Consider the following 57,671-nt stretch of genomic DNA (forward strand, 5'->3'; position numbering starts at 1 on the left):
GCGTTCTCCTTATTGCGCTCATTTAGACTGTCCAGCCGCCATGACGACCCCATGGCGGCTTAATGACGATCCTGTTTCCAAAGAGTAAGCCGTAAGCCTTTAGCCGTAAGCCGTAAGCCGTAAGCCGTAAGCCGTAAGCCGTAAGCAGTAAGCCGTAAGCCGTAAGCCGTAAGCCGTAAGCCGTAAGCCGTACGCCAGTGAGTCAAAACGCTTCACAGCACCGTGTAAAGATTCTTTCGCTTATAGCTTATAGCTCTTATTGATTTTCCCGCATCGTCAGGCCTTTCTGTGACAAAAGTCGATTTCTACATACTTCCCGACACCACTCTCGAGGCACGCCTGGCCTTTGCCTGCCGCCTGACCGAGACCATCGCGCGTAAGGGCTATCGGCTTTACCTGTTCGCCGAAGATGAAGTCATGGCGCGTGAACTGGATGACCGTTTGTGGGACTTCCGCCCGGATGCCTATGTGCCCCATGCACTGGAAGGCAGTGACGAAGCTCCGGGCGTGGCCGTCACTATCGGTTGGCAAGGTCCCCCGGCCAGTCTCGACCCTCCCCCTCAGGCCATGCTCAACCTGTCCCCGGAGATACCCGAGTGGTTCTCGCGTTTTGAACGGGTAGCAGAAATCATCAACCAGCATCAAGAAGTGCTCACCACCAAACGTGAATGCTGGAAGACCTACAAGCAACGCGGCTATCCCGTGACCCCACATCACTTGAATGGGCAGCGATAGGCATCGGATATCGCTGGGCCAAATGGCTCTGGCACAGCGATAACGCCGTATGGTTGAGCGTAGACACTTTTCAGACAGAGCCGAGGGAACCTAGATTTCCATCAAGTCCCGGCCCACGATCACCTCCCCCGAAAAGCCCTGCTGCGCCGCCTGGCGCCAGACGTCATCTTCGATAAAGGGATAGCCTCCCGGAACGAAGTGCGACAGCACCAGGGTCTTCACCCCAGCCTGCTCAGCAATGCTTCCCACCTGCGCTACCGACGTATGGCTTGCCTTCAAGTGTTCCATCAAGCGGTCGGCCTGGGGCTCGGTGCTGACGAGCTGCTCCAGGGACGGTACATGCATGACCTCGTGCACCAGCACATCGGCCCCCTTGGCAAGTTCGATCAGCGCCGGTGTGGGAGCTGTGTCACCCGAAATGACGATGCTTCGGTCTGGAGTGTCAAAACGGAAGGCAAACGATGGCGTTACTGGAGGGTGCTGGACCAGTGCACTGGTTACCTTGACACGTTCATCTTCCATCACCACCCCGGGTTCACTGTGCTCGTGGACGCGATACATTTCTGAAAACGGAGCACGCCCTTCATCCTCGACCCGGATGTCGATATCCACTCGGTTGAGACTGGTAAAGTCCTCCATCATCTGCTTGGCAGGCGGTGGCGCATAAATGTCTACCACATGGTTCAGAGGCCCGCTCCACGCAAGGAATATGGCATTGCCTAAATCTGCATTGTGATCCGAATGGTGATGGGTGAGAAAAACCGATTCCAGGCTATTCAGATCAATGCCCGCCTTGACCAGCTGCCTGGCCACGCCGTTACCGGCATCGATGAGATAGGTATGTCCGTCTACCACGATGGCCTGGCTCGGAGCCGCACGGTTGGCTTTTGGCGTCGGTCCTCCTGCCGTTCCCAGCAGTATCAGGCGCGAGCGTGAAGCAGAGGATGATGTAGCAGCCATCCCGGTTGTCGAAGCAATGGTTGTTGAAGCTGTTGCAGTTGTTCCCAAGGTAGCCAATGCAGCACTGGCCATCCCCCATTTGATCAGTGTTCTTCTCGTGAGCATGGGCAGATCCTGGCAGGTTGTCGTTTGAAACCATACGCAGGGAAATGCACTATGTTCAACTGGTTTGCTGGCTATCGTTGTACTGGAGACTTGCACCGATGACTGGTACCGATGACGATCCGTCACAAGACGCCATGCTGCATCATTCACCCGCTTGCATACAGTGACGTAGAAAGGCCGACGTCAAAGACCAACATGAAAGGTTGACGTGAAAAGGAGCTGCGCATGTACACCGCCCTACCCGACACACACTGTCGAAATCGTTCGAAATGGTCAGCCGCTGTCGGCTCTACCATCAGCGGTCTCACCCTGGCAGGAGCCGCCCTCATGGCCGGGAATGCTATCGCGAACACATCAAGTGATGATGCTCCTGTCTATGGCGGGGAACTGGAAAGTTTCGAGTACCCCTATCCGGTGCAGCGCTTCACCTTTCAGTCACAGCAGCAGAATCTGCAAATGGCTTATCTGGATGTCGCGCCCGAGCAGTCCAATGGCAGGACCATCGTGCTGATGCACGGCAAGAACTTCTGCGCCGCCACCTGGCAGGATTCCATCGAGCGCCTGACGGAAGCGGGATATCGCGTCATTGCCCCGGACCAGATCGGTTTCTGCAAGTCGTCCAAGCCACAGCAATACCAATTCAGCTTTCATCAGTTGGCGCAAAACACTCATCAGTTGCTGCAGCAGCTCGACATCGACAATGTCACCGTGATGGGCCATTCCATGGGCGGCATGCTGGCCAGCCGCTATGCACTGATGTACCCGGAACAGACCCAGCAACTGGTGCTCGTCAATCCTATCGGGCTCGAAGACTGGAAGGCGAAAGGCGTACCGTACCAAAGCATCGATGATGCTTTTGCTGCCGAAAAACAGAAAACAGCGGAGGCCATCCGCAGCTACCAGCAATCCACTTACTATGTGGGGGACTGGAAGCCCGCCTATGACCAGTGGGTCGACATGCTGGCCGGCATGTATGCCGGGAAGGATGGCGATATCGTTGCCTGGAACCAGGCACTGACATCCGACATGGTATTCACCCAGCCCGTCGTCCATGAGTTCGAGCAGATTCAGGTCCCGACCCTGCTGTTGATCGGCGAGAAAGATAATACGGCCATCGGCAAGGCGCAGGCCTCGCCAGAAGTGCAGGACACGCTGGGCCATTACGATGTGCTTGGCGAGCAAGCCGCCGAACGTATTCCTGACGCCACCCTGGTGGAGTGGCCGGAGCTGGGCCACTCACCGCATATCCAACAGCCGGATGAATTCCATGCCGCCTTGCTGGAAGGTCTCCAGTCGATAGAAGACTGAAGGCGCCATTGCCCACGGGCCTACGATCGCCGCTTGTCTTTGCTCCATGCCTACCTCCAGCCCGTGGGCAACCCGCTCGTAGCTCGAAGCTCGTAGCTCGTAGCTCGTAGCTCGGATCCACCATGACGCCGATGGTGCCTGCGAGGTATAATCGGCCCCATTTTTCTAGTTGCTGACCCAGACTCTCTCGCAGGGCATTTGCTGAGCACTGCGAGACTCGTACCTTACAGAGCACCGCGAGCATCCATGGACAAGACATACCAACCCGAGCAGATTGAATCACGCTGGTACCAGCGTTGGGAGAACGACCAGCGCTTCGCGCCGTCTGGCCAGGGCGAGCCATACGCCATCATGATCCCGCCGCCCAACGTCACCGGCAGTCTGCACATGGGACATGCTTTCCAGGACACCATCATGGATACCCTGACCCGCTGGCGGCGGATGCAGGGGCGCAACACCCTGTGGCAAGTGGGGACCGACCATGCCGGTATCGCCACTCAGATGCTGGTCGAGCGCAAGGTGGCCGCGGAGGAAGGCAAGAGCCGCCATGACCTGGGCCGCGATGCCTTCATCGACAAGGTATGGGAGTGGAAGAACGAGTCTGGCGGCCAGATCACCCGCCAGTTGCGTCGCATGGGCGCCAGCGTCGACTGGAGCCGTGAGCGCTTCACCATGGACGATGGCTTCTACAAGGCGGTGCAGGAAGTCTTCGTGCGCCTGTACGACGAAGGCCTGATCTACCGTGGCAAGCGCCTGGTCAACTGGGACCCGACGCTGAACACGGCGATCAGCGATCTGGAAGTGGAAAACCGCGACCAGCAGGGCCAGTTCTGGCACTTCCGCTATCCGCTAGCCAATGGCGTCAAGACTGATGCTGGCCTGGACTACCTGGTCGTCGCTACCACCCGCCCGGAAACCCTGCTCGGCGATAGCGCCGTGGCGGTGAACCCAGAAGACGAACGCTACGCCTCCCTGGTCGGCAAGTTCGTCGAGTTGCCGCTGGTCGGTCGTCGCATTCCCATCGTCGCCGATGAACACGCCGATATGGAGAAAGGCTCCGGTTGCGTGAAGATCACCCCGGCCCACGATTTCAACGACTATGAAGTCGGCAAGCGTGCTGGCCTGCCGCTGATCAACGTATTCACCAAGAACGCCCATATTCTTGAAGCCGCTGAAGCCTTCGACCTTCAGGGCCGCCCGCTGGCGGATATCGATACCCAACTGCCCAGTACCTATGCCGGCATGGATCGCTTCGCTGCGCGCAAGGCGGTCGTGGCCGACATGGAGGCTGCTGGCCTGCTGGAGAAGACCGAAACAGTCAACAACACCCTGCCCTACGGCGACCGCTCCGGCGATGTCATCGAGCCCTTGCTCACTGACCAATGGTTCGTGGCCGTGGAAACGCTGGCCAAACCGGCCATTGAAGCGGTGGAGAACGGCGATATCCAGTTCGTGCCGAAGAACTACGAGAACATGTACTTCTCCTGGATGCGCGATCTGCAGGACTGGTGCATCTCCCGCCAGTTGTGGTGGGGACACCGCATTCCGGCCTGGTACGATGCAGAAGGCAATGTCTACGTCGCCCGCACAGCAGAAGAAGCTCGTGCCAAGTACAGTCTTGCTGCCGATCTCGAACTGAGTCAGGACGAAGACGTCCTCGATACCTGGTTCAGCTCCGGCCTGTGGACCTTCGGCACTCTCGGTTGGCCCGAGCAGACACCGGAACTGGCCACTTTCCACCCGACCAGCGTGTTGGTTACCGGCTTCGATATCATTTTCTTCTGGGTCGCACGGATGATCATGCTGACCCTGAAGTTCACTGGCCAGGTGCCGTTCAAGCAGGTCTATGTGCATGGCCTGGTGCGCGATGGTCAGGGCCAGAAGATGTCCAAGTCCAAGGGTAATGTGCTCGACCCCATCGACCTGATCGATGGCATCGACCTGGAAGCCCTGGTCGAGAAGCGCACCGGCAACATGATGCAGCCGCAGAAGGCCAAGGCCATCGAGAAAGCGACACGCGGCGAGTTCCCGGAAGGCATCGAGGCCCACGGTACCGACGCCCTGCGCTATACCTTCCTGTCTCAGGCCACGACCGGACGTGACATCAAGTTCGACATGGGTCGCCTGGATGGCTACCGCAACTTCTGCAACAAGCTGTGGAATGCTTCCCGCTATGTGCTGATGAATGCCGAAGGTGAAGACTGCGGAGTCGATGGTGGCAAGGTCGAATTATCACTGGCTGATCGCTGGATCATCTCTCGTCTGCAGCAGACCGAAGTCCAGGTCACCAAGGCAATGGAAGAATTCCGCTTCGATCATGCCTCACAAGCACTCTACGACTTCATCTGGAACGAATACTGCGACTGGTACCTGGAACTCTCCAAGCCAGTGCTGTGGGACGACAGCGCCAGCGCTGAAGCCAAGCGCGGCACTCGTCGCACCCTGGTGCGCGTGCTGGAGGCCATTCTGCGCCTGGCCCACCCGATGATGCCTTACATCAGCGAAGAGATCTGGCAGCGCGTCGCGCCTCTGGCGGGCACGCTCAGCGCAGAAGGCGATTCGATCATGAACCAGCCTTGGCCGGTGGCGGATGAAAGCAAGATCGACGAGTCTGCCACCCGGGATATCGAGTGGCTCAAGGGCGTCATCATCGCGGTGCGCAACATCCGTGCCGAGATGAACATCGCCCCCGGCAAGCCGCTGGATGTCATGTTGACCAAAGGCGAAGCTGCCGACCAGCAGCGCCTGGAAGCCAATCGCCTGTTCCTGGCCAAGCTGGCCAAGCTGTCATCCATCAACTGGCTGGACAACCCAGCAGAAGCACCGCTGTCCGCGACGCAACTGGTCGGTGAGATGGAAGTGCTGGTACCGATGGCCGACCTGATCGACAAGGATGCCGAACTGGCTCGCCTGACCAAGGAAATCGACAAGCAGGACAAGCTGATCCAGGGCATCGAGAGAAAGTTGTCCAATGAAGGCTTTGTCGCCAAGGCCCCTGCAGCCGTTGTCGAGAAAGAGCGCAGCAAGCTGGCAGAGTTCCAGGCTGCTCGTCGCTTGCTGGTAGAGCAGCAGGAGAAAATCTCCGCGCTGTAAGCCTGCATGGCAATTCGTGGACGCTCTGCCGTCCTTCCCCATCAAGCCCCGTTTGGCTCATCGCCAACGGGGCTTGATGCTGAGTCAGTCAGGTATCCTGCTTCTCTGCGCGGGTCGTGCTTTCAAGTACGTGTTTTCAACAAGAACGGACTCCATAGGGTGCATTGCCACCGAATCAGCCTTGGTACTTCAGCTCTCGGGCCAGGAACTCCAACAAGCGGTGATCGGCAGCATGGGCGATGTTCACTCGCATGGCACGGTCACTACCCTCATCCTGGCCCAGAGAAAACAACGGGCCCGGTGCAATGAAGATACCGTACTGCGACGCGCGCTTGGCCAGACTCACTGCCTCCATGCCCAGGGGAAGCTTCGCCCACAGATAGAGCCCTCCGCCGGAACCTTGAATATCCGTCAGGCCGGTGGCGAACAGCTCCTTTACGGCGGTGGCCGTGGCCTTGCTGATGCGCTCGCGCAATTGCTTGAGATGGCGGCGATAACGTCCCCGCAGCATCAGGTCGTGGACCAGCATTTCGGTCAGGGCCGAGGAGTTGACCACGGTAAGCATCTTGATATCGGTGAGCACCTTGATCAGCGACTCGCTGCCGGCGATAAAGCCACAACGCAACCCCGTCGACATGGTCTTGGAAAATGAGCCGAGGTAGATCACTCGTTCCAGACCGTCCAACGCTGCCAGACGGGGCGTAGCACGAGGCAGGATGTCAGCGAAAATATCGTCCTCGACCAGTATGACCCCATGACGATTGGCGATATTGACCAGGCGATGCATGTTGTTAAGCGACATGCTCGTACCCGTCGGGTTATGGGCATTGGGCTGCAGAAAGAACAGCCGTGGACGGTGCTGGCGTATATGCTCCTCCAACTGGTCCAGATCCGGGCCATCATGACGCCGAGTTACCCCGACCAGTCTCGCCCGTGCCAGGCGCAATTTACCGAATAGAGGATAATATCCAGGAGACTCCACCAGCACGCTATCGCCAGGGGCAACGAAATGGCGGATGATCAGATCAAGCGCATGATTAGCGCCAAAGGTCATCAGCAATTGAGAGGCCGAGACATGTACCGAGCGTTCGACCAGTGTCTGGGCAATCAACTCGCGCAACGCCGGATAACCCTGAGGTTGGCCGTACTCGATCTCCACCTCATCGTTATGGACACCTCCACGCTGTCGCAAGCGACGCGCTAGCTCCAGCCCTGCCGTCCAGCTGCTGGGCACGCGGCCATCACCGGCGCGCACGCTGAAACGCCCCTCCAACTGCTCGCGCAACAGGCTGACCGTATCGACCGCCTCCGAGACGTATTCCGTCTTCTCCACCACCTTGAGTGACTTTGGCCGCGAAACGAAGAACCCGGAGCCTCGTTTGGCTTCGAGATAACCCATGGCCGTCAGTCGGTCATAGGCGTCGATGATGGTGTTCTTCGATACGCCGAACTGCCGCGCCGCTTCACGAATCGACGCCACTCTGGCCCCCGGCTGCAATCGACCTTCATCGATGGCCTTGAGGATGGAATCGGCGACCTTCCCTGCCCTGGACATCGAAAACGCTCCTCTCCCGCTCGACAACTGTACCCATTCACATACTGGAACAGTACCAGCCAACTGGACACAAACTGTACCTTTTTCTAGCGACCATAAGCGGTAATGCTGACCTCTTGACTGAGATACCACCGCTGGCAACTTGCGCGGCTGGTAGACAGGAGCCCCTTTCTCCTCAATAACGATAACAGAACCAGGTAATCATCATGCCAGACGCCACCTCCAGCAGATCGTACCTGCAGGTATGGGACGACACTGTCACTCTGCGTGACCTGCTGCTGTCCTTGATCATCACTACCACGCTATGCCTCGGCGGTTACATCCTCGCCCCTGAACGACCACCACTACCATTGATGCTCGGCCTTGGCGGCGCTCTGCTCGGCTTCGTCATATCGACCATTGCTTTCCGCCCCAAGCGCAGGATGGATGAAGAGCCATCGAGCGGGGTTGGGGAAGAGCCATCGAGCGGGGTGGGCACACAGACATCAAGCAGGATAGATACAACGTCACCCGGTGATGCCATCAAGGAGGTCTGACCATGGATCCCGCTCTCATCCTGCAGATGATCATTGCGGCGATCATCGCCGCTGTCGTCTACACCGCTATCGGCGTCGCCCCCGGTACCGACGAGACTGCCGTGCTGGCCCCGGTTACTCTGGCATTGATCGTGGCCGGGATTCCGCTACCGGTGGTGCTGGCCTTCTTCATGGCAGCCATCGTGGCCAAGAAGCTCACCGACTCGATCCCGGTCGCTGTCGCCGGCATTCCTGGCGGGGTCATGTCGGCGCCCATGGTCGAACATGCCATGATCCTCAAGCGTGAGGGCCAGGCTACATTGTCGATTCGCAAGATGGCATCCGGATCAGTGATCGGTACCCTCGTGGCCCTGCCGATCAGCCTGTTGCTGGCGGCCCTGCTCACACCGCTTGCCGATGTCGTCGGCCAGTACGCCAGCCAGATCTTCTTTGCCGGCGCTATCTTCCTGGCACTGATGAGCAAGGCCCGCTTGATCAGCCTGATCAGCATTCTATTGCTGGCGGTATTGATCCAGGCATTGCGTCATTTTTACTGGGGCATGGGCATCATTTCCGAAGACAAGGTGGTGTTCATCTCGTTCTTCCTCGGCATCACCATCGGTCCGATGATGCTCAACCTGCTGCAACTGACCGTCGGCAGTGAGCGCGACAAACTCAAGAGCAGCGAGCCGAAGACCATCACTCTGCAACGTCAGGACAAGACCGAAAGCCAACGCTGGCCCAATCCGTTCAAGGTGCTGACACCTCAGGAATCCGCTTCAGCAGCGGTCAGTTCCACCATTGGTTCCGCGACCTTCTTCATGAGCCCGGTCGGTATCACCATCTTTCTTGGTGAGGTCATGTCGAGCCTGGCCAAGGGCAAAGTCGCCAAGGCATGCCGCGCCATTTCGTCCATGGATGCAGTGACCAACGCTTCCTACATTGCCGGCACACTGATCCCACTGGCCGCTCTCGGCATTCCAATGAGCCCGATGGCCATCGGGCCAGGTAATGCCTTCTTCAATGCACCACCTGTGCTGACGCTGGAAAACAATGCCCACCACTTGATGAGCTTCAGCGATATCACCATCGCCAGCATCATTGGTGCCGCTGTTGCTCTGTTGCTGACCTATCCCATCGCCGTGCGTTATGCCCGCGCTATTTGTGCCTTCGTGTTCCGCCACATCCCGCACGAAGCGTTCATAGGCACCTTCTTCGCCCTGGTCATGCTGCTGGCCTATATGGATGCCGGGGTAGCGGGAATCCTCGGTGTACTGGTGCTGGCCCTGGTGTCAGGCGTGCTCAATCGTTGGGGGGTCAACTATGGCGTGCAATTCATGACCCTTTACGCCGCCCCCTGGCTGATGGGTCTGATTGCCTGATAGCACATTCTGCTCGATCTCCTTTTACCCCTGGCTACGGAAATCCTTTCATGACCGCAACATCTTCACGTATCCCCGGCTTCTATCGCTTGAACCTCGGAGAGCGCTTCGAACAGGTCAATCAGCGTGTGTCACTCCCCGAAGAGGCGCGCCAGCACTTCGCCAACACCGGCAACCTGAGTGCCCAGATCGCCGATTCCTTGGTCGAGAACGTCATCGGCACTTTCAACCTGCCTCTCGGCATCGCCACCAACATGATGATCGATGACGAGGAACGCCTGATCCCGATGGTCACCGAGGAATCCTCGGTGATTGCTGCGGTCTGCAATGCTGCACGCCAGTGCCGTAGTAGCGGAGGTTTCATCACCAGCTACTCAGCGCCGGTGATGATTGCGCAGATACAGCTCACCCAGGTGTCCAATCCAGCATTCGCGCGTCTACGGATTCTCGAGTCCATCGAGCAGATCCGTCAGATCTGCGATGCCACCGACCCAGTACTGCTCAAGCATGGCGGAGGGCTGCAGGATGTCGAGGTGCGCCAGGTCGATGACATGCTGGTAGTGCATCTGTTGGTTGATGTTCGCGACGCCATGGGGGCCAATGCGGTCAACTCGATGGCCGAAGCGGTGGCACCATCGCTCGCCGAGTGGAGCGGCGGCAAGGCTGGCCTGCGTATCCTCTCCAACCTGGCGGATCGCCGTGTGGCCCGTGCCCGTGCCATCTGGCGATTGGATGACATTGCCGTCGAGGGACTCAGCGGCGAGAACGTGCGCGACGGCATGCTGTCAGCCTATCGCTTCGCCGCCCTCGACCCCTACCGTGCCGCCACACACAACAAGGGCATCATGAATGGCGTAAGTGCCATCGTCCTGGCCACCGGCAACGATACCCGCGCCGTAGAGGCCGGAGCCCACGCCTATGCCGCTCGGCATGGCAGCTACAGCTCTCTGAGCCACTGGGAATGCGATGCAGATGGCAATCTATGCGGCAGCCTGGAGTTACCCATGCCGGTAGGCCTGATCGGCGGCGCCACACGCCTCCACCCTACAGCCCAATACAGCCTGAACATTCTTGGCGTTTCCAGTGCAGAACAACTGGCTCGCACCATCGCTGCAGTAGGATTGGCACAAAATTTTGCCGCCATGAAGGCGCTGGCCACTACCGGCATCCAGAAAGGCCATATGGCCCTGCATGCCAAGAACATTGCCGTGATGGCGGGTGCTCAAGGCGAAGAGATAAACGCCATCGCCAGCGCACTGGTCAAAGGGGGCAAGGTACGCATGGATATCGCTGAGCAGCTCCTTGGTGAACTGCGCAAGAATGCCTGACAAAGCTGAGCGGACACAGCGACCTCATCACATACGAACTGCCCCGCCAGAGCGGGGCAGTTTCATGAGCAAACAGTGCTGAGTCCGGGTTTATTGCTCGTCCAGATATGTCACCACCGAATCGAAGAACACCATGGGATCGATGACTTCCTTGCCAGTCGGCTTGGGTTCTGCGGCATTCTGGGCAATCACGATATTGTGGGCCGGGTTGACATAAACATATTGCCCCTGGATACCCACGGCAGAATAGGCATGGTCCTCTTCCGAGGGTTTGGTCCAGCCCGTCCACCACATGTAGCCGTAGTCGAGGGTTTCCCCGCCCACCAGTTGGGTCGGTCGAGTCGCTTCTTCGATCCAGCCTTCCGGCAACACGCTTTGTCCATCGACCACGCCACCCTCCAGCATGAATTGGCCGAAGCGCGCATAGTCACGCAGTGTCGCGCTGATACCACTGCCACCAATTTCCACGCCATCCGGCGATTCCAGCCACCAGGTGGCGTCGCTTTCCATGCCATAGGGCTGCCACAGTTTTTCCGACAGGTATTCGGCAAGCGGCCGCTTGATGGCGCCATGAATCACTTCGGCCAGGATCTGTGTTTCACCTGTGCTGTAATTATTGACGGTACCCGGGTCGGCAGCACGCGGCAGTTTCGACATGACCTCCATGGCACCACCTGGCTGCTGGGCAATCTGGGCGCGTAGTAGATCGCGCCGGTCCGAGTTCACATCGGTATAGGTCTCGTTCCAGGCGACCCCTGATGACATCATCAGAATGTTGCGCAGGCTCACGCCATCGTACGCACTGCCTTTCAACGCCGGGACATAATCCACCACCTGCGCATCAAGACCATTGATCAGGCCATCCTTGATCGCCATGCCGGCCAGGGTCGAGGAGATCGACTTGGCAACAGACATCGACATCCAGCGTGTATCGGGACCATTACCGCGCTGATAGGTCTCGTAGACGACTTCGCCATCCTTGAGCACCACAAGCCCGGTGACATTATTCAGCGCCAGATAGTCATAGATGTCGTACTGCTGGTCGTCGACAGTGAAAGCCAGATTTTCAAGCGCGACGGGAGCTTCCACCAATGGTCGAGGATCATCCCCCGCTTCAATGATTCGCGAAGGGAACAGGCGATCGATATTGCGATAGGTATTGACCGCCATATCCGGCGTGAGATGCCCACTGTAGACCGCTTCGACATCACCGATAGGCTCTTCGGCATGCCGATATTCATTGGCCATTGCTGCGGAAGACACAGCGATGCCGAGTGGCAAAGCCATGGCCCATGTCCAATGCCATGGCCGGCGATGTCTGCTTCCCATCTGGGTAGTGGAGTGTCCGCGCTGCCTGCATGTCCTTGTCGATTGACAGAGCATGTCACTTCTCCTTGTTGTGTCAGCACCTTGTTGTGTTGTTGGTTGCTTCATTACGGGCGTAAAGAATATTCACCGCCCAACACAAGCTAGTTGAAGAGCCGATACGCGGCAAGCAGGACGGTGGTATATCGCCACCATCCTGCTCTATCACTCATGGGTCAGGATGAAATACCGCCAACACTACGGTTCAATCACCACGGCTCAATGTGCCAACCGAAAGCCACCAAGCACCAAGGAGTTCGGGCCGAAGAAGACAATGCGATCGTGATCGATCAGGTAACGATATGCCTGGCCGAAAATATTCTGCACTCGGGTGGCGTCCGCCATCTGCGGACAGGCTTTTCGCGTGGAAGCCAGTTCACTGAATTCAATGCGCTGATTGTCGGCAAAGCTGACAGTACCCGTGAGGTTATTGCAGCCATCGCTGCCACTGACACTCCCGTCCGCTGCCACTTTGAAATAAGGTGTCGACGGCATCGAGACACGCTCATCGGTACCTATCAACAGCAGATTCCAGCGTTTTCCGGCAATAGTTTCCGGAACACCTGCATCATGGTCTGCCTTCCCATCGCTCCCGGAAGATGAAGGTTGACTGGAACAGGCAGCCAACAATAGCGTGATCACTGCCAACGCAGCTAGCTGGCGAACTCGTATCAGGGTCATGCTATCTTCCTTAATCACTGAAAGAGAAAATAGTTACTGAAAGAAAAAATGATTCAGCCAGCCGCTAGTGTGCCGCAGCCTAACCACCAGGGAAATGGTACAGCGGCGATTTCACACAGCAATTTCATGACTTCGGTATAAGGACGCTACCATGCTGAACGCTCTCAACAACGATGCCTTGGGCAAACTGATCCTGCGCCTGGCGCTGGGTATCTTGATCCTGTTGCATGGAATCTCGAAGCTGGTCAATCCCGACAGCCTTTCCTGGATCAGCGATACACTTGCCTCCCTTGGCCTGCCCACCGTATTGGCTTATGGCGTACTCCTTGGCGAGGTCATTGCTCCATTGATGGCGATCGTCGGTTGGCATACACGTATCGCCGGCCTGTTGATTGCCGGCAATATGTTGGTGGCCATCTACCTGGTGCACATGAACCAACTGTTCAGTCTGACCGACAGTGGCGGCTGGGCGCTGGAGCTGCAAGGCATGTTCTTGTTTGGAGCCCTGGCCATGATGTTCATGGGCAGCGGACGCATGGCGATCAAGCCGGATTGATCCACCAGGGGCATGGCCACATGCCCCGCCCCCTATCCACTTCCTGCATCTCCCCAGACAGTCATCATGGCTGTCCGGGCAGGATGGTGCGAGGTCTGCCCCCTGCTCGCCATACCCCGCGTCTCTTGATCCACACCGGTTCAGGTGTTGATGGGAATCAGGCCCCCAGCACACTCGTTATGGGTTAATTAACGAGAGCTGTTTTCTAGTGTCCCCCGGCCCGACGAAAGCCGTGGACAAACATCCTTCCTGCCTGGAGGATCATGATGCGTCCCTTCGCCCCCCTCCCCACCGCCATCGCCCTGATCATAGGGCTGGCCATCTGGTTCGTGATTCCCGTCCCTGACGGCGTTGCCCCCGAGGCCTGGCAGCTACTGGCCATCTTTGTCGCCACTATTGCGGCGATCATCGGCAAGGCTATGAGCATCGGTGCCCTGGCCATGATCGGGATCACGCTGGTTGCCATCACCGGCGTCACCAATCCCGATAGCCCCAAGGGTGCGGTACTGGATGCTCTTTCCGGCTTCTCCAATCCACTGATCTGGCTGATCGGCCTGGCCATGATGATCTCCCGAGGCCTGGCCAAGACCGGGCTGGGCAACCGCATCGGCTATGCCTTCATCTCCATCTTCGGCAAACGAACCCTTGGCATCGGCTATGCCCTGACACTCGCCGAACTGACCATTGCACCGATCACGCCCAGCAATACCGCGCGTGGTGGTGCCATTATCCACCCCATCATGCGCTCGATTGCCGATAGTTTCGGTTCCTCGCCGGAGCAGGGAACCAGCAACAGAATCGGCCGCTATCTGGCGCTGGTGAACTACCACGCCAACCCGATCAGCTCCGCCATGTTCATCACCGCCACCGCTCCCAACCCTTTGATCGTTGACCTGATCAGCAAGGCCACCGGCGGCAGTTTCAGCATCACCTGGACCCAGTGGGCGGTGGCCGCGCTGGTGCCTGGCCTCGTTGCCCTGCTGGTGATGCCCCTGGCGCTCTACTTCCTGTATCCACCGGAGCTGAAGCGCACACCGGATGCCACCCAGTTCGCTCGGGACAAGCTCGGCGAAATGGGTCCCCTGTCGGGGCAGGAATGGATCATGATCGGCGTTTTTGCCATGCTGCTGCTGCTGTGGGCCGGTGTTCCCGCCATGCTGTTCGGCCCTGCCCTCGCGGTGAACGCAACCACCGTGGCCCTGCTCGGCCTTTCTACCTTGCTGATCAGTGGCGTCCTCACCTGGGACGATGTACTCAAGGAAAAGTCCGCCTGGGATACCATCGTATGGTTCTCGGCCCTGGTGATGATGGCTTCCTTCCTCGGTAAGCTAGGGTTGATCGGCTGGTTCTCTGGCGTCATCCAGCAAGGTATCGCCAGCTTCGACATGGGCTGGTTTGCCATGGCCCTGGCACTGGTGGGGATCTTCTTCTATACCCATTACTTCTTCGCCAGTGTCACCGCTCATGTCACCGCGATGTTTGGCGCCTTCCTGGCTGCAGGTATCGCCCTGGACATTCCGACCCCCTACCTCGCCCTGATGATGGCCGGGGCTTCCTCACTGATGATGTCGCTGACCCACTATGCGACCGGCACTGCTCCCATCATCTTTGGCTCTGGCTATATCGAAATGGGCACCTGGTGGAAGGCTGGATTCATCATGAGCCTGATCAACCTCGCCATCTGGATCACCGTCGGCAGCCTGTGGTGGAAAGTGCTCGGCTACTGGTGAACCCTAGCGTAGTCACACGATTGTATGGGTCCCCTTGCAGGGGACCCCACTGCAGAGCAGAATCGGGAAGGTGACAGGATGTCACCTTCCCGATTCTGCCTTGTGAGGCGACGATGGACCTGCTCAACCCTGCTCTCTTGTGGTTACTGCTTGCACTCGCCATTCTCGTGGTCGAGCTGCTGACCGGTTCCTATGTACTGCTTGCCATTTCCCTGGCCGCTGGCCTGACCGCTGCCACTGCCTGGCTGGGGCTTGCTCTGACTGGCCAGTTGATCGTCATGGCCCTTGGCTGCGGTATCTTTGTGCCACTTGCCGTAAAGCGGCTCAGGAAGCGCCAGAACACATCCACTTTTGGCGTCGCAGGAACCGGCAGCAACACCGGCCAACGCTTCGTAGTGACACAACGCGATTACGATGGCGCTGCCTGCATCAAACTCGATGGAGACTTCTATCGGGTTGTTCTCGAAACCAGCGAAGAACCTGAGTTAGCACCAGGTGACCCCGTTGTGCTGGTGCGTTTCGATGGCACCCAGGCCATCGTCAAGCGCAGCAATTGATTGCCATAAAAAAACCTATCCTTAAAGCCACACCATTCCCCCCCAACGCAAGGGAACTGCCATCATGTACCTGCTTTCCGACCTCAGTCCGGGACTCGTCATTTCTTTCATCATCGCTCTGATTGCACTCATCGTGGTGTTCAAGGGCCTGCTTATCGTGCAGGAATCAGAAGTCATTGTGATAGAGCGCCTCGGGGCCTATAACCGCACACTGCAGCGCGGCGTCAACTTCATCATTCCATTCCTCGACAAGCCGCGCCCGATCAAGATGGTGCGCTACCAGCGTCACGGTGCGGAATTCATTCCTTTGATGACCCATGAAGCTCGCATCGATCTACGCGAGTCGGTAATGGACTTCCCCTCCCAGCCGGTCGTCACTACCGACAACGTGACCGTACGTATCGATGGCGCCATCTATTTCCAGATTGTCGATCCCGCCAATGCGGTCTACAAGATCGAGAACATGAGCCAGGCCGTGGAGGTTCTCGCCAAGACCACGCTGCGTTCCGTCGTCGGTCAGATGGAACTCGACAAGATCTTCGAGTCCCGCGCCGAGGTCAACGCACAGATCAAGGAGCAGATGGAGGAGCCCGCTTCCAAGTGGGGCGTGGCGATCAATCGCATCGAGGTTCAGGACATCGAGATGCCCGAAGAGGTCAAGGAGGCCATGCATCTGCAGATGTCGGCCGAACGGCGGCGCAGGGCTACGGTCACCGAAGCTGAAGGTAACAAGGCGGCCGCCATTGCCCAGGCTCAGGGCCAGAAGGAATCCGCGATTCTCAATGCCCAGGGCGACAAGGAGGCGGCGATCCTGAGGGCCCAGGGCGAAAGCCGTTCCATTGAGCTGGTACTGGGCTCGATGGGCGAAGGCGAACAGAACTCACGCACCGTTATCGGCTACCTGCTTGGCCAATCCTATATTTCCATGCTGCCGGACATGGCCAAGAACGGCGAACGCATCTTCGTTCCTTATGAGAGCTCTGCCCTCCTGGGCGCCATGGGTGCGTTTCGGGATCTCAATGTCGACGACTCCGAGATCAGCAATATTGCTCGGCGCGCGGCCGCCGCAGGAGGTATTACCGGCGCGGCCAGCGGTGCATCCAGCTGACCTAGAAACGATTCCGGGTAGCCTGATGGCTACCCGGAATGCATCGCGCTATTCACCATGTCGCGCCATGGCAACGAATGGCCATGATGGTCAATAGCGATGATCCAGAGCTGTCAGCAAGCGCTTACCAGCTACCGGTATTCTCCATCGACGCCCAAGGCTCCTGAGACGGCAATGGCTCGCCTTTCTGCAGCAACTCGACAGAGATGCCGTCCGGACTGCGTACGAAGGCCATGTGGCCATCACGCGGTGGGCGGTTGATGGTCACGCCGTTATCCTGGAGTTTCTGGCACAGGGCATAGATATCGTCGACCCGATAGGCCAGGTGACCGAAGTTGCGCCCCCCCTGGTATTCTTCGGGATCCCAGTTGTAGGTCAGCTCCAGTTCTGGCGCCTGAAGCTCGGCCGAGCGCGACTCATCTTCCGGTGCTGCGAGGAACACCAGGGTAAAGCGTCCTTTCTCATTGTCTTTGCGCCTGACTTCCTTGAGCCCTAGAAGGTCGCAGTAAAAGCGCAGCGAAGCGTCGAGGTCGCTGACACGAACCATGGTGTGCAAGAATTGCATCTTTACTCTCCTGCTGTTGAATGGCCTTATTAAATGGCCCTGTTGAATCGCCGCCTGGATAATGGGTATATCAGAGACAGGTATCAAGGACACGATACATGAGTGACTACTGTGACACCGCACCAGGCCACCCGTTTCATGGCCCTTATCACGACAACGAGTATGGCTTTCCCATTCATGATGAATCAGTGCTGTTCGAACGCCTGGTACTGGAAATCAACCAGGCAGGTCTGTCCTGGCTGACCGTGTTGAAGAAGCGTGCAGCTTTCCGTACCGCCTTCCGTGACTTCAATGTGGATAGCGTTGCCGCCTTCAATGATCGTGACCGCCAGCGGCTGCTGGGTGACGCAGGCATCATTCGCAATCGGCTCAAGATCGATGCGGTGATCCACAATGCACAGGTCATTCGCAACCTGCGTGAAAGCCATGGTGGCTTCCAGGCCTGGCTTGACGTGCACCACCCGCTCACTCATGCGGAGTGGGTCAAGCTGTTCAAGCGTACATTCCGTTTCACCGGCCCGGAAATCGTCAAGGAATTCCTGATGAGTGCCGGGTATCTGCCTGGCGCCCATCGTGACGACTGTCCGGTACAGGCCAGGATACTGGCAACCACTCCCCCCTGGGCACAGACGGATACCCCCAGGTCCGAGTGATCCATAAAGGACCCGCATCATGGATTCGGTGACCCAGGCGGCCCTAGGTGCCGCCATTGGTGGCGCAGTGATGGGCCGGCGTCTCGGACGCAAATCACTGTTGGTGGGTGCCGCCCTGGGTACCCTGCCGGACCTGGATGTCGTCATTGACTACGGTGACGCCGTGGCCAATGTCACGTATCACCGCGGCTTCAGCCATTCCGTCTTTCTGTTGACGGCACTGGCGACACTGCTGGCCTGGCTGGCCCGACGTTTCGCCCCACCAAGAGATATCCGCTTCGCCCACTGGTGGCTCATGTTCTGGCTATGCCTGGTCACCCATCCACTGCTGGATGCATTGACCACCTACGGCACCCAGATCTGGTGGCCACTGCCAGTAGACCACCCCACTGCCTGGCCGCAGTTGTTCATCATCGACCCACTGTTCACCTTGCCGATGCTGGTCGCCATCATGATCGCGCTGTGGCCCGGGGCCTCGCGGCGAGTGACCCGCGCAAGCCAGTGGGGATTGCTGGTATCCGTGCTATATCTGCTCGCATCGTTCGGTGCAAAGCAATGGGTGGAGCTGAAGGTCTCTCCGGCCTTGGCTCAGGCGGGGATGGAGGAAGCCCCTCGCCTGGTACAGCCTGCACCGTTCAATATTCTGCTCTGGCGGGTCACCGCCGTGGATGGTGACCGCCAGGCCGAAAGCCTGGTCGGCCTGCTTGATGGCCATTCAGCCCCCATGGTCGAAGTCTTTTCCCGCGGCGCAGCTCTGGAAACCGATGCTCTCGCTTTGCCCAGCGGGCAGCGATTGAGCTGGTTTGCCGGCCCCTTTCTGCGCTACGAGACATGGGAAGAAGATGACCGGACCTGGCTGGTAGCGACGGATCTCCGCCTCGGATTTCCTGGCTTTCACCATTTTCGCTTTGTCCTTGCCGAGCGCCAGGGCGACGCCTGGGTCGCGGTGGACTCCCGCCTACTGAATGTTCCTGATCAGACACAGCCGCGGGAGCAACCCCTTGGTCAGCTATGGCAACGCGCCCTGTCGCCCAGTCCTCCGTTATGCCTGGGACTGCTTGAAGCCCCTCGCTGGCTCCTTGCATCTCCCGCGCCCTGTGCCAAGGACGCGCATATGGACACGGCAGTGGAGATGGCCAACGATCGCTCTTGATGTAACCGCTCTTGATATAACGGTTCTGGCATCAAAAGTACCTGTACTTGCCCCGGCTGACCTTGCTCATCGCATGCTGCTCCGGCATCGAGCAAGCGTATCAGACGGGGATTCACCGAACAGCTGACGATAGTCTTGGGCAAACTGACCCAAGTGGTAGAACCCCCAGTCGCTGGCCACTTCCGTCACTGTTGTATGCCCATCGGCCGCAGCCAACCTGCGACGCACCCGATTGAGTCGCGTCATGCGCAGAAAGCGACTGGGACTGATGCCCAGAATACTGGTGAAACTGTATTGCAAGGTGCGTTGGCTGACATTGGCAATCTTGCATAGCTCCATGAGCGTCACCGGAGGCGCCTGACAGACCTGCAAATGCTCGCGAATGCAGTCCACCACCTGGCGCCGATGTTGATAGCTGGGGGTAACCTGAGTATTCGGTCGTTCCTCATGCACGATTTCCAGCAATGCCAGTAACAGGATTTCCTGATGAACGGCTACGGAAAGATGCTCCCGAGGCCTGGCCAGCAAGTGCTCGATCAGGAAAGTCACCGCCTTGCGTGTATGCTGGGACAGTACCAGGCGGGATAGGACTTCCGGAGAGGCATGCAGCATATCCAGCACCTCGGCTCCGGCAAGTCCGCTCAGCAAGCGCTTGTCGATGACCAGCCCATAGATGGCGAATTCATCCGGTGTGACCAGTTCGAAGTCATGCGCGCCGGGCTGGCACATCACCTCATCATCCCCCACGGGACAGCCATCGATACGACACCCCTGTCGATAGGCAGGGATACCCAGCCACATGGAGTTCGGCCACACGTTGCACTGCTGCCACACCGCATGGCTCGTGTATTCCTTGAACACCTGCATGCCGCCTAACTGGATCTCGTCAATGCGTCCATAAAAGGCACCACCACTGAACTGATCATATTCCTGGGACCAGTCCGTCAGGTTATGGGCATGCTCATCGGCATCCCACGATTCCCACACGCACCGTTTTGGTGCATTTTGCACTGGCTCGTTGTTCAACAACATGCATCGTCACTCCTCCTTCCTGCCAGCTTACTCATACAGAAAGGCAACTGTTTGTTTTTATATGGAAATCCAGCTTTGCCGGGAATTGATAGTGTCCCTTGGGCAAGCCCTCTACTTTGAATATGCAATTCTCGCTCCGTTTTCCGCTCGACGGAAACGCTGAATAAATCAGCCGAGCGGAATGAAGCACAAGGCGCACGGAGCGCAACAACCGGAGCCTATGGGGTATAGGTGAGGATTGTGAGCACCGCGCAACGCAGTGATTCGCACGCGCAGGCATTTATGCAGTGTTTCCCTGCCGGAGACGACCATGTCCAAGGAATTTCTCTATACACTAGGCCACCGATGCTACCGCTTCCGCAACCTTGCCGAACTGATGGCCAAGGCGACTCCCGCACGTTCGGGAGACCGGCTGGCAGGCGTCATTGCCGAGTCTGCCGAAGAAAGAGTGGTGGCACAGATGGTCTTGGCCGAGCTGCCGCTGAAGGTGTTTCTGGAAGATCATCTGGTGCCTTATGCAGAAGATGAGATCACTCGTCTGATCATCGACACCCATGATGCTGCCGCCTTTTCGTCAATCGCTCATCTCAGCGTAGGGGATTTTCGCAACTGGCTGCTCAGTGACCAGGCGACACCGGAACAGATCTCCACGATACGTGCAGGCATCACCCCGGAAATGGCCGCCGCGGTCAGCAAGATCATGCGCAATCAGGACCTGATTCTGGTGGCTCGCAAGTGCCAGGTCACCACGGCCTTCCGCAATACCATCGGTCTGCCAGGTCGGCTCTCTACACGTCTGCAGCCCAACCATCCTACCGACGATGTGACCGGGATTGCGGCCAGCATTCTCGATGGCCTGCTCTACGGCAATGGTGATGCGGTCATTGGCATCAACCCTGCCACCGACAATGTCGCCCAGAGCATCAAGCTGATGAAACTGATGGATGAGGTGATCCAGAAGTACGACATTCCTACCCAATCCTGTGTGCTTACCCACGTCACCAACACGCTGGAAGCCATCGAGCAGGGAGCTCCCGTGGATCTGGTGTTTCAGTCCATCGGAGGCACCGAAGCCACCAATGCCAGCTTCGGCTTCAATCTCGCCACGCTCGCCGAGGCTCAGGATGCCGCCAAGGGACTAAAGCGAGGCACGGTCGGCAACAATGTCATGTATTTCGAAACCGGCCAGGGCAGTGCGCTATCCGCCAATGCGCACCATGGCCTTGACCAGCAGACCTGCGAAGCACGCGCCTACGCGGTGGCACGTCACTTCGATCCCCTGCTGGTCAACACCGTCGTCGGTTTCATCGGCCCGGAATACCTGTTCGACGGCAAGCAGATCATCCGCGCCGGGCTTGAAGATCACTTCTGCGGCAAGCTGCTTGGTGTCCCCATGGGTTGCGACATCTGCTACACCAACCATGCCGACGCCGACCAGAATGACATGGACAACCTGCTGACCCTGCTGGGTGTCGCCGGTTGCACCTTCATCATGGGCATTCCGGGATCGGACGATGTGATGCTCAACTACCAGACCACCTCCTTCCACGACGCGCTTTACGCCCGCCGTGTGCTCGACCTGGCGCCAGCCCCTGAATTCGCTGACTGGCTCACCAGAATGGCCATCTTCGATGATATTTCGGGATATCGTCTCAACGACGGTTTGCCGCAACCCTTTGCTCGCTCTCTGGCCAACCTTCCCTCGCAGGAGGCTGACCATGAGCACTGACAAGCCGTCTCGCCCCGTCACTGACAACCCCTGGCATCTTCTGCGCCGCTTCACCGACGCCCGCATCGGTCTTGGTAGAGCAGGTGTCAGCCTGCCCACCTCTCGCTCGCTGGAATTCCAGCTGGCACATGCCCAGGCCCAGGATGCCGTTCACCTGCCGCTGGACGTGGATGATCTCTGCCTTCAGTTCGAGGCGGAAAGTTCACTCTCCTCGGTCATGTCCACACAGCGCCTGCCCATTCAGCGTCTACACAGCCAGGCCAGCGATCGTCAAACCTACCTGCAGCGCCCGGACTGGGGACGACGCCTGGATGAGGCTTCGCGAGAACAACTGAAGCGGGCCACCGATGTTCCGCAGGCATCCTATGACCTGGCCATTGTCGTGGTGGATGGACTGTCTTCCTTTGCCGTACAGCACAATGCCGTTCCCTTTCTCCGCGCCCTGAGCGACGGCCTCGACAACGACGACCACCACTGGTCTCTCGCACCATTGACGGTAGTCGAACAGGGAAGAGTCGCCATTGGCGATGAAGTCGGCGAAATGCTCAACGCCAGTGCGGTGCTGGTGCTGATCGGGGAGCGTCCCGGCTTGAGCTCTCCGGACAGCCTCGGCCTTTACCTCACCTGGGGACCGAGAATTGGCCTTACTGATGCCTACCGCAACTGTATTTCCAATGTCCGTCCGGCAGGCCTCGCCTTTTCCGAGGCCAGCCGACGGCTTGTGTACTTGCTACGCGAGTCGAGAAAGCTGGGGCTGTCTGGTGTGAAGCTCAAGGACCGCACCCAGGACGACGTGATCGAGACATCGGAAAGTCCAGGCAATTTCCTGACGTCCTGACTCGCCAATGCCCTGGAATGATGGCGTGTCAGAACGCGCTTCTGTTTCAGAAAACGGCTCCAGAAAGCGCTTAAAGAAATTTGAAGAAAGCCCCTAAAACAAGCAGTTGAAGAAAGCGATACAGACAACAATGACAAGAGGATTATCCCATGACGGACTCGACGATTGACCGGGAGTACCTGGCCAAGCGCCAGTTGAAGAAGGGCACCGCCGGGTGGGTGTTACTGGCGGGACTTGGTGTGTCCTACGTGATTTCCGGTGACTTTGCCGGCTGGAACTTCGGTATCGGTGAAGCAGGATGGGGTGGCTTCGTGATTGCCGCCATTCTGATGGGCATCATGTATTTTGCCCTGGTGCTGTCTCTGGCAGAGATGTCGGCAGCGATTCCTGCATCTGGCGGGGGATACAGCTTCGCTCGCCAGGCCATGGGGCCAGCAGGAGGTTATCTGACTGGACTGGCGGTATTGATCGAATACGCATTGGCGCCGGCAGCCATTGTCATCTTCATCGGCGCTGCAGTGGAAGAGCTGTTGGGCATCAATGGTCCTCTGGTGTACGCCTTGTTCTACGCGATCTTCATTGGTATTCACCTGGCGGGAGTGGGAGAAGCCCTCAAGGTGATGATGGTGATCAGCGGCCTTGCTGTCTTTGCCATTATCGCTACAGCCCTGGCTCTGCTGGGTGCATTCGATGCTTCGCGACTCTTTGACATCACCCCGAGCGATGCTGCCGGGGCCAGTGCTTTCCTGCCCTTTGGCTGGGCCGGTGTATGGGCGGCACTACCCTTCGGCATGTGGCTGTTCCTGGCCGTGGAAGGCGTTCCCCTGGCAGCGGAAGAGTCCAAGGATCCTGCCCGAGATGTGCCACGAGGCATCATCGGCGCCATGCTGTTCCTGATCGTCACTGCCGTGCTGGTGGTGGTACTGCTGGCTGGTGCTGCCGGAGCCAGTGCCATCGGCCAGAGTGGCGTGCCGTTGGTTGACGCTTTGAAAATGGCCGACCACCCGACCCTGGCCATGCTGGTCAATGTGCTGGGCCTGGCAGGCTTGATCGCCTCTTTCTTCTCGATCATCTACGGCTACAGCCGCTTGGTGTTTGCCTTGTCTCGGGCGGGTTATCTTCCGCGCATGCTGTCCCTGACCAGCAAGCGCAAGGCTCCGACCTGGGCACTGGTCATCCCGGGCATATTTGGCTTCCTGGTGTCACTCAGCGGAGAAGGCGACCTCATCCTTGGCATGGCCGTGGTCGGCGCCACCCTGTCCTACTCGTTGATGGCGCTCAGCCATATCCTGCTGCGTCTCAAACGCCCCGACATGCCCCGCCCCTACAAGACACCTGGCGGTATGCTGACCTCTGGCGTGGCACTGATCCTGTCGCTGGTGGCATTGACGGGCGTCTACGCTTTCGACCCTCGCGCCTTCTTCTACACCCTGGCGCTGTTCGTGGCCGGCGCCGCCTATTATTTCCTCTACAGCAAGAACACCCTGGTCGCGAAAACCGCCGAGGAAGAATTCCAGCTGGTCGCCAACGCAGAAAGCGACCTTGACGAAGACACCGCCTGGAGTGCCAATGCAAGCTGAGGCCACTTGCCTCAAACGCCAGGGGCGCCCAAATGGGCGCCCCTGGCGTTCTCATTGATGACGAGACTACAGCGCTGTCACCAAAGCCTCGATCTGGTTGTGAGCCTCACCCAATGCTGTTTCCTTGATCTCGTCGCCCATGTTCAAGCCTTCGGCGTACACCGCATCAAGCTCGGTAATCCCGATCAATCCCAGCATATGGGTGATGTGCGGTGTCTGGGAATCCATCGCGGTACCCGCATACTTGCCACCACGGGCCGCCAGCAGGATAGCGCGTTTGTTTTCCACCAGGCCCTGTGGGCCATTTTCGGTATAGCGGAAGGTCTTGCCTGCGCGCAGGATACGATCGAACCAGGCCTTGAGCTGGGAAGGAATACCCAGGTTGTACATGGGAACAGCCAGCACGATCACATCATGCGCCTGCACTTCAGCGATCAAGGTATCGGAAACCGCAGCAAGCTCGCGTTGCTCGCTGGTACGCTCTTCCTCGGAAACCTGCCAGCTGGATAACTCTGCGATATTGAGGTGAGGCAAGTCATCCGCCACCACATCACGGATGGTCAGTTCAATGTCGCCACGCTGTTCAGCGAGACGCTGGAAGTGACGAGCCAGGCCCAGAGACTGACCGTGATCGCCAAGAATCGAAGAAGTCACAACGAGAACGCGGGTCATAATGAACCTCCAAAGATTGTTGTGTTGCAATGAGGCTCAGTTTACGCCCAACTTTTTCGATAAAAAGCGCAATATTTCATGCAAAGCATTCGAAAAATACGACTGAAGCGCCATCAAGGCGCTTCAATCCAGGTACCTGTTCCCGTCTTGCCTTCTCTCAATGCCCCAGGCATTCAGGCAGCTTTTCCCGTTACATTGGGCTTCGTACGAAAAGTCAGCGAGCGATGCTCAGGGCTAGGTTCGCTCCCGGCGAACCAACGCACTTCCCACGTCCATGTGGGTCGCAAGGCGGAATTGATCGAAAAAGCGGAGTTTACGGGACGTAAATGAGCATTTTGCGATCAATGCCAACACAGCATGAGCAAGCGCAGGTACTTTTCACACAAAGCCTATGGAGCGATGCCCTGCCCACACCCCCTATACTGCTGCCCATTGAGCGTCAGCGTGACCTTGGCAGGCCAGGGAGTACCGGACATGTCATCAAAACAGGCACCTGCTTCGATACGCGCTTCAAAAGGTGCATCCGAGCGGCCACTGACCAGAATCACTCGACCGGCGCCGTTGTCCAATGTGGAAACACGGTATGGCAGCGAGGCTTTACGCTCACCGTAATCCAGCGACAGGTCGATCTTCGGCACATCATTGGCCAGGCTCATGCTCCACCCCGGCTCATTCCCTGTGGCATAAAACATGACCCCGGGCTTTTCCGCACGACGCAGAGAATCACGCTGCACCTGGGCCTGGCACTCCAGACGGCCTCGCGCATTCTCTACAGTGGCCTCATCCCCCTTGAGCCAGACGCTGAGGTCGCCGTTCTCATAACGGCTGCCACTGGCGACGACGGTCTGCGGCAACTGCTGGCCACCTGCGCTGGACCACACTCGCAGCGCATCGGGCTGCGCAGCCGTGACCAGGTTCTGGGAAGGGCTGCAGCTCCAGCCGACGAAGTTCGTCGCCTCACCAACGAACAGTGACGATGGCAAATACGGTGCCTTGGCGTCCTTATCCGGGGTCGAGCCCCAGATCGAACTTGTACCACTGCTGCTGGTTTCCTGCTGGGTGCCCGTGGTACTGACACACCCACTCAAGCTGAAAGTGCCGATCGCGGCGGAAAGCATGAGGACAGCGGAACGCTTCATGCGGGGCTCCTGTTCTTCTAAGTAAGAGGAAACGCTGAATAAATCGGCGAGCATACTCAAGCGCACCGCGCACTAATTCGCCGGGAGCGAATTAGAACATCCTTCAGGATGGCCCGGAGGGTAGCCGACATAGGTGGCGGCTATAGCCCAGCGATTGAGTCGCGCAGACCTTTATGCAGTGTTTCCAAAACTGTTCCCTGAAGCTGCTCACTTTATCAGCCCTGGCCAATATCCAGCAGCAATGTTTTCGCTTCGGCGACATCAGACAAGCCATGAGGGGCAGATAGGAACATGACTCATCATGAAAATCTCAGCTCGTCATGAGCACATGATCAAGATGCCACTGGCCAGTAGGCAGTGAGTCAAACTAAACTTGTCAAACTTTTATATGAAAAGGGCTCAGGGGAGGCGGGACCGTTTCCCATCTATATACTCATGCTCGAACTCCGCCATCTCCGTACACTGGTGGCACTGCGTGACGCCGGCTCCCTGGTCGAAGCTGCCGAACGCGTGCACCTGACTCAGTCTGCACTATCCCACCAGCTCAAGGATCTCGAGGAGCGTCTGGACAATCCCCTGTTCATGCGCAAGACGCGACCGGTGGAATTCACCCGTGCCGGATTGCGGCTGTTGAACCTGGCCGAGCAGATTCTGCCGCAGGTGCGCATGGCCGAGCGCGACCTGGCCCGCCTGGCCGGTAACGAACAAGGCCGGCTGCACATGGCCATCGAGTGTCATAGCTGCTTCCAGTGGTTGATGCCCACGGTGGATCACTTCCGTGACCACTGGCCGGAAGTGGAAATCGACATTCCTGGCGGCCATCACTTCGATCCGCTTCCCGCCCTGGCTCGGGAACAGCTGGATCTGGTCATCACGGCAGACCCTCAGCCTCTGCAGGGAGTCCATTACGAGCCTCTCTTCCGTTATCAGGGACTCCTCGCCGTAGCACGCCAGCACCCACTGGCCGACAAGACTTTCATCGAGCCTGCCGACCTGGCCGACCAGACCCTGATCACCTACCCGGTGGAGCGTTCACGGCTGGATGTGTTCACACAGTTTCTCGACCCTGCTGGCATCACCCCTCGAGAGGTGCGCACCGCAGAGCTGACCATCATGATGATGCAGCTGGTGGCCAGCGGACGAGGCGTCTGCGCACTACCCAACTGGGCACTGACCGAGTATCTGGAGCGGGATTACGTCAAGGCAGTCAACCTGGGAGAGCACGGCGTCTGGAGCACTCTGTTCGCGGCCATTCGCGAGGACACTCGCAGCGCACCATGGATGGAAGACTTTCTGCGCACCGCAAGGGAGACATCTTTCAGGGTGCTGGAAGGTATCAAGCCTGCCTGAGGAATGCCTGACGCCTGAAATGCCTTAGGCTTTGTGTGAAAAGTCGGCGAGCGATGATCAGGGCTAGGTTCGCTCCCGGCGAACCAACGCACTTCCCACGTCCATGTGGGTCGCAAGGCGGAATCGATCGAAAAAGCGGAGTTTACAAGGTGTAAATGAGCATGTTGAGATCGATTGACTCGCTTCGCTCGCCCTTCGGGCCAGCCTTTGGCTGTTGTCTCCGCTTCGCTCCGGCTCAGCGCAGCATGGGCAAGCGTAGGCACTTTTCGTACAGAGCCTAGGGGCGGCGTGGCAACATCAGGGAAAACCGCGCTCCTTGAAGACTTGGGCTTTCATCCACCATGACGTTGCCTCCATGCCAGGCCATGATCTTCTGCACAATGGATAAACCGAGACCATAACCGCCAGAACTGCGGGTACGGCTGTCATCAAGGCGAGCGAAGGGTTTGAAGATGTCCTGACGCGCCTGTGGCGGCACCCCATCCCCATCGTCTTCCACGTCCAGGCGGACCATTCTCGATTCTTCGCTCAAGGTGACCTTTACCTTGCTATGCGCATGGCGACAGGCATTGGCCACCAGATTCTGAATCGCTCGCTGCAGATAACGGGCGTCACCGTTGACCTCAATATCCTCCCCAGGGGCAAGCTGCAGTGTCACAGCACCATGCAACGGCTCGAGCGATTCGATCACTCGCAGGCTGACTTCTCGCAGGTCAACCAGTGTCGCCGAGGTTTCCACGCCACTGATGGTCTCGCTATCGAGACGGGCATAGGTGAGGATTTCGTCGATCAGGTCATCCAGTTCATCAATATCGCTGTCCACACCCCGTAGCTGACTACGAACCAGTGGGTCGTCCGACATGTCTTCCACCATCTGGGTCGCGAAACGAATTCGGGCCACTGGCGTTCTCAACTCATGGGATACGGCACGAATCATGTCCTGCTGAGCACGCAACAAGGACTGGACCTGGGATGCCATGCCGTTGAAGGCCATGCCGACTCGACCGAGGAAATCACTGCTTTCCACCTTGACCCTGGTATCCAGACGCCCACTGGCCAAGCGGGTAGCCGCCATTTCCAGGCGGGACATACGAGCCTCGATACCCCGTACGATCATGTAGATGGCCAACGCCAGCGCGCTCATCAGCAGCACCAGCAACGACACCAGCAGCGCAGGTGGTCGCGACTCATACGATTCCATCGGCCCGACGGTCAGCCAGGAAGGAGGCTCTCCTTGAGGATGAAGCTTCATGAACAATGCCACCGACCAGCGCTCCGGCAACAGATGCAGGACGACTTCACCATTATCGAGCTGTTCAGAAGGTTGCTCGCCCAAGGCCTCGGGCGGGGTATTTGCCAATGAGAGCGGGAAACCACTTGCCGTCAGCATGTCGAGCCGTGCATTACGTGCCGCCCCATCGACAGCTGCGAGCCAATTGCCAGCCAGCATGGTCATGCCGCGCAACTGCCGCTCGCTCATCCCCATCAGAGACGCTTCAAGTACCATGCCACTACCGGGAACAAGGCGCACAAATCGCCAGCCTTGCTCTCCGCTATATTCGACCAGCACCCCGCCTCGCTCCAGGCGGATACGTTCGAAGTAGCTTGGTGCATAAGACGCAATGGAAACCAGGGACAGGGACATGTCGAGGGCTTCGGAGTAGCGCGTCAGCCAGGCTTCACGCTGACCAGCGGGCTGTTCCGCAATCACACTGGTCAGTAGCTGCATGGGCGCTGCTGCGAGATTCTCGCGGTAATACTCGACACGCACCTTGTCGACCAGAATGAGACCCAGCATGGCCAGGCCCAGCGCCACGACCAGAGTAGCCGCCAGCATGACATATACTCGCAGGAAAGTGCTGTCGACCAAGGCCCTGCGCATGGCGTCAGTTGTCCTTTACGAACAGGTACCCTTTGCTCCTCACGGTCTTGATGCGGTGAGGATGATGGGGGTCATCACCAATCTTTGGCCGAATGCGCGACACTCGTACATCGATGGAGCGATCCTGGCCATCGTAGCGAATGCCGCGCAGCTGGGAGAAGATTTCCTCCCGAGTCAGCACTCGTCCGGCATGGCTGGCCAGCAACCACAGCAGATCGAATTCTGCACTGGTCAGGTCAATACGACTTCCTTTCAACCAGGCTTCCCGAGTGGCATTGTCGATTTCCAGATCACTGAACATCAACCGGCTCTCGTCACTACTGTTGCTGTCGCCACTATCCCGTCGTCGCAACAATGCCCGCATACGGGCCAGCAATACTCGTGGCTGCACGGGTTTGGGCACGTAGTCGTCGGCCCCCATCTCCAGGCCGAGCACCTGATCGAGATCATCCGTACGCGCGGTCAACATCAGGATGGGACCTAGGTAGTCGTTGCGTACACGCCGGCAAATCGACAGTCCATCCTCGCCGGGCAGCATGAGATCGAGAATTACCAGATCCGGCTGAATATCAAGAATTCGTTGTACGCCACGCGCACCATCGCCTTCCACGGTGACACGAAAACCATTGGCTTCGAGATAGTCCCGGGTCAGGTTGGCGAGGCGCTCGTCGTCCTCGATGATCAACACGTGATCCTGTTCACGCAGGTCTGGGCGGTCTTCCATAATTCCCCGGTTCCTTTTTGTTGCGTTGATTTTGTTGCATTGGTCTTGTTGCACAGACTGTACTGCTTTGCCTCCCTCTCGGCCAAAGCATTCTTTTTCGGGCCGACGTGATGAGCAAGCCGTTAAACATCACGTAAGAATACCGCAAATTTTGGGTATCGCCTTCCCCAAGTACAACTCACTCTCACCAAGCGCCAGGCCGCCCCACTGCTGGCCTCATGAAAAAAGCAAAAGTTGCCCTCTGGATGACCACATCTCTTCCACAAGGTCATCCACAAAGTTATCCACTTGATGAGGTGGCAAAACCACACTATCTTGTGTTCGAAATCTCATGAGGCACCATATCATGTGCCTCTAGCAATCTCACTTCACACTGTCAACCACCGTTTTTCAGGTGGGTATTTTTACTTCGAGACTTATTTCGACATTCAGGTAGGGAACCTCGGCGCCATGGATACACTCGCTTCTCCGGACCACTCGTCCGTCTCCGTCACTGCCCCCCAGACGCTGCGTGTCATCAAGCGCACAGGGGATGTGGTGCCGTTCGACGCCGGCAAGATCGCCGTGGCCATGAGCAAGGCATTCATTGCCGTTGAAGGCGACAACGCTGCGACATCATCTCGGGTTCGCGAGTTCGTCAAGGAGTCTTCCGACAGCATCCTGCAGACGTTTGTCCGCCGCATGCCGGATGGTGGCACCGTGCACATCGAAGATGTTCAGGATCAGGTCGAACTGGCGCTGATGCGCAGCGGCGAGCAGAAAGTCGCCCGTGCCTACGTGCTGTATCGTGAAGAGCATACCCGTGCTCGCGAGGCCAGTGGCATCGCCAAGCCCCATCCGACCCTCAATGTGACCCATACGGATGGCACAGTCCGCCCGCTGGACCTGGGTCGTGTCGAGACACTGGTATTCGACGCCTGCGCAGGCCTCGAGCACGTCGATCCCAACAAGATCGTCCAGGATTCCCTGAAGAACCTGTATGACGGTGTGTCCGTCGATGGTGTCTCCCAGGCACTGATGATGACGGCACGGACCCTGGTCGAGCAGGATCCCAACTACACCTACGTTACCGCCCGCCTGCTGCAGGATAACCTGCGCCGTGAAGCATTGAGCTTCCTCGAGATTGCCGAAGATGCCACCCACGGCGACATGGCCGAGCTGTACAAGCCGGCATTCAAGGCCTATGTGGCGCGTGGCATCGAATTCGAGCAACTCGACCCCAGACTGGGCGAATTCGACCTGGAACGCCTGGGCGATGCACTGGACCACAACCGTGACAACCAGTTCACCTACCTCGGTCTGCAGACCCTCTACGATCGTTATTTCATCCACAAGGATGACGTGCGCTATGAACTGCCCCAGGTGATGTTCATGCGCGTGGCCATGGGGCTGTCACTCAACGAGGATGAACGCGAAGCCCGTGCCATCGAGTTCTACGAGCTGCTGTCCAGCTTCGACTACATGTCTTCCACCCCGACGTTGTTCAACGCCGGCACCCTGCGTAGCCAACTGTCCAGCTGCTACCTGACCACCGTACCCGACGACCTTGAGCACATCTACGGTGCCATTCGTGACAATGCCCTGCTGTCCAAGTGGGCTGGCGGCCTGGGCAACGACTGGACACCGGTTCGCGCACTGGGCTCCTACATCAAGGGGACCAATGGCAAGTCACAGGGTGTCGTGCCGTTCCTCAAGGTGGTCAATGACACGGCTGTCGCGGTCAACCAGGGCGGCAAGCGCAAGGGAGCGGTCTGCGCCTACCTGGAAACCTGGCACCTGGATGTCGAGGAATTCCTCGAGCTGCGCAAGAACACGGGAGACGATCGCCGCCGTACCCATGACATGAACACCGCCAACTGGGTGCCGGACCTGTTCATGAAGCGCGTCTTCGACGATCAGGAGTGGACCCTGTTCTCTCCATCCACCTGCCCGGATCTCCACGACCTCTACGGTGTTGCCTTCGAGAAGCGCTACGCGGAATACGAGGAGATGACCCGCAATGGCCAGATCAAGCTGTTCAAGCGGGTCAAGGCCAAGGACCTGTGGCGCAAGATGCTGTCCATGCTGTTCGAGACAGGCCACCCCTGGATCACCTTCAAGGATCCGTGCAACATCCGCAGCCCGCAAAGCCATGCCGGTGTTGTACACAGTTCCAACCTGTGCACCGAGATCACCCTCAATACCAGCATCGATGAGATCGCTGTCTGTAACCTGGGCTCCATCAACCTGGCCCAGCACGTGGTCGATGGTCAGCTCGATGGCGACAAGTTGAAGAAGACTGTGCGCACCGCGGTACGCATGCTCGATAACGTTATCGACATCAACTACTACGCGGTACCACAGGCCAAGAACTCCAACTTCAAGCATCGTCCGGTGGGACTCGGCATCATGGGCTTCCAGGATGCGCTCTATGCCCAGGGCATTGCCTACGCCAGCAACGATGCCGTGGCGTTTGCCGACCGTTCCATGGAACTGATCAGCTACCACGCCATCGAGGCCTCCAGCGACCTGGCTGCCGAGCGCGGCCGTTACGAAAGCTTCGAAGGCTCGCTGTGGAGCCAGGGTGTACTGCCCATCGACTCCGTCGACAAGCTCAAGTCCGAGCGTGGCGAAAAGTACATCGAAGTCGACACCAGCACTACCCAGGACTGGGAGCATATCCGCGAGAAGGTACGCAACCAGGGGATGCGCAACTCGAACGTGATGGCCATCGCCCCCACGGCGACCATCTCCAACATCTGTGGCGTTACCCAGTCCATTGAGCCGACCTACCAGAACCTGTTCGTCAAATCGAACCTGTCTGGCGAGTTCACCGTGGTCAACGCCTACATGGTCAACGACCTCAAGGAACGCGGTCTGTGGGATGAGGTCATGATCAACGATCTCAAGTACTACGACGGCAGCGTACAGCCCATCGACCGTATCCCGGAAGATCTCAAGGCCAAGTACGCCACCGCCTTCGAAGTCGAGCCCAAGTGGCTGGTCGAGGCGGCCTCCCGTCGCCAGAAGTGGATCGACCAGGCTCAGTCGCTGAACCTCTATATTCAGGGCGTGTCCGGCAAGAAGCTCGACGTGACCTATCGCATGGCCTGGTTCCGCGGTTTGAAGACCACCTATTACCTGCGTGCCCTGGGTGCCACTTCGGTGGAGAAGTCCACGGTCAACCGCGGCAAGCTCAACGCCGTAAGCAATGGCTCTGCCCCTGAAGCGCCGGCAGCGGCCCCTTCTTCGGCGCAACCCGAGCCGCGTGGCATCGATGATTTCCTCAAGGGGAAGGGCGGCCAGCGACCACCTTCCGCCGGAGAGATCGACGAGCTGGGCTGCGAAGCCTGCCAGTAATCAAACAGGAATGGCGGCTCTGCTCATCGCGAGCCGCCTAAATACAGAGCTGCAATGAGACTGCTCGAAGCTCGAAGCTCGAAGCTCGAAGCTCGAAGCTCGCAGTCATCATGAACCGGAGATATTTACATGCTCAACTGGGACGAGTTCCACGAAGACGATACCAGCGTCGCCGAAAAGCCTGCCGTTACCAAAGCACCGGCACCCGCGGTGGAGCCGGATGCTGCAGCCGTACAGGAAAGTACGGCTGGTAACAGCTCCAGTAACACTTCCAGTAACACTTCCAGTAACTACAAGGCCGCCGAAGAAGATCGTCTGGCACGTGCGCGCCAGGCTCTGGAAGAGCTGGATGTTGCCGCGGGCCTCGAGGAACTGGAAATGGGTGCGGCCCGGATCGAGGTCGACGACAAGCGCATGATCAATGCCCGCGCGGACCTCAACCAGTTGGTGCCGTTCAAGTATGAATGGGCCTGGCAGAAGTATCTGGATGGCAGTGCCAACCACTGGATGCCCCAGGAAGTGAACATGAACGCGGATATCGCGCTGTGGAAAAGCACGGACGGCCTGACGCCGGACGAGCGCCGCATCGTCGAGCGTTCACTGGGCTACTTCTCCACTGCCGATTCGCTGGTGGCCAACAATCTGGTCCTGGCCGTCTATCGCCTGATCACCAATCCCGAGTGCCGCCAGTATCTGCTGCGTCAGGCTTTCGAGGAGGCCATCCATACCCACGCCTATCAGTACTGCGTGGAGTCCCTGGCCATGGATGAAGGCGAAGTCTTCAACATGTACCGGGAAGTGCCGTCGGTTGCAGCCAAGTCTGCCTGGAGCCTCAAGCATACCCAGTCGCTATCGCGTCCGGACTTTAACACCGGCACCCCGGAAACCGACCAGGAACTGCTGCGCAACCTGATCGCTTTCTACTGCGTCACCGAAGGCATCTTCTTCTACTGCGGCTTCAGCCAGATCCTGTCCATGGGTCGCCGCAACAAGATGACCGGTGTCGCGGAGCAGTTCCAGTACATTCTGCGTGACGAATCCATGCACCTGAACTTCGGCGTCGACATGATCAACCAGATCAAGATCGAGAATCCGCATTTGTGGACGCCTGAATTCCAGGACGAAGTCACCCAGATGATCCTCGAAGGTACTGAGCTGGAAATCGCTTATGCCCGTGACACCATGCCTCGCGGTGTGCTCGGCATGAATGCTGCGATCATGGAAGAGTACCTGCACTTCATCTGTAACCGCCGTCTGGCTCAGATCGGGCTCAAGGAACAATTCCCGGGTGCCCAGAACCCCTTCCCCTGGATGAGCGAGATCATCGATCTGCGCAAGGAGAAGAACTTCTTCGAGACCCGCGTCACCGAATATCAGGTCGGCGGCGCTCTGAGCTGGGACTAACCACACCACCAGGATCAGGGAGGAAAGGCAGCGTCAGAAGCACGAATAACGGAAAGTACGTATAAGGCAAGCGTCTCACCAGCGGTAACCTAGCCACGAAAATGGCCTGTCTGCGGCTTGTCATGTCACCGACTGCATACAGTGCCCAACTGAAGAGGGAATGACTTATGCCGGTATCCCACCATCGTCTTCAGCGTGACCCCAGAGCCTGGCAGTCGGCTCTGGACCAGGCCCTGGCCGCCCATGATGGCGAACGCGCCCTGGCACGTTATGAGCACCTGGCTCATGCCTTTCCGTCACCGGAATACGACCCGCGTGATGAGAGCCACCCTCACCTCAACCTGGATGCCCTCAAGCGCTGGGCACTGTATCGCGGCTGGCAGGCTCGTCCAGCCACCGACCGCGTCCAGGAAGGTGAGGTCTATCGCCCTCCTGTGCGCTTCACTCGAGTAATGGGTAAGTACCATTGATGGCAACCTCCGATACCCTTGCCACTCGCACCTTGCACATCGCCGCCGCCCTGATCCTCGATGGGCGGGGGCGATTGCTGCTGGTACGCAAGCGTGGCACCCAGGCCTTCATGCAGGCCGGAGGCAAGATCGAGCCTGACGAAACACCAGAGGCAGCACTACGCCGGGAACTGAAGGAAGAGCTCGGCGGTACTCCGGCCCAGATCCACTATCTGTGCGAAGCCTTTGCCCCAGCGGCCAATGAGCCTGGCTATCGCGTCCACGCACATCTGTTCAACGTGACCATGACAGGCGAGCTGTCACCGGCTGCGGAGATCGAGACACTGCATTGGGCCACACCGCAGGAAGCGCGTCAGCTCCCTCTTGCAGCGCTGACTCGCGACCATGTCCTGCCATTGGCAGAGAGCCTGGTCCTGCAGCCCCTGGTTTGAGGCACCTTGGATAACGAGCCAGTCGCCCCTGATGCAGGTACATGAGTTCAAGAACCTGCTTTGATCAATGGGCCGAAACACGCCTGTCGATGTCGTTCTCCTGGATGGTGTGGGCTGTTTGACGCCGTTCAGAGAGATCGGCCAGTGATTGCATCAACACAAGGAAAGATGCCGCGAGCAATCCGATGTCCTTCAACAGGAACTGCCCTGGAACCACGCTGATCGCTGGAAAGCCCAACTGAGCTTCGAATACTCCTGGCGTAGATGCCATGAAGCTAAGGGTCGTGATAAACAGGCCGCAGGACAACAGCCCTCCCAGTGCTGACAGCTTCGGTGAGATCAACCGGCCAGCAATCAATAGTGCAATGGAGATTTCCACGACACCGAGAAAGTTGGAAAATCCTCTGACGGAAAACAGCCCGTACATCCAGGATAGCAATGGGCTGTTCGACACGAGAGGTACCAGGCCCTGAGCCTCGTAGTCGGTGAATTTCATGCCACCGAACCAGAGATAGATCACGGTCAGTGCAGCAAAGAGGCTATAAACAGCGAGCTTGTGGAATGTCTGACTGGTCTGGGCAATATGACTCTGTGACATGAGAACCGTCCCTAATCTTGGATACGCAGGACACCTGCCTCACTGGAGGGATCGCTGCTGGAATACCATGGCTCGACCGCCTTCATCAGGTGATCGATGGCTCTCTGTCGTACCGTGGTAATGGACCTTACAACTTGTGCCCAGGCTGGCACAGACTCGCGACCATAGTCTGCCATTGGTGCAAAGCCTTTTCCTTCTCCTGACTTGATTCACGTTCCCTTGCTCTTTCGCGGCATCGCCACCTGACGCAACGTCACGGCCCCCAATATTCCTATTCCCATCAGGGTAGAGGTCATATGGGGAGCAATCAGCAGAAATGCCGCTATCGCGAGCACCACTCGCTCCATCGCATACAAAGGACCGCGCAACCAGTTGGTGATGGCAGCAGACAAGGACAGGATGCCCAGCATCGCGCCACCGGCGGCGAGCAAGAATGCCTGAACCGTGAACTCGGGTGTCACGATCAGCAAGGCAGGCGAGAATACGAAGACAAAAGGTACCAGGGCCTTGCCCATGCTGAGACGGAAGGCGGTATTGCCCGCCTTGAAGGCATTGGCCCCGATAATACTCGATGCAGCATAGGCAGCCAGTGCCACCGGTGGCGTCACATCCGCCAGCACTCCGTAGTAGAACACGAAGAAATGCGCGACCAGCGGTTGTACGCCCAGCAGACCCAATATCGGTGCTGCCACGGCCACCATGATGATGTAATTGGCTGTCGTCGGAATGCCGCAGCCCATCAGAATGCAGACGACGGCTGTCAGCATGAGTGTGAACAGCAAGGTGAGCGTCGGTATTCCCATCACCTCGAAGGGAAGCACGGTGAGCAGATCATGCACGGCTGATGCCCAGCCACTGGCCAGGCCAGTGACCATATAAGCAATCTTGAAACCCACGCCGGTAAGCGTCACTACGCCAATGATGATGCCCACCAGCGCTGCCGCCGCCGTAATCGGCAAGGACTGCCTCGCGCCTTGAATGAACCCTTCCCAGACACCGATGGCCGCCACCTTCAAGCCAGCCATGACGCCATGCGCCTGAACCGACTGGATGACCAGCACACCCATACAGGCCGCGATGCCCCAGAACGCCGCCAGGAAGGGGGTTCGCCCGCGCATCAGCATCACCATCAGCAGAATCAATGGAATGATCGATAGCCAGCCCTTTCGAATCACCTGCCAGGCATTGGGCAATTCTTCCTTGGTCAATCCTCTCAGCCCGAGGCGGCGAGCCTCCAGATGCACCTGCAGCAAGACACCGAAGAAATGCATGAACGCAGGAACGATAGCCGCCAGCAGGATGGTGGTCAGTGGCATGCCGAGATACTCGATCATCAAGAACGCCACTGCACCCATCACTGGGGGAGTAATCTGCCCCCCGGTGGACGACGCTGCCTCTACTGCAGCGGCAAAGTGGCGTGGATAGCCAATCCGGGCCATGGCTGGGATCGTCAGGGCACCTGTCGTCACCGTATTGGCTATCGAGGAGCCGGAAATGGACCCCAGCAAGGCAGATGACACAACGGAGACCTTGGCCGGCCCACCAGCAAAGCGCCCGGTCACGGCTGACGCCACATCGATGAACAGCTGACCCAGCCCGACGCGGGTTGCCATGACACCGAACAGAACAAAGTGGAAGACATAAGTCGAAATGACGCCCAGTGCGGTACCGTAGATGCCCTGAGACGTCAGGTATAGATGATTGACAAGGTCCGGCCAGTCCGCCCCGGGATGCACGAAAATGCCCGGAAACGACCGCCCGAAATAGGCATAGCACATGAACAGGATGGCAATGACGGGCAATGGCCAGCCCATGGAGCGGCGCACGGCTTCCAGCAACACCAGAATGAGAATGGTGCCCATCACAATGTCGATGGGTAAAGGATTGCCGACCCGGAAAGCCAGCTGGTCATAGATCCATGGCACATACAATGACGTGACGGCCGCCGCAATAGCCAACACCCAATCCAGCAGGGGCAGGCCCATGGGCGCCCACCAGCCTGGTCGCGTCTCGCGTCTGCTGAAAGCGGAAAAGCAGAAAAAGACCAGTGCCAAGGTCACCGCCATATGCAGTCCACGGTGAAAAGTTGTCCGTGGAATGCCGAAACCAGCGGTATAGAAGTGGTAACACGCCAGCAGGAACAACACACTGCTGGTAAAGATAGTGAGTGCCCTGCCAAGCTTGCGAAAGCGCTGCTCTGGATCGAACCGGGCTTCCAGCTCCTGTGGCTGCACTTGCTTCAATCCACTGACATCCGCCTTCTTGTCGTTATCATCTGGCGCCTGCATCTTGTGCCTCGTCAGTTGCTGAGGCAAGGCGCCGGACGGCGCCTTGCCTTGCTGCTCGTCTCGAATACGTGACTTAAAGGAAGCACTGCATCAATCAGCCCTTCCCATGCACGACATTCCAGTGAGCAATGCCTGTCACTGCAGGACACCAGCCTCCTTGTAGAATTTCTCGGCACCTGGATGGAAGGGAATACCGACGCCAGAGGTGGCTGAGTCCAACTGGATCAGTTTGCCCTTGGCATGTCCCGCATCAAGCAAGGCACGAGTATTGTCGTTCCATAGCGCCTGGGTAATGTTGTAGACCAGTTCCTCAGGCAGGTCTGCACTGGTCACCCACTGCGCACCCACGGAAAGGGTTGCCACATCAGCATCCTGGCCTTCATAGGTACCTGCAGGCACGTTATCTGCCGTAAAGAAGCTGTATTGCTCCAGGATGCCATCGGCACCTTCCCCGCTTATCGGGATCAGCCTCACATCATGCTGGCTGGCCAGCTCCGCAATGGCACCGGCAGGATAACCGCCAACAAAAAAGAAGGCGTCCATGGCACCATCGCGCATCCGATCTGCCGCCTGATCAGGCTTGAGAAATTCAGCATCAATGTCCTTTTCGCCGAGTCCGAAACCCTCCAGCACAATCCGTGCATCTACCAAGGTGCCCGAACCAGGCTCATCCAGTGACACACGCTTGCCCTTCAGGTCTTCCACACTCTCGATTCCTGATTCTGCACTGACCACCAGATGCAGGCTTTCGGGATATAGATTGGCAATCATGCGCAGTTTGTCCGCCGCCGGCTTGCCCTCCCATATCCCGGTACCGGTCTGCGCCCAGGTCACCACATCGGCCTGGGCAAAGCCGCTTTCCAGAGTGCCACCCATGATGGCGTTGATATTGCCGACCGAACCATTCGAGGCAACTGCCGTGGCCACCAGGCCAGGCACGCCACAGGAGCCACCTTCTTCACAACTCCGGGAACCCGGAGGGTTGGAGATAGCATTCGCGATCAGGCCACCTATCGGATAATAGGTACCGGCCGTACCACCGGTACCGATACGGAAAAAGGCCATGTCCTGAGCACTGGCACTGCTTATCGACAGTCCTATTGTCAGAACAAGGCCTAGCAGCATTTTGATGTATTGAAATTTGATGTGTTTAAACATGGTAGGTATGCCCTCTTGTTGTAGTAATACGGCACAATAGCCGTCAGCACTTTCATGCTAGGCCAGCTATCCCCACCTTGCGCGAGGACAATGACCCACCGAACCAAAAAGCTGACGGCAGGCTACCGATCACTTCACTTTCGAACAGCTTGTGTCCTGGCACACCTCCCCCAGCGCCAGCAGCTACCAGCAACGGTATAAAGCCCTCCTCCTCGGGGTGAGAACTGCGGCCCCGGGAGCAGTTGCAGGAATCCTGAGGGCCTCGCAGCTCCTTGGCACCCGACGATGCCACCAGTCGATAGCGTGTCTATCTGCTGCACAGCCGCCCCAGCCAGCCACTTCCAATGAGCATGCCAAGCGTGATCAGCAATGCCGCCAGCCCTAGCCACAGGGTGGCCTGGGCATAGCCCGTCACGACCAGGACCAGGGTCGAAAGCAAGGGGGTGAAATAGGACAGCAGCCCCAGCAGGCGCAGATCACCACGCTTGACGCCGATATCCCAGGTAAAGAAGGCACTCCCTACCGGCCCGAGCCCAAGCCCAATGACACCCAGCCATGCAATGCCTTCAGGCCAGCGAGTAGTCTCGAAGGCCAGATGACACACTCCTGCTAGCACTGCGGTGGCCAGACAGAAGCCACCCACCGCAGCGGTAGGCACATGGCTCGTCGCCCGGGACAACACGGAATAGCCACTCCATAGAAAGGCGCAGGCAAAAGCTGCCAGATACCCTAATGTGCTGCCACCCGCATCCACGTCTCCACCGATCAGCAATGCTGCCCCACAGAATCCCAGCAGGCTCCCCACCACATGAATGGCGCGCAGGCGCTCACCCGGCAACAACGCCACGAACAGCACGATCAGCAAAGGCCATAGGTAGCTGATCAGCCCCGCATTGGCAGGCGGCGCATTCTGCTGGGCAACGAAATACAGTGCGTGGTAGCCGAACAAGCCCACCACACCCAACAGCCAGATACGTGGCGGCTGGCGCATGGCAGCAAACAGCGACTCCCCGCGGACGCCTAGATAGGCGGCAAAGCAGATGAACGCAATGGCGAAGGCAAGCGAAGTCAGTAGAAACGGCGGCACCGGCCCCGCCAACTGGGTCAATGCCGCGAGCAATGCCCAGTTGAGTACCGTGGAGGCGCCGATCAAGGTGGCGCGGCGTTGGGCGCCTGAAGCTTGAGTGGCGCGGCGTTGGGCGCCTGAAGCTTGAGTGGCGCGGTGTCGGGCGCCTTGAGCTTGGGCACTGCGGTGCTGGATACCGCGGTCTGCATGCTGGCTGACATCACCTTCGGTTGAAGTAGATGACATCTCGGGTTCCCCTGTCACGAACGTTTACCCGAGTGTGCTCTAGTAAGCGCGACCAGACTTGTCGAATCCTGACCTGTCTCTCATTTCTGTCGTCGAGCGCGCCACTGGCGCGGCGAACAGCCGTATTGCTGACGAAATGAACGAGAGAAATGGGCACTGTCATGAAAGCCGCAAGCCAGCGCAATGTCGGTCAGGGATGCCAGCGAGTCCTGCATGCGCTGCCGGGCCAGAGCCAAGCGCTCCCGCATCAGCCAGGTATAAGGCGCTACCCCAGTCAATGTACGAAACTGGCGCGCAAATACCGCTTCCGCCAGATGGCACATGGCCGCCATCTCTGCCACTTTCCAGGGATAAGCCAGATCCGCGCGTAACGCTGGCAACAGTCGCAACAGACGCAGACGTGGTGGTGCGCTCCCTTTGCTCCCAGATACGCCCAGGTAACGGTCCACTGCGCTCAGCCAACCCACCAGTGTCTCATTGCTGGGTACATCGCGGGTGGCAGATGCGCTATGGGCCGTATGCCGTGACAGCCTCGATGCCTCCTTCACAAGCGCAGGAGGCAGACGCCATCCGCTACCGACGGATGATGTGAACAGCCTCTCCAGAGCCAGTTCCTGGCACCAGGCCTGAGGCAGATCCAGCACCAGGATATCGTTGTCGCCAGGGGCCAGATAATGGTGCATGGCACCACTGGCAACCGGGGCCACGACACCAGACCCGACACGCACGGCTCGCCCATCCACTTCCAGTTCCACGACGCCACTGACACCCAACAGCAGCTGGTGAAACTCATGGCGATCACTCAGCACGTGATCGGGGTAGGATCTTGTTTCAATGACCGGACAGGCTAGATGGCTCATTGGCCGAAACCTCAGACTTCCACATGCGGGGCCAATAGTTCAGACAACCACTCGGCAAAAGCATCAATGCGCGAGGTGCGATGGCGTCGATTGGGATACACCAGCGACACCGGCATACTGGCAGCTTGCCAGGCGGGCAGCACTTCGACCAGACGGCCCTGTTGCAGCGCCTCAGAAACATCATAGCGCGGCACCTGGATGATCCCCAACCCTGCCAGACAGCAGGCAATATAGGTCTCGGCGTTATTCACCAAGACCCTGCTGGACAGTACGATCTCACGTTGTTGGTCCTGCACGGCAATGTCGAAGGCTTGCTCCCGACCACTGTCTGGCGAGCCATATCCCACCATATGATGTCCTGTTCGTAGATCTTCCGGCTGCTCAGGACAACCATGGCGGGCAAGATAGTCAGGGCTGGCACAGTTGACCATGGCAACTCGCCCCAGCGAACGCACCACCAGGCTAGAGTCGCTCAGCTCTCCGAAGCGCAACGCACAATCGATGCCTTCCGCCACCAGGTCAATGTGTCGGTCGGAGCTCCCCAGCACCACATCGAGGCGTGGATGGCGCTGCAACCATTGCGGCAATGCCGGAGCAATCAGGCGGCGTGCAACACGGCTGGGAACATCCACCGAAAGCCGCCCTGCCACTGCTTCCCGCCGCTCCTGGAACAATGCTTCCAGGCCCTCGATATCCGCCACCAGCGCCTGAGCCCGGGGCAACAGTATCTGACCATCCTGGGTCAGTCGCACCTGCCGGGTAGTGCGGTGCAACAGGCGTGCACCCAAGGCACTTTCCAACCGTTGGATCGCCAAGGATACCGTGGCCCTGGGCCAGTCGAGGACATCGGCCGCACGCGTAAAGCTGCCCATTTCTGCCACACGCAGAAAAGCCCGCAGCTGTTCAGTTCGGTCCATCACGCCCCTCTCACCGGTCTTGAGTCCTCTTCAACCTTTTACCCGCCACCATCCCAACCCCACCGGAATGCCATACACAAAGGCATGCACCAGCAGTTCTTCTCCCAGCGCATAACCATGCGACAGACCAAGATTCAGGTTCCAGCCACAGACCCCCAGCCACACCAGGCTGAAGATCCACATGGCGGACCGTCGCTTGGCGCCGGTATAGCGCCACAGCAGCAATGCCAAGAGGATAATGCCCATGGCAATGATCAACAGGCTTCTCATGATGCCCCTCGTTCCGATTCCCTGGCAGGCGGCGCCCGCATAGCATCATCATAGCCAGCATTGGCCATAACGTACTGACAGGAAACGAATGGACAGTGAAAGGAAGGGAACAACAGCGGTATCTACAACGACATCTACAGCACCAACGACACCGGGAGCTACAGGCTCCCCGGTGCCATGTGCCATCCATGATGCTCGTGGGATGGCGCAGTGATGACCTGGCTTACTTGGTGGTGTAACCACCGTTGAGCAGCAACGTCTGTCCCGTCATCCACCAACCATCGGTCACCAGATGACGCAATAACGGCACCACATCCTCGATATCCGTCAGGCCGGTCTTGCTGAAAGGAGACAATGCGGCAGCCGTCTTGTGGTAAGCCACGGCATCTTCACCTTCCTGACCATAGAAGAATGGCGTATCCATGGGCCCCGGCCCTACTGCCGTCACGGAGATACCACGCTCGCCGAACTCCTTGGCGGCAGCGCGGGTGAAATGCTCCACTGGCGCCTTGGCACCGGCATAGGTGGAGTAGAACGGTGTGAAAGCCCCCAGCAACGATGTCACCAACGTGACGATCCGTCCGTGGTCCTCCAGCACTCGGCCTGCTTCCTTGAGAAAGAAGAAGGCGCTCTTGGCGTTGATGGCGAACATGGTGTCATACTCGTCTTCGCTGATCTCCAGCATTGGCTTCTTGAGCACCATCCCCACCGTGTTGATCGCGACATCCACCTTGCCAAAGCGGGCCTTGACCGCATCAAACAGCTCAGCGACTGCCTGGGCTCGAGTCAGATCCCCTTGAAATAGTTCACACTCTGCGCCCAATTCCTGCACCGCGGCCTGAGTTTCTTCCGCCGCAGCTCGCGAGGCATCACTGTTGTAATGCACGGCCACCGCTTTAGCGCCATGATTGGCCAGGTCTCTGGCCAGCAGCCCTCCCAGGTTCTTGGCCCCACCAGCAATGAGTACCACCTTGCCGTTGAGAGAGTGGCCGTTGAGAGAGTGGTCGTTGATAGAATGGTCGCGCATAGGAAACATCTCCACACAATGCATGTTTAGTGTTGTCTAGGCTAGTTCGCGACGTGCGGCGGATCATTCAGCTTTGCTGTCAACACTATCCATGTATTGCCAACAATGTATTACCAACACCGTTTTACCGACAAGGTCTTACCAACAAGCTCTTATCAGCAAGCTCTTTATCAGTAATCTCTTATCAATAAGGCCTTATCAACGACGGCGCTTTTCCTCTCCTTCACATGTGTGATCGGCATAAAAAAGACGCCTTCGACAAGCGAAGACGCCTTTTATCAGCAGAAGAAACGGTGATCGTCTATCTTGCCCTGAATCTATTCTGGCAGCGCATATCCAATCACATAGTCCCCAAGCTTGGTACCGAAGGTGCCATGACCGCCGGCAGTGACCACGACATATTGACGTCCATCTGCACCACGATAGGTCATGGGCGTGGCCTGGCCTCCGGCTGGCAGGCGTGATTTCCACAGCTGTTCACCCGTGGTGATGTCATAGGCGCGTACATACTGGTCCAGGGTACCGCTGAGGAAGGTGACACCACCCGCAGTCGTCATCGGGCCACCCAGCGCGGGCACTCCCACTTCGAAGGGTACCGGCAGGCCAAAGGGCATGCTGTCACGCGTGGTACCGTTGCGATGCTTCCAGGCCACCTGGGGTTGCTCGCCACCCGACAGATCTATGCCCGCGACTTCACCCCAGGGCGGAGCCTGGCACGGCAGCGCCAGCGGGGACAGCAAGGGGCCCATTTCCACAGCATAAGGTGCGCCCTTATTGGGTTGCAGGCCCTGTTCACTGGCCGATCCTTGGCCTTCCTCGACCTGGTCACGAGGGATCATCTTGTCGACGAAAGCCAGGTAGTTGGGAGAGGTGAAAATCGCCTGGCGCACCGGGTCCACGGCAATACCGCTCCAGTTGAACACGCCGACATTGCCCGGATAGACGATGCTGCCCTCCAGCGATGGCGGTGTGTACTGCCCTTCATAACGCAGCGAATGGAACTTGATCCGACAGATCATCTGGTCCAGCGGTGATGCCCCCCACATATCCGCCCCTGTCAGAGGCTCCGGCAGCAGGTTCAAGCGCGAACGCGGCTGTGTCTGGGCTGTCCAGTCACCCTCCACGGCGCCCTGGGGAGCAGGCAGCTCATCGATGGGTACAATGGCTTCCCCCGTCTCACGGTTGAGCACATAGAGGCTGCCTTGCTTGGTCGGCTGGATGACAGCCGGCACCTCCTCGCCATTGATGGTGAGATCGATCAGTACCGGCTGGGCTGGAGTATCCATATCCCACAGGTCGTGGTGGACAAACTGATGGACCCAGGACAGCTTGCCAGTATGGACATCCAGTGCGACCAGACCTGCGCTGTAGCGCTCGTCATCCTCGCTGCGGTCCGCTCCCCACTGGTCTGGTGTTGCATTGCCCATCGGCAGATACACCAGGCCCAGCTCTTCATCGACACTGAACGGTGCCCAGACATTGGGGGAATTACGCGTATAGACTTCGCCCTCCGCCAGGGGGGTGGTGTCATCCGGGTTGCCGCTATCCCAGTTCCATATCAGCTCGCCACTGCGTACATCGAAAGCACGAACTACACCAGAAGGCTCGTCGGTGGAACTGTTATCGGTGACATGCCCGCCGAGAATCACCAGGTCTTCCGTCACCACCGCCGGTGAAGTGGAGTAATAGCCGCCAGGATCGAAGGGGCCGATATTCTGTGTCAGGTCGACTTCGCCATTGTCACCAAAGCTCTCGCAGCGTTCCCCCGTATCTGCATTGAGGGCGATCAGGCGAGCATCCGCTGTGGGTACGAAGATACGCCGAGGACACATGACATCCGTATCGCTGAGCATCGGCTCGGCTTCCTGGCTCGAAGCCAACTCAGCAGCATCCTGGGCAGAGCTACCAGCACTGGTATCGCCGCCATATTGCGCCACATCGTAGTAGCTCACCCCACGACAGGTCATGTGGGCCCAGCGCGAGAAGTTTTCCGCGCCCATGGTGCTGATCTCAGGATCGAAGGTCCAGTCGGTTTCTCCTGTCTCGGGGTCCAGTGCCATCACCCGACTATGCGAAGTGCAGATGTAGAGACGGTCGTTGACCTTCAGCGGAGTGTTCTGGTTGGTAATCTCAGGAGGAGAGTCCGGCGTTGCTGTATCTCCGGTCTGGATGCGCCACACTTCCTTGAGCTGGGCGACATTTTCCGGAGTGATCTGGTCCAGGGCGGAATAATGGGTACCGGCATTGGTACCGCCATAAGCGACCCAGTCATCACCGGCAACCTGGCTGGGATTGGGTGAAGATGCAGGAGCAGTGCCAGTGATCTGCCCTTCGGTGCTCAAAGGATCCTTGAGCTGAGTGGCAATGGCTACGCCAATGGCAAACAGTACCGCCAGCGACAGACTACCACTGGCAAGCAAGCCACTACCTCGCCGCCACCAGGGCAGCAGCATCAGGATACCGATGGCACACAGAATCGCGACTCGTGGTACCAGTTGCCACCAATCCAGGCCAACTTCCCATAGGGCCCACAGGGTCGTGCCAAACAATACCAAGGCATAAAACCACAAAGCATGGGGGCTGCGCTTCATCATCAGCGCCCCGGACAGGACCAGGCCGGCACCGGCAACCAGGTAATACACGGACCCACCCAGCATCACCAGATAACCGCCTCCAGCCAGCAGGGCCAGGCCCAGTAGAAAAATCAAGGCCCCCAGCAACCATGCAGGTCCCCGGCTCATGGGTCGACGTTCCATCGTGTTCTCCTTGTCTCGCGCTGACATCATTCCAGCGAACCCCTGCCCTATCTCTGGGTCAGACGTAACATATCGAGTAAATTGAAATATTGATTTTCTAAGTTGGGATATTGCTTATCTAACTAAGATAGAAGATAGAAGCCCTCCCAGACACAGCGCCAAACACTTCCTCCAGGGACTTCAAGGACTGCATTATGAATCTTTATGGCGATAGTCGATCAGGAAACTGTTACAAAATCAAACTTTTGGCATCGTTTCTCGAGATTCGGATGGTATGGATCGACGTGGATGTCCTGGTCGGAGAAACACGCCGCGAGGACTTTCTCGGGCGTAATCCCAATGGCAAGATTCCTCTGCTTGAGCTTGATGATGGACGCTGTCTGTCTGAGTCCAATGCCATTCTTCACTACCTGGCGGAAGGTAGTGGCTGGCTACCGACGGATCGTTACGAACACGCAAAAGTGCTGCAATGGCAAAACTTCGAGCAATACAGCCATGAGCCCTATATCGCGGTAGCGCGCTTCATTGCCGTCTATCAGGGCCTACCCGAAGAACGCCGTAGTGAATACGAGTCCAAGCATGAAGGTGGCTACAAGGCCTTGAGCATCATGGAACACCAGCTGGATGCCACTCCTTTCCTGACGGGCGAACTTCCGACCATTGCCGATATCTCGCTGTATGCCTACACCCATATGGCACACGAAGGAGGTTTCGAGCTGGACAATTTCCCTGCCATCCGCGCCTGGCTCAAGCGTCTCGAGGCACTGCCGGGGTATGTCCCCATGAGCGGCAGCGGTCCTTGAAGCTTTATCTGACAAGTACCTGATCTGACAAGTACCCGATCTGGCAAGCACCTGATGGCAAGTGGCTCATCTGACAAATGCTTATGCTTGGCTTGCCAGTCCCGGTGTTACTGGGGGAGTGGTCGTGCTATGCCGGGCGCCACCAGCGTGGCAATCGTGAACGTATGTCTGCACGACCATAGCGGTCATCCATCAGTACTACCACGCCGCTATCCTCGGGGCCACGGATCACTCGACCTGCCGCCTGGACCACCTTGATCAAGCCGGGAATGCGATAGGCATAATCATCGCCACAGCCAAAGCGTACCTCCAGGCACTCCTTCAGGGCCTCCTGGCGTGGTTCATTGGGCGGTAATCCCAAGGTGGCGATAAAAGCGCCAATCAGCCGCTCACCAGGCAAATCGACACCTTCAGCGAAAGCGCCCCCCAACACGGCGAAAGCAATGCCGGACTCGCCCGGGCGAAAGGACTCAAGGAAACCTTCTCTTTCCTGCTCGGTCATTCCCCGACGTTGAGCACGTTGGGGAACATCAGGATAGGCCTCTGCCAGTGCTGCCCGAACTTGTTCCAGATAAGCGAAGCTGGAAAAGAATGCCAGATAATGGCCAGGACAGTGCCGATACTGCTCGGCCATGGTCGCCACTACGCCCGGCAATGATGACTTTCTGTCGCGGAAGCGGGTCGACAGCTGACGGCACACCCGCACCTCCAGTTGCTCTGCAGCAAAAGGAGAATCGATCTCCTGCCATACTGCATTTCCCGGTAGCCCCAGCAGGTCTCGCTGATAGCTCGCTGGTGCCAAGGTCGCGGAAAACAGCACCGAGGCATGGGCAACCTCAAAACGTGGTGCTAAAAAATCGGCAGGAATGACATTGGCAATACCAAGCCGTGAGTCGCCTCGCCCCATACGGACGAGCTCGCACAAGGAATGGCCAGCAAAACTTTCAGCCAAGCGCGTGAAGGCCAATGCATCGAACATCCATTCTGTCAGCCCGGGAGTGACTTCATCGGGATATTCTCCAAGGTAATCGCTGATGGCTGCACACGCGTGTTGCAGGGAACTGATGACGTCACCCGGCAACTGATCCAGTGACCGCCATAGCGGCGCGTCACGGGCCCCCGCTTCTTCGCCTCCCTGTTCACGGATCAGTTCCTGCCAACGGCGCATCACGCTGCCCAGAGAACGCTGAAGTGGCTTGGGAGCGCTCTTCCTCAAGCGTGCCAGTTGCTTCTGGTCCAGCCCTGCCGAATACATGCCCCTGGCCCGATCGATCAAGTTGTGGGCTTCATCGACCAGCAGACCCAGGCGCCATCCCTGCATCTGACACAGTCCGTGCAAAAGTGCACTGGCATCGAAATAGTGATTCACATCCCCCACGGCCACATCGCACCAACGCGCCATTTCCTGGCCCAGGTAATAGGGACACACCTCATGCTTCAAGGCAATCTGGCGCAACCCCTCCCGATCAAGCCAGGCATGTTGTGCTGCCGCCTTGCGCGCCTCGGGCAGGCGATCGTAAAAGCCCTGGGCCAGAGGACAGGATTCACCATGGCAAGCCTTGTCGGGATACTCGCAGGCCTTGTCCCTGGCGATCAACTCGACCACACGCAAGGGAATCCTGCTTCGCGCCCCCAGTTGTTCCAGGGCACTGAGCGCCACCCCGCGCCCTGGGGTCTTCATGCACAGAAACGCGATACGATCGAGCCCTTGGTAGGGCATGGCCTTGAGCATGGGAAACAGCGTGCCAAGCGTCTTGCCAATACCTGTAGGGGCCTGCGCCAGCAAGGTTCGGCCAGTCGCTCCCGTCTTGTAGACCTGCTCCGCCAGGTGGCGCTGACCAGGACGGAATTCACGATGTGGAAAGGCCAGGACTTCCAGCGCCTTGTCCCGGCACTGACGATGAGCAGTCTCGGCTTCCCCCCAGGCACGCCAGGTGCGACATAGCGCTTCAAGCTCGGTCCATAACACCTCGGCATCAACCGTATCGGAAAATCGAGTTTCCTTGCCGTGAACCAGGTCCAGGTAGACCAGCGCCAGATGTATCCGCGAATACCCATGCTCTCGGCACCACAAGGCGCCATAGGCACGCAGTTGGGCCCAGTGCAAGGCTCGCTGATTGACGGCCATGCGCTCCAGGCGACCACGATGGGTCTTTATCTCTTCCAGACATTCTTCCTGGCTACCCTGGGCAGTACTGATACCGTCGATGCGCCCTTGGACACGAATGCCAGACACCACGCCACTCACCGCCACTTCAGAACGATAACCGGGCCCTCGCGAAGCGACGACCCGAGCATGGCCTTCCATGCCTTCCCGGGCAGAGGGCGATGGGGTGAAACGATGATCCAGATCACCGCGACGCGCAGCAAAATCGCAAAGGGTGCGGACCCCGACGTGTCCTTCCGTTGAAAGTTCTCTACATCTTTGCGCAGAGGGCTCTTCACACTTTTCCGCTGAGGGCTTCTCGACACCTCTCGCTGAGGGCTCTTCACACCTTTCCGCTGAGGGTTTCTCGACACCTCTCGCTGAGGGCTCCTCTTGATGGTGCTCTGCTGAGGGCTCTGTCATGTTTCCTCCCACTGCACATGGCAGACTTCAGCGGGAATGGCATGACGGGAAAAGAAGGCTAGCCAGCGTTTCTGGTTATCCTGCAGGCGATCTCCCGGCCCTTTGACTTCGATCAGCCGATAGCGGGGTCCCTCTGTTGCGTCCGGCAGGAATTGAATCAGGTCGGGCAGTCCTGCCCGGTTGGCGGCAGGATCATGCAACAGGCGTTCACACATCGCCTTCAAGTGTTCGGCACTCACATGCTCCAAGGCCAGGGTAATCAGCTCTTCATCCAGCCACCCCCAATTGACGAAAGGATTGGCTATGCCGTATTTGTCTCGCCAGCGAGCCAGGATGATGTCCCGGTAACGCCCATCGTCCAGCATCCTGAGCGCCGTATCGAACAAGGGACGGCGGCGGCTGACAAAATCAGGCTGACGCAAATCGGCCGGGGCATGGTGGAAAGGGTGGAAAAAGGCACCCGGCAAAGGGGCAAAGATGGCCTCCCAGCACAGCAGGCCGAACAGGCCGCTGATCAAGGCATTTTCCACATAGAACAGCGGGGCCTTTTGGCTACCCATCTGCTGACATACGGCCGCTTCCACGCTTCCGCTGTCATGCAATGACGAAATGGGTAACCTGGCGACCCTGGTGAGCGTTGGTGGCACCGCCTCACGTACCAGAGCCGACAAGACAGGCTTTCCAAGACGCTTGCACAAGCGCGGCACAAGGCGCTCGAGCGCTTGGCGTTCGCTCTCATCAGCAGGCTTCAGAACGGCATCGCAAGCTACTTCGAATGCTTGCTGGTAGTCGCCACGTCGCTCCATCAGGCGCATACGCCTGATACGCGGCTCGCCTTTTCCTGCCAGGGCATAGCACTCCAGCGCCAGCGGTTCTTCTCCATCACGCTGAGCCTGTTGGCCCATCCGATACAGCAAGCGAGCGCGCCGAGCTTCCAGCCAGATATTGCCTTCAGGCACGATGGGTAACCCGGCCCACAGTGCCGCCACGGGCTCGCCTTCCTCCAGACGCTCTCGCAGCCGGTGCAATGCTAGATAGATGTCGACATCGGTACGTTGCTGAAAGGCCCTGGACCCAACATCCAGGGCAACTTTCTCGAACCGGGAGATTCCCAGTTCGGCGAGCACAAAGTCCGACCAGCTCTGCTGCAGATTGCCAAAGAACATCAGGCGCAGGCGGTCGCACACAGGCATCACTGTCAGCCTGATCAAGGGCTCGTTGAAAGCAGGCCACCACTCGCTCATCGGCCTGTCATATCCTTCCAGATCGGCAAGTGCCTCACGCAAGCGAAGCTTGGTGATCGAGCCAGGCAATCCTTGATCGGCAATTTGCTGCGCAAAGGCATGGCGCAGCTCGGGGACACGCAGCAGGGAAAATAACTCATCAAGATCGATGCCAGGATCCAGCTCGATCAGCCCGGCACTTTCCAGGCCCTGGGTCGCCACAGCAATATCACCCACTTCCGGATAGCTGAACAATTCCGGCCGGAACAGCTCGCCCTTGCGCGACACCATGCGCACCAGCAGGGCCTGGGAGGGTTCAGGCAATGCCGTGAAGCGGGCAATGAAAGTGTGCTCTTCCTCTCCCAGCAGGTCGATATAACGATGACAGACCCAGGCAATGACAAATTGAAAGTGGCGCAGGTAATAGCGGGGATCATCACGCAGGTCGTCTGACAGCTGGTTCAAGAGCTCAGCCAATCGCTCATCTGACGACCCAGCGGGGCCATCAGATGACTCCACATCGTTCACGACAAGCATCGATGGACGCATGGAAGGACACACGGAAGAGTACTATGACGGTGATGGAAGCTTCGATGCCAGCCAGGCCAGTTGCTCAGCCGCTGGCACCTCGCGGCAGCCCTGCCGGTTCTCTCCACTCCACAGTGGCGAGAAATCCCCACGGCACTGGGACTCTGCTGCGGCTCTCAATTCGCACAAGCTTCCCGTGACCAGGGGAAAGTCCGGTACTGCTGTGCTGAGCGGGCCCAGCTCGCGCATGACCCGATTGACGATCCCTCGCGCGGGGCGGCCCGTCAGCACATTGGTAATCGCGGTGGGTGTATCCGGCTCCAGCAACGCACGACGATGGACGGCCCTGGTGGTGGCCTCGGGACAACACAGGAAAGCCGTGCCCACCTGCACCGCCTCAGCCCCTAGTGCCAAGGCGGCTTCCACAGCATCTGGATCACCGATCCCACCTGCGGCGATGACGGGAACAGAAACCGCTTCGAGAATCCTGGGCAGCAAAGTCATGGTGCCCATCTGCAGGCTCAGGTCGTCACTGAGGAAGTGGCCGCGATGACCACCCGCCTCAATACCTTGCGCAATGATGGCATCCACCCCTTGTTGTTCCAGCCATCGTGCTTCCTCCACCGTTGTGGCACTGGACAACACCAGGGCCCCTGTCGCTTTGACACGCTCAAGCAGAGCCGCCTCGGGCAGACCAAAGTGGAAGCTGACCACTGCCGGACGATGTTTCTCCACCTGCGCGCAGGCTTCTTCGTCAAAGGGGCGTCGAGAAGGTGTATCACTGGGAGGAGGTGGCTCAATGCCCAGTTCCTGATGATAAGGTGCCAGGCTCTCCCGCCAACGCTGCAACCTCTCGGGCTGTGGTTCAGGCAGGTGATGACAGAAGAAATTCACGTTGAGCGGGCCCTGCCCTGCGATTTCGGTCAAGGCTTGATCCAGACCCTCCATCGACAGCATGCCCGCAGGTAGCGCACCTAATCCACCTGCGGCTGTCACCGCCAGGGCCAGTGCTTCATCCTGAGCACCAGCCATCGGGGCTTGAAGGATGGGATAGCGCAGTCCCAATCGTGCGATCAGGTTCATTGAGATAACTCCATATTGGACGGCACAGCCGCCTCTTCTTCGAGGCGCTCTGGCGCCTTGAGTTCAAGAGTGTCGCCACGCATGGTGATGTCGAAGTGACGTAGATAACTCATGCCGAGCAACACCGTATCTCCTTCCAGGCCGGGACCGAAGGAACCACGCACCTGATGTGCCGTGAGGCCGCCAAGGGAAACACTGTCCAGCAGCGTCAGGTGGCCTCTCACCCGACCATTGGCCGTATGAAACCAGGCCTGGCCCTGGGCCGGCAGATCCAGGCGTGCTGCCAATGATTCCGGGATAGCGACAATGGTCGCGCCGGTATCCACCAGAAACGTCACTGGCTCACCATTGATATGGCCCGGAGCCACGAAATGACCATTCGCGCCACGTTGCAGGCGCAACGTCTCTCCAGGCGCCACGGAGACCAGGTCGGCATTGGGGTTGAAGCGCCCGTCGATCCAGGCATTCACCCACCAGGTACCAAAGCCCATGAGCAGCACCCAGAACAGCAACATCATGATCAGGCCTGGACCACGACCGGGTGCTCGTATCGACATAAAGATTCCCCACCAGTTCCTGAGCACAGTTTACCCGCTATCATGCAGGCATCCCTATCTCTGTGGAGGAACCCGGCTTGAGCAGCACTTTCACCATCGAAGAACTGAACAGTGGCCTGATTTATCGCCTGTTCTCAGGAGCCATCGCCCCGCGTCCCATTGCCTGGGTATCGACGATCAGCGCTGCCGGCATTGCCAACCTGGCCCCTTTCTCGTTTTTCAATGTCGCCAGTGTCGATCCGCCCGTGCTTGCCTTCTCCCCCTTGCTCAACGCCGAAGGTGTGGCCAAGCATACTCTCTCCAATCTCAAGGAAGTCGGTGAGTGTATCATCCATATTGGCGGCGAATCCCTGGTTTCACCGCTCAATGATTCCAGCGCCAGCCTGCCAGCGGAGGCAGATGAATTCGAACATGCAGGATTGACCAAGGCCAGCCTTGGTGACCTGCGTGTACCGCGAGTTCTCGAGGCACCCATTGCTTTTGGCTGCAGACTGCATGACATCGTGCATTTCGGCAATCGCCCCATGGCCGGTAATCTGGTACTGGCAGAAGTCGTGGTGATTCACGCAGAGCCGAAAATATGGGATGGCCGCTACGTCAACAATGACACCCTTCGCCCTGTCGGGCGCATGGCCGGTAGCGACTACGCACGCACGACGGACCTGTTCGCTCTCAAGCGTCCGGGGTGATGTGATTGCGCTTGAGCTCCCACTCGCGTGCCGCCCCTTGCCCCCTGGCCTGATTGACCTTCAGGCAGATCAGGATGGCAATGATGAAGAAGGCGGCACACAACAGCACGGAGGACTGAAGCCCGACCAGAGACTGCAGCATCCCCAGGCCGATGATGCCGACCACTCCGGCGACCTTGTTGGCTTGTCCCCAGAAACCGAAAAACTCGGCGGATTTCTGCTGTGGCGAAAACAAGCCGACCAATACGCGACTGGCCGACTGGCTCGACCCCAGGCTAAGCCCTGCTAGACAGCCCACGACCAGGAACAGTTGCTGAGCCTCCCAGTTGACGCCAAAGATTGCATTGATCCACGCCGTCACCTCCGGTGTTGCCCAGATGGCCAGAACAGCCAGCACCCACAATACCAGAGTGAACAGGTAGGTCACCCGGGTACCGATACGATCCTGAATAAAGCCAAAGCCAAGGGCACCCGCCGCCGCCGTGATCTGCACGATGATGAACATCAGGTTGCGTGTACTTTCATCCCAGCCGATCACCTGCGCACCATAGATGAAGGCGAAGGCAATAATGATGTAGACCCCAGCCATGGAAAACATCACCGAGACCAGGAACCAGGCCAGATCACGGAAATGTCGCAGTTCCTGGAAGGTGGTCGATACACGCTGCCAGGCAATGGCCGTGAAACTTTGCTGATGAGGATGGGGCTGAGCGCGCTCCTTGACCCACAGGAAAGTCGGAATCGCTGCCAGTAGAAAAAAGACCGCAGCAAAGGGCCCAACCCAGCGAATGCGCTCGAAATTCTCTGCACTGCTCTCACCCAGCACCGCCAGAGTGAAGCCGGCGGCCACCATCCCTCCTACATATCCCAGCGCCCAGCCGAAACCGGAAATACTACCTAGCTTCTCAGGAGGACCGAGTCCAGGGAGGAAAGCGGCAATAAAGGACTCACCCATGGAATAGGCATAATTGGAGAGGGTAATCAGTACCACGCCCAGCAGCACATATCCCGGCTCGACGAAGTAGAGCATTGCACTGGTCACTATCGTCGCAAGATAGCTGATGAACAGAAACTGCTTCTTGGAAGCCCTGTAATCCATCACCGCGCCACACAACGGTCCGGTCACCACCACCAGCAGGAAGCTCGCTGCCAGGGCCAGGCTCCACAAAAAGTTGGCAAGACGGTAACCGTCTCCACGATCGCCCACGATCACCGTCGTAAACAACTCGCCAAATACGACCGTGATGATCAGCAAGGTGTATGCCTGGTTGGCGAAGTCGAACATCGCCCAACCGAAGATCTCGCGTCGCGTTACTGGAGGAGACTGGGGCGAATCTGCAGCGGTCACGCTCATGTTGCCATCCTGTGGGCCTGGGAGGCACACAATACCAGTCACTCCCCTACAAAGGCCATTGCCACGATCATGCGCTGATAGCGACGGTGAAGCATCTGTGAACAATTGAAACAGCACAGAATTAGCGATATTCGCATGGATTGTGCAGAAAGCCTGAGTTATTTTCTTGCAAACGCCATAAGATTGGCAACCTCAAGGCTCAACCCATCGGACAGAGTATCCTTATCGGGCTGTGCCCATGCCCGTTCTCTTGATCACAATTTAATTCCGGCTCGGTAGATGTCGTATAGATACACTGCGAATAACAAGGAAGTCAGAAGGGTACCATTGAATGTTTTCTATTGATCAATTAATCCTGCTAGCTGCCATTCTGATCCTGTTTGGTATCTTGTCCAGCAAGCTATCCGCGCGGCTCGGCCTTCCAGTACTGGTGCTTTTCCTGCTCACCGGCATGCTGGCTGGCGAAGACGGAATCGGAAAAATTGCTTTCGACAACCCCGTCACCGCTCATGCCCTTGGCACAATTGCCCTTGCCATGATCCTTTTTGATGGAGGATTACAAACACCGGTATCTTCCATCAAGAGTGTTTGGAAGCCTGCCTCTCTACTTGCTACCTGGGGTGTTCTTGTAACAGCGGCCATCACCGGGGCTGCGGCGGCATACATCCTACACTTGCCTATTCTCGAGGGGTTGCTTCTGGGAGCTATCGTGGGTTCCACGGATGCTGCCGCGGTTTTTTCACTGCTTCGTAACGCGGGCGTTCATATTAATTCACGACTCAAGTCCACGCTCGAAATCGAAAGCGCCTCAAACGACCCGATGGCAATATTCCTGACCGTAGGTCTGTTGGAAGTCCTGGTCAATGATATGGAGCCGGGTATCGAGCTGCTCCGGTTATTCGTTATGCAAATGGGGATTGGAGCCGTAGTGGGGCTAGCGGTAGGTTGGACATCAATCAAAGTCATCAACCGAATTCATTTGGTCGCGCCCGGTCTGTATCCTGTCATGGTTGCTGCCTTCGGTCTTCTCTCCTTTGGGGTTGCTGCCAATCTCGGTGGCAGCGGCTTCCTCGCCATATTTATCTCCGGTGTCATTATCGGGAACACACGATTTGTTTTTCAGAAAAACACTTTCCTTTTCCATGATGGGTTGGCATGGCTCAGTCAGATCACGATGTTTGTCATGCTCGGGCTGCTGGTGAATCCCGACTCCCTGCTGGACACCTGGCTTGAAGGGTTGCTTATTGCAGGCGTTCTCATCCTGCTGGCTCGACCACTGGCGGTAGCGCCTGTTCTGAAGCTTTTCGGATTCAATCTTCGAGAGATTGGTCTGGTATCCTGGGTTGGCCTTCGTGGCTCTGTTCCTATTATTCTAGCCATTTTTCCACTCATCTTCGGTCTTCCCGGTGCTCAGCTGATTTTTAATGTTGTATTTTTCGTAGTTCTTATATCAGCAACCATACAGGGATCTGCACTTCCATTTATCGCCCAAAAGTTGAGACTTACAGAGAAACCCCCTGCCACTCCTGCTGCTACATTGGAAATCACGTCACTGGGAAATGTCGACGCCGAGATTGTTGAATATACGCTGGGGGAAAACCCTAGAGCTGCAGGGCGCCTACTTTCTCAGATGGCGCTTCCAGATAGCACTGTCGTCGCCATGATAACCCGAGGCCCAACCGTTATTCCGCCTAGAGGATCTACCCGCTTGCACGCTGGTGACCATCTTTTTGTCGTGCT

The 57,671-nt window shown here is 58.1% G+C and carries 48 protein-coding genes (1 of these 48 running past the window's edge); 23 read left to right on the plus strand and 25 right to left on the minus strand.

Going from position 1 to position 57,671, the window contains the following annotated elements; genetic code table 11:
* The first annotated feature begins 288 nt into the window (after positions 1–288).
* On the plus strand, positions 289–735 hold the full coding sequence (locus Q1K07_RS12225) for a DNA polymerase III subunit chi (RefSeq protein WP_300311192.1): 447 nt from the start codon (positions 289–291) through the stop codon (positions 733–735).
* Between the two features lie 90 nt (positions 736–825).
* On the opposite strand, the gene Q1K07_RS12230 is transcribed toward Q1K07_RS12225, so the two are convergent.
* Entirely contained in the window at positions 826–1,800 is a 975-nt protein-coding gene (locus Q1K07_RS12230) for an MBL fold metallo-hydrolase (protein ID WP_300311194.1), read from the minus strand.
* 327 nt (positions 1,801–2,127) lie between these two features.
* Here Q1K07_RS12230 and Q1K07_RS12235 point away from each other — a divergent pair, with 327 nt between their 5' ends.
* Both Q1K07_RS12235 and Q1K07_RS12240 read left to right on the plus strand, forming a co-directional pair.
* Positions 2,128–3,108 (plus strand): alpha/beta hydrolase, encoded by a 981-nt coding sequence (locus Q1K07_RS12235; protein ID WP_300311196.1) that lies wholly within the window; start codon positions 2,128–2,130, stop codon positions 3,106–3,108.
* Between the two features lie 246 nt (positions 3,109–3,354).
* The gene (locus Q1K07_RS12240; RefSeq protein ID WP_300311198.1) at positions 3,355–6,201 is read left to right on the plus strand and encodes a valine--tRNA ligase; all 2,847 of its coding nucleotides are present in this window, start codon (positions 3,355–3,357) and stop codon (positions 6,199–6,201) included.
* A gap of 175 nt (positions 6,202–6,376) precedes the next feature.
* Here the strand turns inward: Q1K07_RS12240 and Q1K07_RS12245 are convergent, their stop codons facing one another.
* Complete coding sequence (locus Q1K07_RS12245; RefSeq protein WP_300311200.1) at positions 6,377–7,756, minus strand: PLP-dependent aminotransferase family protein; 1,380 nt, start codon at positions 7,754–7,756, stop codon at positions 6,377–6,379.
* A gap of 206 nt (positions 7,757–7,962) precedes the next feature.
* Between Q1K07_RS12245 and Q1K07_RS12250 the strand changes: the two genes are divergently transcribed.
* From Q1K07_RS12250 to Q1K07_RS12260, 3 genes are read left to right on the plus strand one after another with little or no spacing between them, the layout of a single operon-like run.
* On the plus strand, positions 7,963–8,292 hold the full coding sequence (locus Q1K07_RS12250) for a hypothetical protein (RefSeq protein WP_300311202.1): 330 nt from the start codon (positions 7,963–7,965) through the stop codon (positions 8,290–8,292).
* A 2-nt stretch (positions 8,293–8,294) separates the two neighbouring features.
* Positions 8,295–9,653 (plus strand): tripartite tricarboxylate transporter permease, encoded by a 1,359-nt coding sequence (locus tag Q1K07_RS12255; protein WP_300311204.1) that lies wholly within the window; start codon positions 8,295–8,297, stop codon positions 9,651–9,653.
* Between the two features lie 50 nt (positions 9,654–9,703).
* Positions 9,704–10,981, plus strand: a complete 1,278-nt coding sequence (locus tag Q1K07_RS12260; RefSeq protein ID WP_300311206.1) for a hydroxymethylglutaryl-CoA reductase, degradative — start codon at positions 9,704–9,706, stop codon at positions 10,979–10,981.
* A gap of 90 nt (positions 10,982–11,071) precedes the next feature.
* On the opposite strand, the gene Q1K07_RS12265 is transcribed toward Q1K07_RS12260, so the two are convergent.
* Together Q1K07_RS12265 and Q1K07_RS12270 are read right to left on the minus strand one after the other, a co-directional pair.
* Positions 11,072–12,268, minus strand: coding sequence for a serine hydrolase (locus tag Q1K07_RS12265; protein ID WP_300311208.1), 1,197 nt, complete (start codon positions 12,266–12,268; stop codon positions 11,072–11,074).
* A 297-nt stretch (positions 12,269–12,565) separates the two neighbouring features.
* A complete protein-coding gene (locus tag Q1K07_RS12270; RefSeq protein WP_300311210.1) occupies positions 12,566–13,027 on the minus strand; it encodes an META domain-containing protein in 462 nt (153 codons plus the stop codon).
* Between the two features lie 151 nt (positions 13,028–13,178).
* Here Q1K07_RS12270 and Q1K07_RS12275 point away from each other — a divergent pair, with 151 nt between their 5' ends.
* From Q1K07_RS12275 to Q1K07_RS12290, 4 genes are all read left to right on the plus strand, one after another.
* Positions 13,179–13,583 (plus strand): DoxX family protein, encoded by a 405-nt coding sequence (locus Q1K07_RS12275; RefSeq protein ID WP_149286366.1) that lies wholly within the window; start codon positions 13,179–13,181, stop codon positions 13,581–13,583.
* A gap of 263 nt (positions 13,584–13,846) precedes the next feature.
* Positions 13,847–15,313: an anion permease gene (locus tag Q1K07_RS12280; protein ID WP_300311214.1), complete on the plus strand. Its 1,467-nt coding sequence runs from the start codon at positions 13,847–13,849 to the stop codon at positions 15,311–15,313.
* Positions 15,314–15,426: 113 nt separating this feature from the next.
* On the plus strand, positions 15,427–15,870 hold the full coding sequence (locus tag Q1K07_RS12285; protein ID WP_300311216.1) for an NfeD family protein: 444 nt from the start codon (positions 15,427–15,429) through the stop codon (positions 15,868–15,870).
* Positions 15,871–15,940: 70 nt separating this feature from the next.
* Entirely contained in the window at positions 15,941–16,978 is a 1,038-nt protein-coding gene (locus tag Q1K07_RS12290) for a stomatin-like protein (RefSeq protein ID WP_300311383.1), read from the plus strand.
* 124 nt (positions 16,979–17,102) lie between these two features.
* On the opposite strand, the gene gloA is transcribed toward Q1K07_RS12290, so the two are convergent.
* On the minus strand, positions 17,103–17,543 hold the full coding sequence (gene gloA / locus Q1K07_RS12295) for a lactoylglutathione lyase (RefSeq protein WP_300311218.1): 441 nt from the start codon (positions 17,541–17,543) through the stop codon (positions 17,103–17,105).
* A 98-nt stretch (positions 17,544–17,641) separates the two neighbouring features.
* Between gloA and Q1K07_RS12300 the strand changes: the two genes are divergently transcribed.
* Positions 17,642–18,196, plus strand: a complete 555-nt coding sequence (locus tag Q1K07_RS12300; protein WP_300311220.1) for a DNA-3-methyladenine glycosylase I — start codon at positions 17,642–17,644, stop codon at positions 18,194–18,196.
* Positions 18,197–18,215: 19 nt separating this feature from the next.
* A complete protein-coding gene (locus Q1K07_RS12305) occupies positions 18,216–19,349 on the plus strand; it encodes a metal-dependent hydrolase (RefSeq protein WP_300311222.1) in 1,134 nt (377 codons plus the stop codon).
* A gap of 66 nt (positions 19,350–19,415) precedes the next feature.
* Here the strand turns inward: Q1K07_RS12305 and Q1K07_RS12310 are convergent, their stop codons facing one another.
* Positions 19,416–20,381 carry a helix-turn-helix domain-containing protein gene (locus tag Q1K07_RS12310; RefSeq protein ID WP_300311224.1) on the minus strand — a complete coding sequence of 322 codons (966 nt, stop codon included), beginning with the start codon at positions 20,379–20,381 and terminating at the stop codon, positions 19,416–19,418.
* A 310-nt stretch (positions 20,382–20,691) separates the two neighbouring features.
* Here Q1K07_RS12310 and Q1K07_RS12315 point away from each other — a divergent pair, with 310 nt between their 5' ends.
* The 3 genes from Q1K07_RS12315 (at position 20,692) to eat (ending at position 24,528) form a co-directional block, all read left to right on the plus strand.
* Complete coding sequence (locus tag Q1K07_RS12315) at positions 20,692–22,110, plus strand: ethanolamine ammonia-lyase subunit EutB (RefSeq protein ID WP_300311226.1); 1,419 nt, start codon at positions 20,692–20,694, stop codon at positions 22,108–22,110.
* Complete coding sequence (gene eutC / locus Q1K07_RS12320; protein WP_300311228.1) at positions 22,100–22,948, plus strand: ethanolamine ammonia-lyase subunit EutC; 849 nt, start codon at positions 22,100–22,102, stop codon at positions 22,946–22,948. The genes Q1K07_RS12315 and eutC overlap by 11 nt, the downstream gene beginning before the upstream one ends.
* A 149-nt stretch (positions 22,949–23,097) precedes the next feature.
* Positions 23,098–24,528, plus strand: a complete 1,431-nt coding sequence (gene eat, locus Q1K07_RS12325; protein ID WP_300311230.1) for an ethanolamine permease — start codon at positions 23,098–23,100, stop codon at positions 24,526–24,528.
* Positions 24,529–24,594: 66 nt separating this feature from the next.
* Here eat and Q1K07_RS12330 read toward each other — a convergent pair whose 3' ends face one another.
* Together Q1K07_RS12330 and Q1K07_RS12335 are read right to left on the minus strand one after the other, a co-directional pair.
* A complete protein-coding gene (locus Q1K07_RS12330; RefSeq protein WP_300311385.1) occupies positions 24,595–25,203 on the minus strand; it encodes an NAD(P)H-dependent oxidoreductase in 609 nt (202 codons plus the stop codon).
* Between the two features lie 386 nt (positions 25,204–25,589).
* The gene (locus Q1K07_RS12335; protein ID WP_300311232.1) at positions 25,590–26,339 is read right to left on the minus strand and encodes an MliC family protein; all 750 of its coding nucleotides are present in this window, start codon (positions 26,337–26,339) and stop codon (positions 25,590–25,592) included.
* Positions 26,340–26,774: 435 nt separating this feature from the next.
* Here Q1K07_RS12335 and Q1K07_RS12340 point away from each other — a divergent pair, with 435 nt between their 5' ends.
* Positions 26,775–27,689, plus strand: coding sequence for a LysR family transcriptional regulator (locus tag Q1K07_RS12340; RefSeq protein ID WP_300311234.1), 915 nt, complete (start codon positions 26,775–26,777; stop codon positions 27,687–27,689).
* Between the two features lie 277 nt (positions 27,690–27,966).
* Here the strand turns inward: Q1K07_RS12340 and Q1K07_RS12345 are convergent, their stop codons facing one another.
* Complete coding sequence (locus tag Q1K07_RS12345; protein WP_300311235.1) at positions 27,967–29,571, minus strand: ATP-binding protein; 1,605 nt, start codon at positions 29,569–29,571, stop codon at positions 27,967–27,969.
* A gap of 4 nt (positions 29,572–29,575) precedes the next feature.
* The gene (locus Q1K07_RS12350; RefSeq protein WP_300311237.1) at positions 29,576–30,295 is read right to left on the minus strand and encodes a winged helix-turn-helix domain-containing protein; all 720 of its coding nucleotides are present in this window, start codon (positions 30,293–30,295) and stop codon (positions 29,576–29,578) included.
* Between the two features lie 450 nt (positions 30,296–30,745).
* On the opposite strand from Q1K07_RS12350, the gene Q1K07_RS12355 reads away from it, so the two are divergent.
* The 4 genes from Q1K07_RS12355 to Q1K07_RS12370 all read left to right on the plus strand — a co-directional run bounded on the left by Q1K07_RS12355 (position 30,746) and on the right by Q1K07_RS12370 (position 35,939).
* Positions 30,746–33,634 carry a ribonucleoside-diphosphate reductase subunit alpha gene (locus Q1K07_RS12355; RefSeq protein ID WP_300311239.1) on the plus strand — a complete coding sequence of 963 codons (2,889 nt, stop codon included), beginning with the start codon at positions 30,746–30,748 and terminating at the stop codon, positions 33,632–33,634.
* 123 nt (positions 33,635–33,757) lie between these two features.
* Entirely contained in the window at positions 33,758–35,038 is a 1,281-nt protein-coding gene (locus Q1K07_RS12360) for a ribonucleotide-diphosphate reductase subunit beta (RefSeq protein WP_366945074.1), read from the plus strand.
* Between the two features lie 167 nt (positions 35,039–35,205).
* On the plus strand, positions 35,206–35,508 hold the full coding sequence (locus Q1K07_RS12365) for a hypothetical protein (RefSeq protein WP_300311243.1): 303 nt from the start codon (positions 35,206–35,208) through the stop codon (positions 35,506–35,508).
* On the plus strand, positions 35,508–35,939 hold the full coding sequence (locus Q1K07_RS12370) for an NUDIX domain-containing protein (RefSeq protein ID WP_300311245.1): 432 nt from the start codon (positions 35,508–35,510) through the stop codon (positions 35,937–35,939). Before Q1K07_RS12365 ends, Q1K07_RS12370 begins: the two co-directional genes overlap by 1 nt.
* Before the next feature lie 64 nt (positions 35,940–36,003).
* Here Q1K07_RS12370 and Q1K07_RS12375 read toward each other — a convergent pair whose 3' ends face one another.
* The 10 genes from Q1K07_RS12375 to Q1K07_RS12420 all read right to left on the minus strand — a co-directional run bounded on the left by Q1K07_RS12375 (position 36,004) and on the right by Q1K07_RS12420 (position 47,125).
* Positions 36,004–36,537 carry a DUF417 family protein gene (locus Q1K07_RS12375; RefSeq protein WP_300311247.1) on the minus strand — a complete coding sequence of 178 codons (534 nt, stop codon included), beginning with the start codon at positions 36,535–36,537 and terminating at the stop codon, positions 36,004–36,006.
* 209 nt (positions 36,538–36,746) lie between these two features.
* Positions 36,747–38,825 carry a TRAP transporter permease gene (locus tag Q1K07_RS12380; protein ID WP_300311249.1) on the minus strand — a complete coding sequence of 693 codons (2,079 nt, stop codon included), beginning with the start codon at positions 38,823–38,825 and terminating at the stop codon, positions 36,747–36,749.
* A 135-nt stretch (positions 38,826–38,960) separates the two neighbouring features.
* Entirely contained in the window at positions 38,961–39,983 is a 1,023-nt protein-coding gene (locus Q1K07_RS12385; protein WP_366945073.1) for a TAXI family TRAP transporter solute-binding subunit, read from the minus strand.
* Positions 39,984–40,290: 307 nt separating this feature from the next.
* On the minus strand, positions 40,291–41,295 hold the full coding sequence (locus Q1K07_RS12390) for a DMT family transporter (protein ID WP_300311251.1): 1,005 nt from the start codon (positions 41,293–41,295) through the stop codon (positions 40,291–40,293).
* Positions 41,296–41,375: 80 nt separating this feature from the next.
* On the minus strand, positions 41,376–42,155 hold the full coding sequence (locus tag Q1K07_RS12395; RefSeq protein WP_300311253.1) for an AraC family transcriptional regulator: 780 nt from the start codon (positions 42,153–42,155) through the stop codon (positions 41,376–41,378).
* Between the two features lie 11 nt (positions 42,156–42,166).
* Entirely contained in the window at positions 42,167–43,072 is a 906-nt protein-coding gene (locus Q1K07_RS12400) for a LysR family transcriptional regulator (RefSeq protein WP_300311389.1), read from the minus strand.
* A gap of 30 nt (positions 43,073–43,102) precedes the next feature.
* On the minus strand, positions 43,103–43,342 hold the full coding sequence (locus Q1K07_RS12405) for a hypothetical protein (RefSeq protein WP_149286393.1): 240 nt from the start codon (positions 43,340–43,342) through the stop codon (positions 43,103–43,105).
* A 48-nt stretch (positions 43,343–43,390) separates the two neighbouring features.
* Positions 43,391–43,528: a hypothetical protein gene (locus Q1K07_RS12410; RefSeq protein ID WP_300311255.1), complete on the minus strand. Its 138-nt coding sequence runs from the start codon at positions 43,526–43,528 to the stop codon at positions 43,391–43,393.
* 37 nt (positions 43,529–43,565) lie between these two features.
* Positions 43,566–44,369, minus strand: coding sequence for an SDR family oxidoreductase (locus Q1K07_RS12415; protein WP_149286394.1), 804 nt, complete (start codon positions 44,367–44,369; stop codon positions 43,566–43,568).
* Positions 44,370–44,686: 317 nt separating this feature from the next.
* A complete protein-coding gene (locus Q1K07_RS12420; RefSeq protein WP_300311258.1) occupies positions 44,687–47,125 on the minus strand; it encodes a glucose/quinate/shikimate family membrane-bound PQQ-dependent dehydrogenase in 2,439 nt (812 codons plus the stop codon).
* Between the two features lie 194 nt (positions 47,126–47,319).
* Between Q1K07_RS12420 and Q1K07_RS12425 the strand changes: the two genes are divergently transcribed.
* Entirely contained in the window at positions 47,320–47,928 is a 609-nt protein-coding gene (locus Q1K07_RS12425) for a glutathione S-transferase family protein (RefSeq protein WP_300311260.1), read from the plus strand.
* Positions 47,929–48,055: 127 nt separating this feature from the next.
* Here the strand turns inward: Q1K07_RS12425 and Q1K07_RS12430 are convergent, their stop codons facing one another.
* The 4 genes from Q1K07_RS12430 to Q1K07_RS12445 form a co-directional block, all read right to left on the minus strand.
* Complete coding sequence (locus tag Q1K07_RS12430; RefSeq protein WP_300311262.1) at positions 48,056–50,497, minus strand: ATP-dependent DNA helicase; 2,442 nt, start codon at positions 50,495–50,497, stop codon at positions 48,056–48,058.
* A complete protein-coding gene (locus Q1K07_RS12435) occupies positions 50,494–52,185 on the minus strand; it encodes a VRR-NUC domain-containing protein (protein ID WP_300311264.1) in 1,692 nt (563 codons plus the stop codon). Before Q1K07_RS12435 ends, Q1K07_RS12430 begins: the two co-directional genes overlap by 4 nt.
* A gap of 105 nt (positions 52,186–52,290) precedes the next feature.
* Positions 52,291–53,331: a nitronate monooxygenase gene (locus Q1K07_RS12440; protein ID WP_149286399.1), complete on the minus strand. Its 1,041-nt coding sequence runs from the start codon at positions 53,329–53,331 to the stop codon at positions 52,291–52,293.
* The gene (locus tag Q1K07_RS12445) at positions 53,328–53,888 is read right to left on the minus strand and encodes a retropepsin-like aspartic protease (protein ID WP_149286400.1); all 561 of its coding nucleotides are present in this window, start codon (positions 53,886–53,888) and stop codon (positions 53,328–53,330) included. Before Q1K07_RS12445 ends, Q1K07_RS12440 begins: the two co-directional genes overlap by 4 nt.
* A gap of 77 nt (positions 53,889–53,965) precedes the next feature.
* On the opposite strand from Q1K07_RS12445, the gene Q1K07_RS12450 reads away from it, so the two are divergent.
* The gene (locus Q1K07_RS12450; RefSeq protein WP_300311269.1) at positions 53,966–54,577 is read left to right on the plus strand and encodes a flavin reductase family protein; all 612 of its coding nucleotides are present in this window, start codon (positions 53,966–53,968) and stop codon (positions 54,575–54,577) included.
* Here Q1K07_RS12450 and Q1K07_RS12455 read toward each other — a convergent pair.
* On the minus strand, positions 54,561–55,931 hold the full coding sequence (locus Q1K07_RS12455) for an MFS transporter (protein WP_149286402.1): 1,371 nt from the start codon (positions 55,929–55,931) through the stop codon (positions 54,561–54,563). The genes Q1K07_RS12450 and Q1K07_RS12455 overlap by 17 nt on opposite strands.
* Before the next feature lie 331 nt (positions 55,932–56,262).
* Between Q1K07_RS12455 and Q1K07_RS12460 the strand changes: the two genes are divergently transcribed.
* On the plus strand, positions 56,263–57,671 hold the 5' portion of the coding sequence (locus Q1K07_RS12460) for a potassium/proton antiporter (RefSeq protein WP_300311272.1). It continues 298 nt past the right edge of the window; only the first 1,409 of its 1,707 coding nucleotides appear in the window; the start codon lies at positions 56,263–56,265; its stop codon lies off the right edge, out of view.

Source organism: Halomonas sp. (assembly GCF_029263665.1).
In the GTDB taxonomy this organism is placed as follows: Bacteria; Pseudomonadota; Gammaproteobacteria; order Pseudomonadales; family Halomonadaceae; genus Halomonas.

Bases quoted from the DNA above. Each gene is read 5' to 3' on its own strand.
- Q1K07_RS12230 (WP_300311194.1), bottom strand. From the start codon at position 1,800: ATGCTCACGAGAAGAACACTGATCAAATGGGGGATGGCCAGTGCTGCA.
- Q1K07_RS12235 (WP_300311196.1), top strand. From the start codon at position 2,128: ATGGCCGGGAATGCTATCGCGAACACATCAAGTGATGATGCTCCTGTC.
- Q1K07_RS12240 (WP_300311198.1), top strand. From the start codon at position 3,355: ATGGACAAGACATACCAACCCGAGCAGATTGAATCACGCTGGTACCAG.
- Q1K07_RS12245 (WP_300311200.1), bottom strand. From the start codon at position 7,756: ATGTCCAGGGCAGGGAAGGTCGCCGATTCCATCCTCAAGGCCATCGAT.
- Q1K07_RS12250 (WP_300311202.1), top strand. From the start codon at position 7,963: ATGCCAGACGCCACCTCCAGCAGATCGTACCTGCAGGTATGGGACGAC.
- Q1K07_RS12255 (WP_300311204.1), top strand. From the start codon at position 8,295: ATGGATCCCGCTCTCATCCTGCAGATGATCATTGCGGCGATCATCGCC.
- Q1K07_RS12260 (WP_300311206.1), top strand. From the start codon at position 9,704: ATGACCGCAACATCTTCACGTATCCCCGGCTTCTATCGCTTGAACCTC.
- Q1K07_RS12265 (WP_300311208.1), bottom strand. From the start codon at position 12,268: ATGGCTTTGCCACTCGGCATCGCTGTGTCTTCCGCAGCAATGGCCAAT.
- Q1K07_RS12270 (WP_300311210.1), bottom strand. From the start codon at position 13,027: ATGACCCTGATACGAGTTCGCCAGCTAGCTGCGTTGGCAGTGATCACG.
- Q1K07_RS12275 (WP_149286366.1), top strand. From the start codon at position 13,179: ATGCTGAACGCTCTCAACAACGATGCCTTGGGCAAACTGATCCTGCGC.
- Q1K07_RS12280 (WP_300311214.1), top strand. From the start codon at position 13,847: ATGATGCGTCCCTTCGCCCCCCTCCCCACCGCCATCGCCCTGATCATA.
- Q1K07_RS12285 (WP_300311216.1), top strand. From the start codon at position 15,427: ATGGACCTGCTCAACCCTGCTCTCTTGTGGTTACTGCTTGCACTCGCC.
- gloA (WP_300311218.1), bottom strand. From the start codon at position 17,543: ATGCAATTCTTGCACACCATGGTTCGTGTCAGCGACCTCGACGCTTCG.
- Q1K07_RS12300 (WP_300311220.1), top strand. From the start codon at position 17,642: ATGAGTGACTACTGTGACACCGCACCAGGCCACCCGTTTCATGGCCCT.
- Q1K07_RS12305 (WP_300311222.1), top strand. From the start codon at position 18,216: ATGGATTCGGTGACCCAGGCGGCCCTAGGTGCCGCCATTGGTGGCGCA.
- Q1K07_RS12310 (WP_300311224.1), bottom strand. From the start codon at position 20,381: ATGTTGTTGAACAACGAGCCAGTGCAAAATGCACCAAAACGGTGCGTG.
- Q1K07_RS12315 (WP_300311226.1), top strand. From the start codon at position 20,692: ATGTCCAAGGAATTTCTCTATACACTAGGCCACCGATGCTACCGCTTC.
- eutC (WP_300311228.1), top strand. From the start codon at position 22,100: ATGAGCACTGACAAGCCGTCTCGCCCCGTCACTGACAACCCCTGGCAT.
- eat (WP_300311230.1), top strand. From the start codon at position 23,098: ATGACGGACTCGACGATTGACCGGGAGTACCTGGCCAAGCGCCAGTTG.
- Q1K07_RS12335 (WP_300311232.1), bottom strand. From the start codon at position 26,339: ATGAAGCGTTCCGCTGTCCTCATGCTTTCCGCCGCGATCGGCACTTTC.
- Q1K07_RS12340 (WP_300311234.1), top strand. From the start codon at position 26,775: ATGCTCGAACTCCGCCATCTCCGTACACTGGTGGCACTGCGTGACGCC.
- Q1K07_RS12345 (WP_300311235.1), bottom strand. From the start codon at position 29,571: ATGCGCAGGGCCTTGGTCGACAGCACTTTCCTGCGAGTATATGTCATG.
- Q1K07_RS12350 (WP_300311237.1), bottom strand. From the start codon at position 30,295: ATGGAAGACCGCCCAGACCTGCGTGAACAGGATCACGTGTTGATCATC.
- Q1K07_RS12355 (WP_300311239.1), top strand. From the start codon at position 30,746: ATGGATACACTCGCTTCTCCGGACCACTCGTCCGTCTCCGTCACTGCC.
- Q1K07_RS12365 (WP_300311243.1), top strand. From the start codon at position 35,206: ATGCCGGTATCCCACCATCGTCTTCAGCGTGACCCCAGAGCCTGGCAG.
- Q1K07_RS12370 (WP_300311245.1), top strand. From the start codon at position 35,508: ATGGCAACCTCCGATACCCTTGCCACTCGCACCTTGCACATCGCCGCC.
- Q1K07_RS12375 (WP_300311247.1), bottom strand. From the start codon at position 36,537: ATGTCACAGAGTCATATTGCCCAGACCAGTCAGACATTCCACAAGCTC.
- Q1K07_RS12380 (WP_300311249.1), bottom strand. From the start codon at position 38,825: ATGCAGGCGCCAGATGATAACGACAAGAAGGCGGATGTCAGTGGATTG.
- Q1K07_RS12385 (WP_366945073.1), bottom strand. From the start codon at position 39,983: ATGTTTAAACACATCAAATTTCAATACATCAAAATGCTGCTAGGCCTT.
- Q1K07_RS12390 (WP_300311251.1), bottom strand. From the start codon at position 41,295: ATGTCATCTACTTCAACCGAAGGTGATGTCAGCCAGCATGCAGACCGC.
- Q1K07_RS12395 (WP_300311253.1), bottom strand. From the start codon at position 42,155: ATGAGCCATCTAGCCTGTCCGGTCATTGAAACAAGATCCTACCCCGAT.
- Q1K07_RS12400 (WP_300311389.1), bottom strand. From the start codon at position 43,072: ATGGACCGAACTGAACAGCTGCGGGCTTTTCTGCGTGTGGCAGAAATG.
- Q1K07_RS12405 (WP_149286393.1), bottom strand. From the start codon at position 43,342: ATGAGAAGCCTGTTGATCATTGCCATGGGCATTATCCTCTTGGCATTG.
- Q1K07_RS12410 (WP_300311255.1), bottom strand. From the start codon at position 43,528: ATGGCACATGGCACCGGGGAGCCTGTAGCTCCCGGTGTCGTTGGTGCT.
- Q1K07_RS12415 (WP_149286394.1), bottom strand. From the start codon at position 44,369: ATGCGCGACCATTCTATCAACGACCACTCTCTCAACGGCCACTCTCTC.
- Q1K07_RS12420 (WP_300311258.1), bottom strand. From the start codon at position 47,125: ATGGAACGTCGACCCATGAGCCGGGGACCTGCATGGTTGCTGGGGGCC.
- Q1K07_RS12425 (WP_300311260.1), top strand. From the start codon at position 47,320: ATGAATCTTTATGGCGATAGTCGATCAGGAAACTGTTACAAAATCAAA.
- Q1K07_RS12430 (WP_300311262.1), bottom strand. From the start codon at position 50,497: ATGACAGAGCCCTCAGCAGAGCACCATCAAGAGGAGCCCTCAGCGAGA.
- Q1K07_RS12440 (WP_149286399.1), bottom strand. From the start codon at position 53,331: ATGAACCTGATCGCACGATTGGGACTGCGCTATCCCATCCTTCAAGCC.
- Q1K07_RS12445 (WP_149286400.1), bottom strand. From the start codon at position 53,888: ATGTCGATACGAGCACCCGGTCGTGGTCCAGGCCTGATCATGATGTTG.
- Q1K07_RS12455 (WP_149286402.1), bottom strand. From the start codon at position 55,931: ATGAGCGTGACCGCTGCAGATTCGCCCCAGTCTCCTCCAGTAACGCGA.